This window comes from Amycolatopsis circi, assembly GCF_003385235.1.
Taxonomy (GTDB): domain Bacteria; phylum Actinomycetota; class Actinomycetes; order Mycobacteriales; family Pseudonocardiaceae; genus Amycolatopsis; species Amycolatopsis circi.
The window spans coordinates 57,672-103,913 of the sequence record NZ_PQIA01000005.1; the positions used below are offsets into that span (position 1 = coordinate 57,672).

A 46,242-nucleotide genomic window follows, 5' to 3' on the forward strand; every position below is an offset into this window, starting at 1 on the left:
GTAGTCGACATCCCGGCCGGGCTCCGGGGAATGCAGTTCCGCCCCCATCTCCTCGGCGAAAACCCGGTATCGCAGTTTCTGTGCGGCGAGCACTTCATCGTTCCCGTTGGCGACCAGAAGCGAATACCGCGGAGCGCCTGCGGGAAGGTCGGCACCCGCCTGATCAGTACTGACGAGGAGCTGTGACGACGTCATGGTCAAGGTGTACCTGCCGGTAAGCGGCCTCGGAGAGTGCCAATCGATGACCGGTCAGTGCACGTTGAGTTAATTGCGGGTTCTCAGGTTCCTCTCAGGCAGACGGGAGGCTTCCGGAGAACGCGGAAGGCCGCCGCGTGGCGAGCACGCGACGGCCTTCCGGGCGAAAGAAAAACGTCAGCCCTTGCGCTTGTCGACAGCCTCGGTCAGCTGCGGTGCGACGTTGAACAGGTCGCCCACCACACCGAAGTCGGCGATCTCGAAGATCGGAGCCTCGGCGTCCTTGTTGACCGCGATGATCGTCTTCGACGTCTGCATGCCGGCGCGGTGCTGGATCGCGCCGGAAATGCCGAGCGCGATGTACAGCTGCGGCGACACCGTCTTGCCGGTCTGGCCGACCTGGAACTGCGCCGGGTAGTAGCCGGAGTCGACAGCGGCACGGGACGCACCGACAGCCGCGCCGAGCGAGTCGGCCAGCTTCTCGACGACGTCGAACTTCTCCGCCGAGCCGACGCCGCGGCCGCCGGACACGACGATCGACGCCTCGGTCAGCTCCGGACGGTCGCCGCCGACGACCGGCTCGATGCCGGTGATCTTGGCGGCCTTCGCCGGGTCCTGTGCCGGAATCTCGACGGTCTCCTCGGCAGCCGCGCCATCGGCGGCCTCCGCCTCGACCGCACCCGGACGCACCGACACGACCGGCGCACCCTTGGCGGCCTTGGCCTTCACGGAGAACGCGCCACCGAAGATGGACTGGTCCACGGTGCCGTCAGCGTTCACGCCGACCGCGTCGTAGAGCAGACCGGAGCCGAGCCGCAGCGCGACCCGCGCGGCCACCTCCTTGCCCTCGGCGCTGGCGGCGACGAGCACCGCGGCCGGGGAGACCTGCTCGGCGAGCTTCGCGAGCACGTCGACCTTCGGGGTCACCAGGTAACCGGCAGCGTCGTCGCCCTCGGCGACGTACACCTTTGCCGCGCCGTGGCCGGCGAGCGCTTCCTTGGCCTTCGCCGCGGTGCCGGTCGGGCCCACCACGACGGCGGAGGGCTCGCCGAGGGCGCGCGCGGCGGTCAGCAGCTCGAGCGTGACCTTCTTGACATCACCGTCGACGTGGTCGACGAGGACGAGTACTTCAGCCATTTTCTGGAATCCTCCTCGAAACCGTGTCTCAGATGAGCTTCTGCGCGACCAGGTACTCAGCGACCTTCGAGCCGCCGTCGCCCTCGTCCTCGACCTTCTCGCCCGCGGTGCGCGGCGGCTTCGGCGAGGCCTCGACGACCGTCGACCACGCGTTGCCGAGACCGACCTCGCCCGCGTCGATGCCCAGGTCGGCGATGGTCAGCGTCTCGACCGGCTTCTTCTTCGCGGCCATGATGCCCTTGAACGACGGGTAGCGCGGCTCGTTGATCTTCTCGCTCACGCTCACCAGCGCCGGCAGATTCGCCTCGAGGTGGGTGATGCCGTCTTCCGTCTCGCGGTCGGCCTTCACGGCGGAGCCCTCGACGGTCAGCTGCCGCACGTAGGTCAGCTGCGGCACGCCGAGCAGTTCGGCGAGGATCGCGGGCACGGCGGCGCCGCGGCCGTCGGACGCCTCGTTGCCGGCCAGGATCAGGTCGTAACCTTCGACCTTGCCGACGGCGGCGGCGATGACCTTCGCGGTGGCGATCGCGTCGGAGCCGTGCAGCGCCTCGTCGGACACGTGGATGGCCTTGTCGGCGCCCATGGAGAGCGCCTTGCGGATCGCGTCGGTGGCGCGGTCCGGGCCGACCGAGATCACGGTGACTTCGCCTTCTCCGGCTTCCTTGATCTTGAGGGCCTCTTCAACGGCCTTCTCGTTGATCTCGTCGAGCACGGCGTCGGCGGATTCGCGGTCAAGGGTGTTGTCGGAACCGGAGAGCTTCCGCTCCGAGTAGGTGTCCGGTACCTGCTTGACCAGGACAACGATGTTCGTCATGGGTCTTCTTCGACCTCCCGGTTGGGGCCGGCTCTCGGCCGCGGGACAGTGCTCTACTGAGCGGTAGATTAGGGCCAATTCCGCGGCCGGACCCCTCGAGGTGACGGCATTCACCTGGATGAGCAATCTATTGGGACCATCGTCCTAGTAGTTGCCCGGTTAGCCCGTCCAGCGCGCCGCTCGCCCGATCGGAGCAACGGTCACTTACTCGCAGTAGGCCGTGAGGGGTTACGCTCCGGCACCATGTCCGCGCACATCGCCGTAGTCACCGACTCGACCTCGTGCCTGCCCGAGCAACTCGCCGCTCAGTGGCGAATCAGTGTCGTCCAGGTCCAGCTGCACGTCGGCGACCAGACAGATGACGAGCACCGTTTCGACCGGGGCGAGCTGATCCAGACGATGAAATCCGGCGCGGCCGTCACGACTTCGCCGCCCGATCCGGGCGCGTTTTTCTGGAGCTACCAGGACGCGGCCTCCGCGGGTGCGTCCGCGATCGTGAGCCTGCACATCTCCGGACGGCTTTCGCAGACCGTCGAAGCCGCCCGCGAGGCCGCCCAGCAGGTCCGGATTCCCGTGCACATCCTCGACAGCGGGACGGCCAGCATGAGTCTCGGCTACGCAGCGGTGTCCGCCGCCCGCGTCGCCGGGGCCGGCGGACAGCTCGAGCGGGTCCTGGACGCCGCGGAACGGCGAGTGCGCAACTCGACCGAACTGATCTACGTCGACACTCTCGAGTACTTACGGCGATCAGGACGGATCGGGGTTGCCCAGTCGATGCTCGGAAGTGCGTTCGCGATCAAGCCGCTGCTCACCGTCCGCAATGGGGAAGTGAGCCCGCTTGCCCGAGTTCCCGGCACTAAACGAGCGATGAACCGGCTCGTCGACCTGGCCGCGAAGGCCGCCGGCGACCAGCCGGTGGACCTCGCGGTGACCCGATTCGGCTCCGACGAGAGCGAGGTCGTCCGGAAATTGCGGGAGCGCGTGCCCGGCGCGGGCGAGATCGTGGTGGGCGACGCGAGCACCGTGATAGGCGCTCACGTCGGTCCGGGTGCGCTCAGCATCACGGTGTCGCCATCGAACTGACCTCGATTCGCCGCCCCGGGACCAAAAGCACCACAAGCGGCAGCAAGACCGTCACCGCGAGGCCGCCGAGAATGAGCACCTGGTCGAGCTGCGGAAAGTGCCCAACGTGGCCCGCGTGGTAGACGAGGTGCGGCACGGCGAACAGCAGCGCCGCGACCGCCACCAACCGCGCGACAGTTGTGGTGCCCATCACGGCAGCGCCGACCAGCATCGCGCCGAGCGCCAGGCTGAGGCCGCCGAAATCGATGATGAAGTGCTCGTTGTAGGGCCCGTCCATGGAGACCCAGCCGTGCCGGAAACCGGGAAAGTCCTGGTAGAACCCCATCGGGTCGAGCAGTGGCCACAGCCCCTGCACGAGGGTGTAGAGACCGAGCAGGAGCAGGAGGATGCGCGTGATCGTCCGTTGCATACGGCTGGAACGAGACGGCTGCGCGAAACGTGACAGGCGCTAGGGTCGCGCAGGTGACCAACGCAGCCACCCGGGCCGAGGCACTGCACCTCACCGGCGAACGGACCGTCCCCGGCATCCCCGAGGAAAACTATTGGTTCCGCCGCCATGAAGCCGCCTACCTGGCCCTCCTCCCCCACTGCACCGACGCGACGGTGCTCGAAGCCGGCTGCGGCGAGGGCTACGGCGCCGGGCTGATCGCCCAGCACGCCCGCCGAGTGCTCGCGCTGGACTACGACGTACCGACCACCGAGCACGTCGCACGCCGGTATCCGGACGTCGCCGTCGCCCGGGCGAACCTGGCGTACCTCCCGCTGCGGGACGGCGCGGTCGACGTGGTGGCGAACTTCCAGGTGATCGAGCACCTGTGGGACCAGGACGGTTTCCTCGCCGAATGCTTCCGCGTCCTGCGCCCGGGCGGGAAACTGCTGGTCACGACCCCGAACCGGCTCACCTTCACGCCGGACAGCGACACCCCGCTCAACCCGTTCCACACGCGCGAACTGGCACCGTCCGAATTGGACGGACTGCTGCGCGCGGCCGGATTCACCGTCGCGGCGCTGAACGGACTGCACCACGCGGAAACCCTGCGCACCACCGAAGCCCGCTATGGCGGCTCCATCATCGACGCCCAACTGGACGTCGTAATGGGCTCCCTTCCCGGACAGGCCACCTGGCCCGCCGACCTCCTCGCGGATGTCGCGGCGATCCGGGCCGACGACTTCGCCGTGCACGACGACGACCTCGACGCGAGCCTCGACCTGGTGGCCGTGGCGGTGCGACCGTGAGCGCCCGGAATTCCGCCTCCGAAGGCACGTTTTGCCTCGTCCTGCACAGCCACCTGCCGTGGCTGCCGCACCATGGCAGCTGGCCGGTCGGCGAGGAATGGCTGTATCAGGCGTGGACGCATTCGTACCTGCCGGTCGTCGACCTGCTGCGCCGTTTCGCCGCTGAGGGGCGACGCGACGTCTTGACGCTCGGCATGACGCCAGTCCTCGCCGCGCAGCTTGACGATCCGTACGCCATCCGCGCCTGTCACGACTGGGTCGGCCACTGGCAACTGCGCACGCAGCACGCATCGACGCTCTGGCACGGCGATCCGTTGCTACGCGACCTCGCCGCCGCCGAACACCAAGCTGCCATGCACGCCACCGAGGAGCTGGAAACGCGCTGGCGACACGGTTTTTCGCCGATCCTGCGGTCGCTTGTGGACAATGACACGATCGAACTGCTCGGCGGACCGCTGGCGCATCCGTTCCAGCCTTTGCTGGACCAGCGGGTGCGTCGGTTCGCCCTCCAGGCCGGGTTGGAGGACACCGCGCTGCGCATTGGCCGCGCACAAGAAGGTATTTGGGCACCTGAATGTGGTTATGCACCGGGAATGGAGCAAGATTATCACGACGCCGGGGTGCGACGCTTCCTTGTCGACGGCCCTTCACTCCATGGTGACACCTCGGCCGCGCATCCCGTCGGCGACTCCGACGTTGTCTGTTTCGGCCGCGATCTCGAAGTCACGTACCGGGTTTGGTCGCCGAAAGCTGGCTACCCGGGCCATGCGGCGTACCGGGATTTCCACACCTGGGCGCACGAAGTCGGACTCAAGGCGTCACGCGTCACCGGCAAAACCGTTGAGCCGCAAGACAAAGCCCCATACGACCCCGCGCTCGCCGCGGACGTTCTAGGTTCACACGTCAAGGATTTCGTCGAAACAGTCGTCGCGCGGCTCCGGTCGCTCCGCGAGCAACACGGCCGCGAATCGCTGGTAGTTGCCGCCTACGACACGGAACTCTTCGGGCATTGGTGGCACGAAGGTCCCGCGTGGCTCGAAGGAATCCTGCGCGCGCTGCCCGAAGCGGGCGTCCGCGTGACCACATTGCGGGGCGCGCTCGAGGCTGGCCACCTAGGCGAACCGATCCAGTTGCCCGCGTCCTCATGGGGTTCTGGCAAGGACTGGCGAGTCTGGGACGGCGAACAGGTCGCGGACATGGTGCAGGACAACGCCGCACTGCAGACCCGGCTGCTCGATCTGGTCGACAAGCAGGATGGGACCGCTCGCGATGCCGTTGCCGACCAAGCCGTCGCCGAGGCGATGATGGCGCTGTCCAGCGACTGGGCGTTCATGGTCACCAAAGACTCCGCCGCCGACTACGCCCGCCGGCGCGCCCGCGTGCACACCGAACGATTCGATGCCCTGGCAGGGTTGCTCCGCAGCGGGGATCGTGCCCGCGCGCTTGCCCTGGCAGAGGAATACCGCCGGGCCGACGGCCCGTTCGGACATCTGGACGCGCGCGCCCTGCGCCGTCCTCACGCATGACGATCGAAGGGAATTCCATGGGAATCCGTGACCTGCCCCTCAAGACCCTGTCCGGCGACGACGCCACTCTCGGCGGACCACTGGCAGGAAAGACGCTGCTCGTGGTGAACGTGGCCTCGAAGTGCGGGTTGACGCCGCAGTACACCGGTTTGGAAAGCCTGCAGGAGCGCTACGGAGACAAGGGCTTCTCGGTCGTCGGGTTCCCGTGCAACCAGTTCGCCGGTCAGGAGCCAGGAACGGCGGAGGAAATCCAGACGTTCTGCTCCACCACGTACGGAGTGTCGTTCCCGCTCTTCGAGAAGATCGACGTCAACGGCGAAGGCCGGCACCCGCTCTACGCGAGCATCACGGAAACTCCCGACGCGGACGGCGAAGCCGGCGACGTGCAGTGGAACTTCGAGAAGTTCCTGATCAGCCCGGACGGCAAGGTGCTCGGTCGCTTCCGCCCGCGCACGGAGCCCGAAGACGAGACGATCGTCGCAGCGATCGAAGCGGCACTGCCTGCTTGAGCTTCGGCCCTGCTCTCCGGCCTGCGTTTATGGCGGCCGGAGAGCATTTGCCGTTTTTCGGCAACTGACTACCTCCGCGGAGTCAGCCGGGTTCCGCGGAGGAGATACCGATGGCCGTCGATTCGTGCCGTTGCCGTTCAATGGCGAAAAGTCAGGCGTTCAGCTGCTCCCTGCGGCGTTGTCGCCTCTCATCGGCGACTGCCGACCAACAACCTGAGTCGCCGTGGACGGACATCGCCACGCACAGCAGCCTCAGGCCACCGGCCCCGACCGCCTTCAGTACGGTTCGCCGTTCGCAGGCAAATTCGGCACGACCGGTCGCTGCGGCACCGTAGCCGCTGACCGGCGAGGACAGAGCAACGCGTCCGGGATGGACGACAGCTCGCCAGCGCCGAAACGCCGTCGACCAGTTCGTCGCCAGTGAGCGGCGAATCGCAAGTCAGCCAGGTTTGCCCCCCAGGCCGCAGCCCCGTGCAGGACTGCCTATCTTGTGTTGCCGCTCAGTGGCGAATCGCAGGTCAACGGCTATCCGGAGCCTCGCCAGCCAGCTCGGCAGCGGTCTTCACCTCAGGGTACGAACCACGCGCGATCACCACTCGGTTGTGGTTCGCGGCGTCGGCGAAGTCGAGCTTCTGCACTCGGCGGTCGTAGGTGAGGAGGCCGTTCACTTCGTTCTCTACATCGGTGGTCTGAGTGTAGATCGCACCGGACAATCCCAGCTCGGAAACCAACCCTTCGAGGCGTTCGCTCACCTCCGCGTACCGGCGAGTGAGATGTGCTGAATCGGTCGTCATTTCGTAGGCGTTAGGCGGACCCGGCCAGATGTGGTCTTCGAGGAGCAAGCCCAGGCCGCCGTATTCGCCGTCCACCGATGCGCGATGGTCCCCATCGTGCGGCTCCCCCGGTCCCACATACGTGTGATCGTCGTAGATATCGCCGGCACCGGTGTCCGGGTGGGAGAAGCAACAGTTCACCCCGCTGTTGGCGATCACCAGTCTCGTCGGGTCGAGTTCCTTCACTAGTTCCGCGATCCGGGGCGTATCGAATTCTCCCCAGCCTTCGTTGAACGGCACCCAGGCGACGATTGACGTGACGTTGCGCAGCTGCGCGACCATTTCCCGCAACTCGGCCTCGAATCGCTGCTGTCCTTCGGGCAACGGATCCGGCGCGTGCCCGGGCGGTCCCGCGAACGAGACGACCAGCGACGGCATGTCCTGCCAGACAGCCAAACCCAGCCGATCCGCCCAGTAGTACCAGCGCGCGGGCTCGACTTTGACGTGCTTGCGGACCAGGTTGAACCCCAGTCCCTTCGTCTTCTCGAGATCGAATCTGAGCGCCTCGTCCGTCGGAGCGGTGTAACCGCCGTCCGGCCAGTAGCCCTGATCGAGTGGTCCGTGCAGGAAAGCGATCCGGCCATTCAAAGCGATTCGTGGCCGTCCGTCGACATCCGGGACGATTTCTACCGTTCGCAAGCCGCAATAACTGGCGACTTCGTCCAGGGCATCACCGTGCGCATCCAGAAGCCGGACGGTGATGTCATAGAGAAACGGATCGTCAGGAGACCACAGATGGGGTTCCGGAGGGGTGGCCCGAAGCCGTGCGCCAGCGGCACCCAGAACCCGCACTACCTCGTCGCCGTTTTGCGGCGAAACGCTCAACTCCACTTGAGCACCGCCAGTGACCTGCGGGAACACCGACACGCCAGAGAGGTCCGAACTGACTTCGAGGGCGGAAATGCGCTCGTTCGGCACCGGTTCGACCCATACGGTCTGCCAGATTCCCGACGTCGGCGTGTAGCAGATACCGCCAGGCTCGTTGCGCTGCTTGCCGATCGGGTACGGCTCGATGTCCGTGCGGTCCTCTGCGCGAACGGTAATTTCCTGCGGCCCTGATGCACGGAGCGCGTCCGTGATGTCCGCTGAGAACGACGTGTACCCGCCCTCATGGGTGACCACCGTCTGGTTGTTGACCCGCACTTCGGCTTTCTGGTCGACTGCACCGAAATGCAGCAGCACCCGCCGTCCGCTCCAGCTTTCCGGCACCTCGAACAACCGGCGGTACCACAGCACTTCGTCGCGTCGGCCGATTCCGGAGAGCGCTGATTCGGGTGCGAAGGGAACCAGGATGCGCTCGCTGTACCCGACGGGGCGCGGCTCGGCGGGCGAAGCAGGCCATCCTGCGTACTCCCAGACGCCGTTGAGACTCAGCCATTCCGGCCGGCGCAGTTGGGGGCGCGGGTACTCGGGTAGCACCGCGGCCGGGTCGACTCGGTCGGTCCACGGGGTGGTCAGCGACGAATCCGCGCGCTGCCATTCGGGCTCTGTTGGAGTCATCACCGATCATGGTGGCAGAGAAACGCGATCCGCGGCATGGCTTGAGACTGCGCAGGCGGCCGGTGAACGCTCCTGCTCGACGGTCCTGACGGCTGCTGGTGGTCGACGGCTGGCGACTGGTCATCGGTGGAGCTTCCCCAGGCGGAGCAGTGGAGTTGCCCTCGACGACCGTTTCGCCACTCAGTGGCTAATGGCTGGTCAGCCGCTGGCAAGTGCGCTTCGACCGAGGGCGCAGAGGGTGGGCTTCGACGCGCCGGGGTGGCTCGTCGCGACGGATAGCCGCCGTGGAACTCGCGCTGCAGTCTGGCGGTGGCTGCTGGCCGAGGACAGGGGTGCTGACCTGCGCGAATGCTGTCGTCACAGGCTGGCCAACCGGTCCGGCGGAGCTGTTGCCGTTTTTTGGCGAAACGCTCTGACCAGCGGGTTCTTCCCTGATCCGGCACGGTTTCGCCGGGTTTCGGGGTGGCTTTCCGGCGGTCATTCGGGCGGCCGCCCCAGGGTAAGCGACTGGCGAGTAACCTCGGGCCATGCGCGTGCTGATGTTGTCCTGGGAGTACCCGCCGGTGGTCATCGGCGGGCTGGCCCGGCACGTTCACGCGCTGGCGAGGCATCTCGCGCAGCAGGGCCACGAAGTAGTCGTCCTCTGCCGGCACACCGCGGGCACCGACGCGTCGACGCATCCGCGCAGCGATCGGGTCATCGAGGGGGTCCGGGTCGTCCGGGTTGCCGAGGACCCGATGCATCTGACTTTCGAGCGGGACCTCGTCGCGTGGACCCTCGCCATGGGCCACGCCATGGTCCGGGCGGCGCAGGATTTGCTCCGTACCTGGCAGCCCGACGTCGTTCATGCTCACGACTGGTTGGTCACGCATCCGGCGATCGCGGTCGCTGAGGCTGCGCGGGTGCCGCTCGTCGGGACGATTCATGCGACCGAGGCAGGCCGGCATTCGGGTTGGCTGTCGCATCCGCTTAACCAGCAGGTGCATTCCGTCGAATGGTGGCTGGCCAATCGCGCTGACGCGGTGATCACCTGTTCGCAGGCCATGCGCAAGGAGGTCTCGCACCTCTTCGAGATCGACCCGGCCGATGTCGCGGTGATCCACAACGGCATCGAGGGACGCAGTTGGCGGGTGTCGTCCGGCGAAGTCGCGAGAATGCGCGAGCAGCACAGCCCGGACGGTGCTCCGTTCCTGCTGTTTTTCGGCCGGCTGGAGTGGGAAAAGGGCGTCCAAGACCTGCTGGCCGCGTTGCCCCGGATCCGCCGCCAGTTTCCGGGGACCCGAGTGGTCGTCGCCGGAAAAGGGCGACATCACGACGAGCTTGTCGCGCAGGCTCGCAAGCTGCGGATTCGCCGGGCGGTGGACTTCGTCGGTCATCTCTCCGACCGCGACCTGCGCGCTCTCCTGGCCGCCGCCGACGCGGTCGTGCTGCCGAGCCGGTACGAGCCGTTCGGGATCGTCGCGCTGGAGGCCGCCGCTGCGAAAGCGCCGCTGGTGGCGTCGACCGCGGGTGGGCTCGGCGAAGTTGTCATCGACGGGGAGACCGGCTTGGCTTTCGCACCGGGTGACGTCGCCGGCCTCGCCTCGTCCGTGACGGCTGTCTTGAGCGACGTTCCGGCCGCGACCCGGCGCGCGCGTGCGGCGCAGGCCCGGCTCGGCGCGGACTTCGATTGGGGGCGGATCGCGGAGGCGACCGTCGAGGTTTACCGACGGGCGCGAGTCGGCGAGCCGGTAGAGTTGGGGCGGCCGAAGATCGCGACTGGCAACGCGTTCGAGGTGTAGCACCGAGGGTAGGGCGCGGCTGGTCAGGGAGATTTGCCGTTCAGTGGCGAATGCCTGGTCAGGACAGTGTTAGCGCGGGTCGACGGCCGCGATGAGGTCGCGGTAGTCGGGGTCTGCTGCCACTCGGTCGAAAGCACTCGCCAGGGCGGCTTCGTAGACCGGGACGGCTTTGCGCAACGTGACGCGTCCGGCGTCGGTGATTCCGGTGTAGACACCGCGGCGGTCGTATTCGCAGAGACGTCGTTCAGTGAGACCGGTCCGCTCAAGACGGCCGACGAGGCGGGTCGCGGAACTCTGGTTGAGCGACGTCGCGTCCGCGAGTTCCTGCATGCGGAGTTCGCCGTCGGGGCGATCGGCCAGCGACATCAAGGCGACGAATTCCGAGAAGCCCAGGTGCAGTTGCCGTTGCAAGGCCTGCTCGACCTCGTGGTCGACGCGGCTGCGCAGCGCCATCATGCGGGGCCACATCGCGCCGAGGGTGGTGAGTTTCGCCCCTGCCGACTTGCGTCCAGGGGAAGGTGTGGTGGCCACGCGAACGACCTCTCCGGCAAAACCTTGTCCGACATCGAGAAGTGGTGCCGATACCTCTTGTATAGCACATGTGCGTGCATGCAATTGGGTGCTCGTCAAGCCGCACGTTGTCGGGAGACCTTGGTTGACCTGAGCGGCATTGGGCGGTGGCAGAACCTAGGCGTCTGGCAGTGCAAGAGTCTGAAGGAACCGTCCGGTTGCGCAGTTTCCACAGTCCGGCTTGGGCTGTTTGGCGGAACCGGTCAGGCCAACGACTGCAGGAACCCTTGCAGCAACGGGTTGACCTGCTCTGGATGCGTCAGGGTCGGAGTATGGGCTGCGCCGCGGATGACGTGTACGTCGCTAGCGTTCGGGAGGCGTGCGCTCAGCAGATCCATGCGTTCGCACGGAAGGGAAACGTCCTGCTCGCCCCACATCAGCAACGTCGGACAGGTGATTTCGTTCAGGCGGCCCGAGACGTCGTCTCGCTCCAGCAGGCAGTGCGCGGCCGGGCCCAGCGGCAGCGCGGGTGCGGCGCGCCATCGTGCGCGTAACTCGTCACGCAGGCTGGATTCTCCGAGCAGTTGCGTCGACAGGGGTATGATGAGGTCATCAATTGGACCGTATTCGCGCAAGGCGGCGAACATCTCGCCGTAGCCTGCCTTGTCGGCTGGATCGCACGCTGTCGCTTCGGTGTCCCACAGCACCAAGCCTGCGACACGTTCGGGTGCCAGCAACGCAATCCGCAGCGCGGTGAAGCCGCCTTGGGACAGTCCACCTGCGACGGCGCGTTCAATGCCAAGCTGGTCCAGCAGACCGAGCGCGTCTCGGGCCTGGTCCCAATAGGTGTATGACGTGCCGGGATCGTCGTCCGGGGTTTGCCCGTGGCCGCGGGCGTCCCAGGTGATCACGCGCCACTCCGGCGTGAGCGTCTCTGCTTGCGGCGAAAAGGTTGAGTGGTCCAGGAAGTAGCCGTGTCCTAGCAGCAAGACCGGGCCTTCTCCCCCGGTGTCGGCGAAGAAGATCGGACGGTCGTTGACAGTTGCCGTGGGCATTCGGCTGACCTCCAGGTTCGTCGCAGACAGCGGTGCCGCGCCGGTGCAGCGTAGTGAAAAAGCGTGCTCGTTGGGTGTCCGCGGCCAAAGCCGAGCAGGTTCAATGGCAGTTGGCGAGTGTCAGTGGGACCCCGGACTGGATACGGTCAGTCGTCGGTCTTCGCCGAATCGGTGGACCCGCCGGCGAGTTTGAGGCAGATGACTCCGGCGATGATCACTGCCAGGAACAGAATGCGCAGCGGTCCCAGGCTTTCGCCGAAGATGATCGCACCGAAGATCGCGGCGCCGCTCGCGCCGATGCCGGTCCAGACCGCGTAGCCGACGCCGACGTCGATGGTGCGCAAGGCCAGGCTGAGCATGAAAATCGTTGCGGCTGCTGTGATTACGGTGACGATCGACCATGGCAGGTTGGTGAACCCGCGACTGCCGTCGGTGCTGACGGCGAACGCGATTTCGCAGACACCGGCGAAGAGGAGAATGCCCCACGCGCGGCGTGTGGCCTGCGTCTTCTCCGGTGCGATGGCTAGTGCTGCTTCAGGCTGAACGGACACGGCGGGAATCCTTTCGGGAGCGGGAAGACGAGAGTCAGGCACCGGTCAGCTGCAGACCGATGATGCCGCAGATCACCAGGCCGAAGCCGATGAGCTTGTGCCAGTTGAGCTTCTCTTTGAAGATCAGCGCGCCCAGCAGCACGATGCCGACCGAGCCGAGACCGGTCCAGATGGCGTAGCCGACGCCGACGTCAAGGGTCAGCAGGGCACGGCTGAGGAAGAAGATGCCGCCAGCCGCCATGACCAGCGTGAACACCGACGGCCACAGCTTCGTGAACCCGTCCGTGGCGTTGGCTCCGAGCGCGAAGGCGATCTCGAAAAACACAGCGATGCCGAGGTAAAGCCAGTGCATGGTTTCTCCGGATGCGAGGCGAGATCGGAAGCTGCTCGGCACCTTCGCCGGCGACGCTCCCCCAGGTAGTTACTTGTACAATATATGTATGTCGAATCAAATGAGCAAGGGTTGTTCGACGGGTGGACGGGGCTGCGACGGATGGCTGCCGAGGAGGCGTGCGGCGTTGGCCAGCGGGGCCATCGATGCTTGAAAAATGGCGTTGACCAGGTATTCGCCACTGAGCGGCAACGGCAGTTCGGGCAGCTGAGACCCGGGCGGATAGTCCGGTGCGGCCCGTTCGTGTCGCTGGTCGGCGGGACGGATCTTCCGTTTGGAGCGCGCGTTGACATGGCGTGGTCGAGGGCCGGACGCCGGTTGAACAGGTCGGACCGACGGGGTCGGCTGGGCGGGGATCCGCGCGGAACGCGTCTGTTCGTCTGGGCCCGCTTGGCCGAACGAATCGGGCGACTGGATGCGTCCGAGTTGGATAGTGCGGTCGCAGAGGGCGTGGCGATCAGGTGACCGATCGAAGGTGCATTCGCTGCGGCGACGCGGCTCCGATCGCAAGGCACCGAAGGCGAACCGGGACCCGGTGACAGGACGGAGTACAAGCGGTACCCGTGGGCGGAGAGCCCGAGAGCGAGCAACACCCAAGCCAACCGAGGCCCAGACCCACAGCTCCAGAAACTCCGCGAAACCGAAAACCCGCGCCTCTCGCCGTGCAGCGGCGAAAGAGCGCGGGTCCGGAAAGACCCGGGTCCGGTGGCGGGGAGCCTCCGCCACCGGACCCGTCCCCGGCACCATCCCAAAATGTGGTGCGGGGTAACCGGTCGCCGGTGGTCAGGTCACTGGCGACCGGAGCCTGTCACCGCTCGGTCAGGTAGCGGGCGTAGGCGACCGTCGTGAGGAAGCTCGGCAGCTTCTCGCCGAGGGCGGTTTCGGTGAAGATCGCGCGGGCGTCGTCGAGACGGGCCGACGGGCCGAGGTCTGCGCGGACCTTCGCCAGTTCGTCGTCCAGGAACTCGACGGTCAGCTCGTGGGTCAGCGCCGTGCCGTCCTCGAGCTTCGTGCCGTTGCGGATCCACTGCCACACCTGGCACCGCGCGATCTCGGCCGTCGCGGCGTCTTCCATGAGGTTGTGGATCGCCGCGGCGCCGGTGCCGCGCAGCCAGGAGTCGACGTAGCGGAGCGCGACGTTGATGTTCGCTCGCACGCCCGCTTCGGTGACCTCGCCGCCGGCGCTCGCGACGTCGAGCAGGTCCGAAGCGTCGACCGACACGTCCTCGCGCAGTTTGCCGAGCTGGTTCGGCCAGCCGCCGAGCACGCGGTCGAAGACCTCGCGACAGACCGGGACCAGGCCGGGGTGCGCGACCCACGAGCCGTCGAAGCCGTCGCCCGCCTCGCGTTCCTTGTCCTGGCGGACCTTCTCGAGCGCGTTCTCGTTGGCGACCGGGTCCTTGCTGGGGATGAACGCGGCCATCCCGCCGATCGCGTGCGCCCCGCGGCGGTGGCAGGTGCTGACGAGCAGTTCGGTGTAGGCGCGCATGAAGGGGACCGTCATCGTCACCTGGGCGCGGTCCGGCAGCACGAAGTCGGCACCGTGCGCGGAGAAGTTCTTGATGACGCTGAAGATGTAGTCCCAGCGTCCGGCGTTCAGGCCGGCCGCGTGCTCGCGCAGTTCGTAGAGGATCTCGTCCATCTCGAAGGCCGCGGTGATCGTCTCGATCAGCACGGTCGCACGGATCGTGCCGCGCGGGATGCCGAGTTCCTTCTGCGCCAGCAGGAACACGTCGTTCCACAGCCGCGCTTCCTGGTGGCTTTCCAGCTTCGGCAGGTAGAAGTACGGACCGCTGCCGCGCGCCAGAAGCTGGCGGGCGTTGTGGAAGAAGTACAGGCCGAAGTCCACGAGGCTCGCCGAAACCGGGCGGCCGTCTATGCGGATGTGCTTCTCGACCAGGTGCCAGCCGCGGGGGCGGGCGACGATCGTCGCCGGGTCGTCGCCGATCGTGTAGCGCTTGCCGGCCTCGGTGGTGAAGTCGATGTTGCGGCGGATGGCGTCGAACAGGTTGAGCTGGCCGTCGACGACGTTGTGCCAGGTCGGCGAGGTCGCGTCCTCGAAGTCCGCCAGCCACACCTTCGCGCCGGAGTTGAGCGCGTTGACCGTCATCTTCCGGTCGGTCGGGCCGGTGATCTCGACGCGCCGGTCCTCGAGGCCGGGCGCGACGGGCGCGATGTGCCAGCTCTCGTCCGCCCGGATCGACCGCATCTCGGGCAGGAAGTCCAGCTGCTCCTCCCCCGACTGCAGCCGCTCGCGACGCCGGCGGCGCTCGTCGAGGAGTTCGCGGCGGCGTCCGGCGAAGGTGTTGTCGAGTTTGGCTACGAAGTCCAGTGCTGCCGGGGTGAGGATCTCGGCGAAGCGGCCATCGGCGGGCCCGGTGACCTCGATGCGGGTGTTCAACGTGTCAGCCATCTCGTACCTCCGCGAAGGGGGAAAGGGAAGGGGCGGGCCGGCGACCGGAATCGCCGGCCCGCGGGGTGCGTCAGTGGAACTGGTCTTCTTCGGTCGAACCCTTGAGCGCGGTGGTCGAGCTCTCCGGGTTCAGCGCGGTGGACACCAGGTCGAACCAGCCGGTGCCGACCTCGCGCTGGTGCTTCGTCGCGGTGTAGCCGCGCTCCTCCGAAGCGAACTCGCGCTCCTGCAGGTCGACGTAGGCGCTCATGCCTTCGCGGGCGTAGCCGTGCGCCAGGTCGAACATCGAGTAGTTCAGCGCGTGGAAACCGGCCAGCGTGATGAACTGGAACTTGTACCCCATGGCGCCGAGTTCGCGCTGGAATCGCGCGATGGTGTCGTCGTCGAGGTGCTTCTTCCAGTTGAACGACGGCGAGCAGTTGTAGGCGAGCATCTGGTCCGGGTACTGCGCCTTGATCGCCTCGGCGTACTTGCGGGCGACCTCGAGGTCCGGCGTGGAGGTCTCCATCCACAGCAGGTCGGCGTACTGCGCGTAGGCCAGGCCGCGGTCGATGCACGGCTCGATGCCGTTGTTGACCTCGTAGAAGCCCTCCGAGGTGCGGCCGCCGGTGAGGTACTTGCGGTCGCGCTCGTCGACGTCGCTGGTCAGCAGGGTCGCGGCCTGCGCGTCGGTGCGGGCGACGACCAGGGACGGCACGTTCAGCACGTCGGCGGCGAGGCGGGCGGCGTTCAGCGTGCGCTCGTGCTGCTTGGTCGGGATGAGGACCTTGCCGCCGAGGTGGCCGCACTTCTTCTCGGACGCGAGCTGGTCTTCCCAGTGCACGCCCGCGGCGCCGGCCGCGATCATGCCCTTCATCAGCTCGAACGCGTTCAGCGGACCGCCGAAGCCGGCCTCCGCGTCGGCGACGATCGGGGCGAACCAGTCGATGTCGCCGTTGCCCTCGGCCCAGTTGATCTGGTCGGCGCGGCCCAGCGCGTTGTTGATGCGGCGGACGACGGCCGGGACCGAGTTGGCCGGGTAGAGGCTCTGGTCCGGGTAGGTCTGGCCGGCGAGGTTGGCGTCGGCGGCGACCTGCCAGCCGGACAGGTAGATGGCCTTCAGGCCGGCGCGCACCTGCTGCACGGCCTGGTTGCCGGTGAGGGCGCCCAGCGCGTGGACGTAGTCCTCGCTGTGCAGCAGCTCCCACAGCTTCTCGGCGCCGCGGCGGGCGAGGGTGTGCTCTTCGACGACCGAACCGCGAAGCTTCACCACGTCGGCGGCGGAGTAGGTCCGCTGGACACCCGCCCAGCGGGGGTCGGTCTTCCACTGCTCGGCCAGCTCGGCCGCCGCCTGCTCGAGCTGATTGGCCTGCTCGGTCATCGGACTCTCCCGTGTTGCGAAGTTTGCGATTGCTCGCCTTGCCTGGTTATGACCCTGACACGAGCACGAAATCCTGGTCTACCGCTCCAATTTGCCAATTTCTGTGAAGATTGCTTAGCATGTTGCAAAGGTTGCGAATCTGCCGTTCGCAACCGCAGCGAAAATTCGCGGGCTTGATCGTTCACGTAATCGTTCAGGCCCGGAAACCTTCCGGCCGGACGGAGCACTCATGGACAAAACTTTCGCCGGGGCGCGGCTGCGGCATCTGCGCGAAAGCCGGTCGATGAGCCAGGCGGATCTCGCCCGTGTGCTCGAGATCTCACCCAGTTACCTCAATCAGATCGAGCACAACTCGCGCCCGCTGACCGTGCCGGTGCTGCTGCGGATCACGCAGGCATTCGGCGTCGACACGGAGTTTTTCGCCAACAACGACACGTCGCGGCTCGTCGCCGATGTGAAAGAAGCCCTGCTCGACGAGGCCGTGGGCGTCGAAGCGACCACGAGCGAGCTGAACGACCTGGCCAGCAACCTGCCGTCCATCGCCCAAGCGCTGGTGAAACTGCATCGCAGCTACCGCAACGCGGTCGAGAGCACGGCCGCGCTGACCACGGAAAACGGGCTCGGCCTGCACGGGAGCGCCGCCGCGCCGTTGCCGCACGAGGAGGTCCGCGACTTCTTTTACGAGCGGGAGAACTACGTCGCCGAACTGGACGAGCGGGCCGAGGCGATGGCCGCCCAGATCCCGCTGCGGCGCGGAGCGGTGCTTGGGTCGCTCAAGGAACGGCTGTGGCAGCGCTACGGCGTCGACGTGACGAGCGAGGGCATCAACGAATCCGCAGGTGAACAGCATCGGTATGAGCCGGCGACGCGGGTGTTGCGGCTGGCCCCGAGCCTGCGGGTCGGACAGCAGGCGTTCCGGATGGCGTCCCAGATCGCGCTGCTGGAGTACGACGACTTGATCACCGAACTCGCCGATTCGTGGGCGTTTTCCGGCCAGGCGGCGCGGACGCTCGCGCGGGTCGGCCTGGCGAACTACTTCGCGGGCGCGCTGATCCTGCCGTACAGCCCGTTCCTCGCCGCGGCCGAGGAGTTCCGGTACGACATCGAGCGGCTTTGCGACCACTTCGGCGTCGGTTTCGAGACCACGTGCCACCGGCTTTCGACGCTGCAGCGGCCAAAACAGCGCGGGGTGCCGTTCTCGTTCGTGCGCGTGGACCGGGCCGGGAACATGTCGAAACGCCAGTCCGCGGCGGGTTTTCACTTCTCGCGCGTTGGCGGTGCTTGCCCGTTGTGGAACATCTACGAGGCCTTCACCTCGCCGGGCAAGATCCTCACGCAGATCGCGGCGCTGCCGGACGGCAAGCGGTACTTCTGGGTCGCGCGGACGGTTTCGCGCAACATCGGCGGTTACGGCAGCCCGGGCAAGACGTTCACCGTCGGCCTCGGCTGCGAGCTGCGACATGCCGGTCGGCTGATCTACTCAACCGGCCTTGACCTGGACGAACCCGCCGCCGCGACCCCGATCGGCATGGGTTGCAAAGTGTGCGACCGGCCCGCTTGCTCGCAACGCGCGTTTCCGGCGATCGGCAAACCGCTCACGGTCGACGAAAACACCAGCACCTTCGTCCCGTACCCGGCGGTGCCGAAGACGTGAACGCTGTCCGTGACGTGAGTGCCTCGGACGTGGTCACCGGGTGCGAAGTACATTCACCCGAGTGCACGACATCGACACGGTGAACGCAGAACTAGTCGAGCAGGCCGCCGAACGGCTCGCGGGCGTGGTCACACGTACGCCCCTCGAGCCCAACGCGCGTCTCTCGTCCCGCGTAGACGCGCGCGTCTGGCTTAAGCGCGAAGACCAGCAGACGGTGCGCTCGTACAAGATCCGCGGCGCGTACAACTTCATCGTGCAACTTGACGCTGTGACGCGGGAGCGCGGTGTCGTATGCGCGAGCGCCGGGAACCACGCGCAAGGCGTCGCGTACGCGTGTCGCCGTTTAGGGGCGAACGGTCGCGTGTACGTGCCGGGCACGACGCCTCGGCAGAAGCGTCAGCGCATTGCGGCGCTCGGCGGCGCGCACATCGAGGTCATCGTTGTCGGCGAGACGTACGAAGACGCCTTCGCAGCGGCGAAAGACGACGCCCACCGCACCGGGGCAACGTTGGTGCCGGCGTTCGATGACGTCCGTACTGTCGCCGGTCAGGGCACTGTCGCGCTCGAAGTGGTTTCGCAGTTGGGCTTCGTGCCAGATGTCCTGGTGGTGCCGGTCGGCGGCGGTGGGTTGCTGGCGGGGATCGCGACTTGGGTCCACGAGCGGCATCCGGACATCCGGGTCGTCGGCGTCGAACCGGCTGGTGCGATGTGTATGGCGGCGGCTCTCGAAGCGGGCAAACCGGTGCGGATCGACGCGGTGGACCCGTTCGTGGACGGTGCCGCGGTGCGCGAAGCCGGCCAGGTGACGTTCCCGTTGATCCGGGACAGCGGCGCGGACCTGACGTCCGTCGCCGAGGGCGCGGTGTGCACGGAGATGCTGTCGATGTACCAATCGGACGGCATCATCGCCGAACCCGCGGGTGCGCTTGCGGCTGCTTCGCTCGGGACGACCGTGCAGGTCGAGCCGGGGCAGACGGTGGTGTGCATCGTGTCCGGCGGCAACAACGACGTCAGCCGGTACAGCGAAATCCTCGAACGCTCGCTCATGCACGAGGGGTTGAAGCACTACTTCCTCGTCAGCTTCCCGCAGGAACCCGGCGCGCTCCGGCGGTTCCTGGACGAAATCCTCGGGCCGGAGGACGACATTACTCGGTTCGAGTACGTGAAGCGCAACAACCGGGAGATCGGTCCGGCGCTGATCGGTGTCGAAATTCCGCGGCGCGCGGACCTGCCTGGGCTGCTGGCGCGGCTGGAGAAAAGCCCGCTGCAGGTGGAGCAGGTGGAGCCGGGGAGTCCGCTGTTCCACTTCCTGCTCTGAGGTGCTGCTGGTCTGGTGTCGCCGTTTACTGGCAAAAGTGGCCGTGCCGAGGTGGCGTGTGCTGCCGATGGCGGACATCGAAAGGACGACCTTGGACGCCCCGGTCGAGATCGTGGACTACGACCCGCGATGGCCTCAGGTATTCGCCGGCCTCCGCGACCGCATCACTGCAGCAGTGGGAGGGCTCGCGCAACGCGTCGAGCACGTGGGCAGCACAGCAGTCCCCGGTCTGGCCGCTAAACCGATCATCGACCTCACCATTGTCATCGCCAAGCGCGACGACCTGCCCGCTGTTGTCGCCAGTTTGCAGACGATCGGCTACCGGCACGAAGGCGATCTCGGCATTCCCGGTCGAGAAGCCTTCGTCCGGCCACCCGGCACACCACCGCACCACCTCTACGTCTGCGCAGCCGACAACGAGAATCTCGCTCGCGTACTCGCGTTCCGGGATTTCCTGCGCACCCACCCGGACACGGCTCACACGTACGTGTCGCTGAAGCGTTCGCTCGCTCACCGATTCCGCACCGACCGCGCCGCCTACACCGCCGCGAAAACGGCCTTTATCGACGGCGTCGTGGCCACGGCAATGTCGGAGACGTCGCCCCGCGCCGACGCCTGACGGCCGTCGATGTCTGCCGCTGACCGGCGTATCGCGCCTCGCAGGCGATCGTTTCCGCAGGTCAACGCGATTCGCCAAAAAACGGCAACACCGGTCAGCCGAGTTCGGCGCTGCCCTCGCGGTAGATCTTCGCCGACTTGATGCGGTCTCCGACCAGCCGATAGAAGCCAGCGATGGCGAAAACGTGGTCCTCGCCGTTGTGGGTGAGCCGCTCGGTCAATTGGGCGGCGACCTGGTCACCGTCCGCGAGTACGTTCTCGACCGTCAATGTCGGGAGAAGTTGTTCCATGGCACCGCTGAACAGTTCGGTGAGTTCGTCGCGTCCGCGCACGACACTGCTGCCGGTGATCCAGACCGCGTCCTCGGTGAAGCCGTCGAGGAGAGCCTGGAGATCACGGTTGTTGAAGGCGGCGACGTGCCGACGCAGGGCTTCGCTCATAAGGCGAGGTTATCTGCGCTGTCAGGTCATTTTTCGCGGCCGAACTCAGCAAACCGGCCGCACTAGGTCAGCTGTCGCCGAGCGTCTTCTGCAGTGCTTTGTTCGCCTTGCGGGCCATGTCGGCGACAGCCTCGCGCCGGGCCGCATCCGCGGCGTAGTCGTCCTCGCGATTGCGGACCACCCGGGCCGGTGAACCGACCGCGATCGAGTAGTCCGGGATGTCACCGCGCACCACCGCGTGCGCGCCGAGCACGCTGCCGCGGCCGATGCGCGTGCCCTTGAGGACGCTGACCTTCGTGCCGAGCCACGTGTCCGGGCCGATCCGGACCGGCGACTTGACGATGCCCTGGTCCTTGATCGGCACGTGGATATCCGCGGTCACGTGGTCGAAATCGCAGATGTACACCCAGTCGGCGACGAGCGTGGCGGCGCCGAGTTCGATATCGAGGTAGCAGTTGATCACGTTCTGCCGTCCGAACACCGACTTGTCGCCGATGCGAAGGGACCCCTCGTGACAGCGGATGGCGTTGCCGTCGCCGATGTGCACCCAGCGGCCGATCTCCAGCCGGCCGTACCCGGGACGGCAGTGGATCTCGACGTTTTTGCCGAGGAACAGCATGCCGCGCAGGATGATGTGCGGGTTCGCGATGCGGAACTTGAGCAGCCGGTAGTAGCGCACGAGGTACCATGGCGTGTACGCGCGATTGCGCAGCACCCAGCGCAGAGAGTCGGCCGTCAGGAACTTCGCCTGGTGCGGATCCCGCCGGGCCCGCCGCCAGGCGCGCACGCGCGACAACGCGGGCGCACCCCACATCGACGTCATGCCCCTGACCGTAACCTGTGGACGACGGCCAGCCACAGGCAAGGGGAGCAGGATGGGGACCAAGCTGATCATCGACACCGACCCCGGTGTCGATGATGCTTTCGCGATCGCGTTGGCCGCGAGGTCGGCGGACGTCGACCTGCTGGGCGTGACGACAGTTTTCGGCAACGTGCCGCTGACCACGACAACCGCGAACGCGCGCCGGCTGCTGCAGCTGTGCGACCGCCCGGACGTGCCGGTCGCCGGGGGTGCCTCGCGGCCTCTCCTCTACCGCGAACTGCACCGGTCGAGCACCGTCCACGGCTCCGACGGACTTTCCGGGCACGCCGCTTCGCTGCCCGAAGCCACCCGCCCGCTCGAGGATTCCGACGCGGTCAGCCTGATGGTCTCGCTGATCGAAGCCTCCGACGAGCCGGTGACCATCGCGCCGATCGGTCCGCTCACGAACATCGCCGCCCTGCTCGCGGCGCACCCCGGAGTGCGCTCGAAGATCGCGCGAATCGTCCTGATGGGCGGTGCGCTCGCCCTCGGCAACTCGACCGCGGTCTCCGAATTCAACATCTGGGCCGACCCGGAAGCGGCACGGCGCGTGATCGTCGAGGACGACGTCCCGTGCGTGATGGTCCCCCTCGATCTCACTCACCGGTGCGCGGTCGACAGCGCGTGGCTGGCGAAACTCGCCGCGTCCGGACCGATCGGGCAGGCACTGGACTCGTTCACGCCGGACTACCTCGCGCACTACCGCCAAGTGCTCGGCTACGAAGGAATCGTCCTGCACGATGCGGTGGCCGTCGCCGAGGCGATCCGCCCGGGCCTGCTGCACACGGAGACTTACCCGGTCGACATCGACTCCGGCCTCGGCCCGACCCGCGGCATGACGATCGTCGATCGCAGGGCGGTCCCGAAGAGGCCGACTGGGCGGCTGGTCGAGGTGGCTGTCGATACAGAGCTGGATGTGCTGCGCGAGTTCGTGTTGTCGAGACTTGCCGGAGGGCAGTGATGGAGGGGGACGGGAGATCGCCGCTGGAGGGCGAATCGCAGGTCACGCCCCATGCGGCGGCAGGTCTGGGCCGTGGCGAGCCCGGGGGTACGGATTCGTCGCCGCTCAGCGGCGAATCGCAGGTCACGCCTAACGCGGCGATGGATGCGGGCGGTGGCGCGCCTGGGGGTGCGAGTTCGTCGCCGCTCAGTGGCGAATCGGCTGGATCGGGTGATTCGTCCGTAGGCGGGGCGTCGCCGGTGGGCGGCGAATCAGTCGGCTCGAGTGCTTCTTCCGGCGGTGATTCGTCGTCGGCGAGTGGCGAAAATCCTGCGTCGACCAGGGTGTCGCCGCTGAGTGGCGAAACTTCCGCGCTGGCTGACGAGTCGTCGTTGAGTGGCGAGGCACCAGAGGTGGCCAGCGCGTCACCGTTTGATGGCGACGGGTCGCAGCTGTCGAGTGGCGGAGGGGGCGCGGCTGCGAGCCCGGGTTTTCTTCGGCGGAATCGGCGGGTCGTGGTGGCGATGGCGGCGGCTGTGGCGGTCGTTGCGGCGTTGGTTGTCGCGGTGCAGGTTCTGCCGGGCGGCGGTGCCAGTGATGCGAATTCCGGGAACGTCGCGGCGACGTCGTCGCTGGCGCCAGCCACCTCGAAGAGTGCCCCGGCCTCTGCGGCGCCGACGTCGGTGGCGCCCGATCAGCCTGGGGTGCCGCGGGCTGGGGAGTTCGGAGCGTGGGCGTCGCGGACCAGTCAGTGGCTCGACATTCCGTTGCGGGCGATGAACGGGTACGCGCAGGCGACCGTCACGCTCAGCAAGGAACAGCCCGACTGTCACCTGTCCTGGATCACTCTCGCTGCGATCGGGAAGATCACCAGCGATCACGGGCGGGCGCAGGGTAATCAAGTCAAGGAGAACGGGACTCTCGCGAAACCGCTTGGCACGGTGGAGGTTCTCGACTTCTATCACCGGACCGTCTCGACGCCGGGGGCGGCGGGACCGTTGCAGCTCTCCCCCGCGGTGTGGAGCAAGTGGCAGCGCAGTGCGTCCGGCGGTAAACCCGATATTCAGAACATCGACGACGCGGCGCTCACGGCTGGGCGCGCGCTTTGCGCGAATGGCCGCGATCTGGCGACGGACTGGTGGAACGGGGTCGCCACACTGGAGCCGGCACCCGTTGTTCTGCATCGGACGCTTGCGACGACCAATGTCTACGGCACGGTGGGGCAGAGCGAGCAGCCGCCGAATCCGGCGGTGCTTACTGCGGTCGACTTCGCGATTGACCAGATTGGGCTGCCGTACGTCTGGGGCGGCAACGGCACTCGCGACGCCGATCCGGGTTTCGACTGTTCTGGGCTGACGACCGCGGCTTACGCGAGCGCTGACGTCAAGTTGATGCGGACGGCGGATACGCAATTCCGCAGCGTTGCCCACGTGGGCGAACCCCAATTGGGCGATTTGATCTTCTACGGTGCGCCGACCACGAAGATCCATCATGTCGGGCTTTACATCGGGAACCAGCAGATGATCGACGCACCGCAGACTGGGCAGGCGGTGCAGGTTCATCCGTATCGGAAGCCTGGTGACGACTACGCGGGGGCGGGACGGCCTACCGCTTGACCTGTGTTGGGATATCTCGGGAGCAGAGCTGGGACGTCTCGCGATTGAGGGTGTTTGTCGAATGGGTCTCGCCTTGGGCGGTGCTTTCGCCGTTCAGTGGCGAGATCCATCCTGAGCGAGGTTGCCGCCGGGCGGGTCGGGGTGGCGGCGGTAAAACGCTGCCGCCGCCCGAGCGTGGAGTCCGGCCGAGAGCGCGTCGTTAGGCAATGGGCAAGCTCTTGCGGCTAAGTCGTCCTAGGACTGCCGCATAATCCGCGTGTCGAGGCATGGCTCGGCGGAAGTTGGGCACAGCCAGTTTCCAGAAGGTGTTTGGTCGGCCAGTCGGTGATGGGCTGGTGTTCTGGCGAAGTTGTGCGGCTGGGCTGCGAGGTAGCCGTCATCGTCGGTTAGGCGGTGGGGTTCGCGGAGGTCGTGCAGTGGTCGTTTAGATGGCGGCAGACGTCAGGGCCAGGGAGACCTCCCATAGTCGGCGCGCGGCCGCGCCGTCGCGTGCCCAGCGTTTGACGGCGTGGCTGTTGTCTGCCAAGTCGACGTCGTCGGGCACGGTTGCGGCTTCGTTGCCGTCGTCCAGGTAATGGCCACCGTTATGGGCGAATTCTGGGGCGGTCGCGGCGACGAGAGCGGTGGCCGCGCCTTGTTCGACGGTCTTGTAACTGAAGACCCCGGCCGCCTCGAGCCGGGTCAGGTGGTCCTTCATGTCTTGGGTGAAATCTCGTTGCAGGCCAGTGGAAACTCCGCCTGGGTTGACGGCGTTGGCGACAATTCCGTCTGCGGCCCAGCGGCGGGTCGCCTCCACTGCGAACAGCGAGTTGGCCGATTTCGACTGCCCGTAAGCCAGTTGGGGATCGTAGGCGCGCTGGGTAAAATGGATGTCATCAAAGACAACAGGTGAGTACATGTGTGCGCCGGAGGTCACGGCGACTATCCGGGCCGTTCCTCGATGGTTCGCGCCGGCGGCTAGGGCGTCGTGCAGGCCCAGTGCCAGCGCGAAGTGACCGAGGTGGTTGGTCGCGAACTGCAGTTCCCAGCCCTGCGGAGTGCGGCCCAGCGTCGGACGCATCACGCCGGCGTTGTTGATCAGCAGGTGCAGCGGGCCGTCCCAGCTTTCGGTGAAGTGGGCGACGGTGGCTAGGTCCGCCAGTTCTAGGTGTGCGACGCGGACGGCGCGGTTTCCGGTGGCGGCGGAGATGTGGTCGGCGACGCTTGCGCCGTGATCGGTGTTGCGTACGGCCAGGGTGACGTCGGCACCGACCGAGGCTAGGGCGCGGGCTGTTTCTCGGCCTAGACCTGACGTGGCACCGGTGACGACGGCGCGTACGCCAGTGAGGTTCAGGCCTGCGACGACGTCATCGGCGGTGCTGGCGGCATCGAAGGCCGTGCGGATCAGGGAGGTTTGGGGCACCCTTCGAACTATACGGACTGGACGAAGTTTGTATAGTGTGTTCATGGGCAGTGATCGGCGTACGCAGGTACTGGACTCGGCACTGGAGATTTTCGCGCGCTACGGCTATCGCAAGGCGTCCATGGACGACGTCGCGAAGGCCGCGGACATCTCGCGCCCCGGCCTGTACTTCTACTTCTCGTCCAAGCCGGAGCTGTTCCGCGCCACCGTGCAGCATTCGCTCGACAGCAGCATCGAGGCGGCTCGGCTCGCTCTCGCCGATTCCAGGCAACCGCTGCGCGAGAGGCTGATCGAGGCGTTCGATCACTGGGCCGGTCGCTACGTCGGGCCGATGGCTGCGGAGATCGGCGTTCTGATCGACTCGAATCCCGATCTGCTCGGCACCATGCCGGCCGACTACCCGAAACGGTTTCGCGCCCTGGTCGTCGAGGCGATCGGCGGCCGCTCCCCTGCCGACGTGGCCGGGACGCTGATCAGCACCTCGATCGGCATCAAGTACGACGCGGAAACCCGTGACGAGTTCCGCGCCCGGATGACCGTCGCGGTCGATCTCTACTGCGGCCGCTGAAACTCAGGCCGGCGGCCAGTTGCACAGGGCCGCGTCGGCGACTTCCTGCAGCTCTTCACGACTCGCGCCGCCGGCCGCTTCGACGGCGATACCGAACGCGACCGTCATGACGTAGCGCGCCAACCGTGCCGCATCGGCGGTTGGTGGCAAATCGTGCTCATCAACGGCGCGTTGGAAGCGCTTCTCGAGGGCTCGGCGCGCGGCATTGCGCCACTCGATCAGCAATTCGCGCGCGGGATGGCCGAGTTCGCCAGCTGCCAAGGAGCCTTGGACGCCCAGGCATCCCGGCGGACAATCAGGATCGGTCGTCGCTTGGACGGCGCCGTTGAGGATCGCGGCGGCCACTTTGGCGGCGGTCGGCTCCGCCCAGGCTCGCGGACCGTAGGAGGCGGGGCCCTCGTCGTAGAGCGCCAAAGCTTTGCGGAACAACTGCTCTTTGTTGCCGAAAGCCGCGTACATGCTGGTTTTCGTGATGCCCATGGCTCCGGTCAGATCGGCCAGGCTCGCGCCTTCGTAGCCCTGCTCCCAGAACACCAGCATGGCGCGCCGCAGCGCCTCGTCGGCGTCGAAGCCGCGCGGACGGCCGATGTGCGCCTTGTCCTGACCAGTCACCGCACCAGCGTACTCCTTCAGTACCGATCGGTTCAGAAGTGCTACGGTACTTCTTAAGTACCGATCGGTACTGAACTATTCGGAGGTCAGAGAATGGGACAGCTCGAGGGCAAGACGGCGGTCGTCACCGGAGGCAGCAGCGGGATCGGGCTGGCCGCCGCCGAACGGCTTGCCGCCGAGGGCGCGCACGTGTTCATCACCGGCCGGAATCGGGACGCCCTGGAGATGGCTGCGAAGTCGATCGGTTCGGCGACCGCGGTGCCGGGCGACATCGCCGACCTGGCCGATCTGGACCGGCTCTACGACGCGGTTCGCGCCCGCGGCAAGGGGCTCGACATCGTTTTCGCCAACGCGGCAGCGGGATCCTTTGTGACGCTGGAGGAAACCACCGCGGAACACTTCGACCAGGTCTTCGACACCAACGTGCGCGGAACACTCTTCACAGTCCAGAAGGCGTTGCCGCTGCTCAATAAAGGCGCGTCAGTGATCCTGAATTCGTCGGTCCGGGCGGATGACGGCCTTGTGTCGTTCGGGACGTATTCGGCGTCCAAGGCCGCACTTCGCTCCTACGCTCGGACTTGGGCCAACGAACTGAAGGGCCGCGACATCCGGGTCAACGTGGTTTCGCCCGGCACCATCGATACGCCGGTGCTCGAGAAGGCGGTCGGCGCGGACAAGGTCGACGAGGCCCGGTCGAGTTTCACGGCGCGCGTTCCGCTCGGCCGGATGGGAACGCCGCGCGAGGTCGCCGATGCCGTGTTGTTCCTCGCGTCGGAGCAAAGCAGCTTCATCCTCGGCGCGAACATCTACGTCGACGGCGGCGAAAACCAGTTCTGACCAGCAGCAACGCGGGGACAACGGCGTTCTCGCGCAAATTAGCCTGGCGCACGGGCTATACGTGGGTATAGTCTACTGTTCATGCGTATAGCGACGATGTCATGACCGACCCCGACGACCTGACCGCACGCGCCCGGATCCGGGACGCGGCGATGCGGCACTTCGGGGAGCATGGCTTCGAGCGCGCCACGATCCGGGGCATCGCCGTGGAAGCCGGGGTGTCCTTGGGGCTGGTGCGGCACCACTTCGGGTCCAAACAGGCGCTCCGCGAGGCGTGCGACGCGCACCTGACGAAGCTCCTCCGCCAGCTCAACGACCAGGTCCCGGTCGACCTGGCCGACCTCGCCAACCCCGAGGCCGCGGCTGCCGGTGTCGCCGCGAATCCGGTCGCGGCAGGGCGAATCGCGGTCGGGCCGTACCGGGACTACCTCGTCCGGGCATTGGTCGAGGGCGGGGTCGCGCCGCTGTTCGACGAGATGGTCGAACTCGGCACGACGCGGCTCGTCGCCGCTGATCGGCAACGGCCGGACCCGCCGACGGTCGAGCCGAAGGTCCGCGCCGCGATCGGCGCCGCGATGGCGTTGTCGATCACCGTGCTGCACCAGCACATTTCCCGTTCGGTCGGCGTCGACATCCTCACCCCGGCAGGCGACAACCTCCTCGCCCGCGCGCTGATCGACATCCACTCGCATCCGCAGCTCAGCCTTGACGAAGCGCAGGCGGCGCTCGACCGCCTGCCCGCGGAAGGAAACTGACATGCCGCACGCCACGATCCCCCGCATCCCGCCGCTCGGATTCGACGAGATGGATCCAGAACAGCAAAAGCTGGCGAAACTCGGCGCGGACACTGTGATCCAGGTGCTCGCCCGCGCGCCGGAAGTGCTGCAGGCGTCCGGCGCACTGGGCACTTACCTGTTGAGCCAAGGGAAACTGCATCCGCGGATCCGCGAGCTGGCGATCCTCCGCGTCGCGCTCCGGTGCGACGCGCCGTACGAATGGGCCAACCACGCGCCCGCCGCGCTGGGTGGCGGCGCGACCGAAGCGGAGATCGTGGCCGTCTCCGATCCAGATGCCAGTTGGCCGCCTGGGGACGACGCGGTGCTGCGCGCGGTCGATGAACTGTGCGCGAATGTCTTTGTGTCCGACGAGACCTGGGCCGATCTCGCCGCGACCCGCGACCATGCCGAGATCATCGAGATTCTGTTCCTCGTCGGCTATTACCGGATGATGGCGGGGTTCCTGAATTCCGCGGGCGTCCCGGTGAAGGCTGGTCAACCGGCGCTCGGGGAACCTCCGGTTCCGGTGGCTCGCCCGGAGCGGCCTTCTCGGCCTGCCAGCGGGAAAACCAGTCCGGACGGTCATTGGAAGATCACGTTCGTCCACCCGGCGGGGAGCAAAGACCTGCTTCTCGACCTCGCGACCAACGGCACCGCGGTGTCCGGTTCCATTTTCGACACTCAGCTGAAGATCACGGTCCCCATCGTGTCGGGAACGGTCGACGGCCGGGAGGTCTCCTTCACCGCGTTGGTGACCGACCCGGCGCGCTTCGAGGTGAGCGTGACCGGCACGGTCGACGGAGACGCGTTTACCGGCTCTGTCACGGTTTCCGGCGGTGGCACCTTTCCGCTGTCCGGAGTCAGGGAGGTCAGTCCCAATAATTGAACAGGGCTTCGCCGACCGTCGCCGGTTTCCAGTACGCGATGTCGGACCGGGTGAGGTGCGGCCAGTCTTCGGCCTTGAAGGAGCGTTCGAGGTCGGCTGGCGTGAGTACCCGGAATTGCTCCGTTTCCGCCAGCACGGCGACCAGTTCCGGCTCATCGAGGAACTCCAACGGCCCCGATTCCCGGGCCGGCGCGAAGTCGAGCGAGCGGGGCCGGGCGATCGCGAGCACCGGGGCGTCGTTGGCGGCGACGACCGAGATCGTGCGGTCGGGATACTCGACGACGGCTTGCCAGAAGTTCGGCGTGCCGTCCGGGACGCGGAAGTCGACGAGGGTTCCGCCGGTGCGCCGGACGAAGCCGTAACAGAGACGGCGAACCTCGCGAACATCGACCACCGCCGCATTCTACGCAGCCGGTCCCCCGGCCGTGGACGCGGAATTGCGGCGGGCGAGGACGGGTGGTCTTCTTGGCTCAAGATCGAAAGGTGAGCCCGCCATGCCTTACGCGTACACATTCGACCAGATCCGCGACCGGCCGGTCACCGTGTTCGGTGCCGGGACGCTGGGCAGGCGCATCGCGCTGATGTTCGCCTCGCGCGGCGGGACCGTGCGGATCAGCGACCCGAGCGCCGAACAGGTCGCGGCGGCAGCGGAATACGTGGCCGAGACCTTGCCCGTACTGCTCGAGAAACGCGGCAGCGGCGAGGTCGGGCGGGTCGAAGACGCGGCGTCGATCGAGGACGCGCTGCGCGACGCGTGGCTCGTCGTGGAGGCGGTGCCGGAGCGGTTGGACCTCAAAATCCCGCTGTGGGGCCAAATCGACGAGGCCGCGCCCGCCGACACCATCTTCGCCACGAACTCGTCGTCGTACCCGTCGCGGATGATGGCCGAGAAAGTGCGCGACAAGTCGCGGCTGTGCAACATCCACTTCTACATGCCGCCGACCGCGAACGCGGTCGACCTCATGTCCGACGGCGAAACCGGCCGAACCGTGCTCGACACGATGCTCGGGGTGTTGCCGGAGTTCGGCATTCATCCGTTCGAGGCGCGAAAGGAAAGCGTCGGGTTCATTTTCAACCGCGTGTGGGCGGCGATCAAAAGGGAATCGCTGGCCGTGGTAGCGGAGGGCGTCGCGCGGCCCGAGGACGTGGACGGGATGTTCAAGATCAACTGGCATCTGCCGTACGGGCCGTTCCAGATGATGGATCAGGTCGGCCTGGACGTGGTGCTGGACATCGAAAACCATTACGCGGACGAGAATCCGCACCTGCCGACCGGGCCGCGGGACCTGCTGCGCACTTATGTCGAGGCGGGCAAGCTCGGGATCAAGACTGGTGAAGGGTTCTACTCGTACGGCTGAGGCACGGCAGCGCGACGTCGGCCTGCGGCCCGCCGCGAACCGGGCACCGGCATAAGCCGCGCCTGCAGCACCTGAAAGCTCCCGAGATCTCCGAAACAGCCCGAAGAAGCGGCTCAATCCAGCGAAACCGCGACTTCCTCCAGCGCGTCCATCGACTCCTGCATGCCACTCTCCATGCCGGACCCCAGGATGGCGTCGCGGAGTTCCTTGGTGTGCGTCCGGGTCAGCATGGTCACCGTGGTGCGGTCGCCTGATTCGGTGAACGTCACGGTGACTACGGGGGCGTCCACGTCCGCGGCTCCCGGGGTTTCGTAGACCTCGGTGTGGACCAGGCGTTCGTTGGGCGTGATCTCTCGGTACTCGCCATGGAAGGCGACCTCGAAGTCGCCGTTCGCGAGCATCACGTAGCGCCATTGGCCGCCGACGCGCAGGTCGATTTCCACGGACGTCACGGTGCCCCGTTTGCCTGCCCACCAGCGCTTCACCAAGTCCGGTGTCGTCCAGGCCCGGTAGACGCGGTGCCGCGGGGCGGCGAAATCGCGGGTGATCTGGATCTGGTCGTCAGCGGGCAGCGTCACCTTCGCCGTGCCGCTCGTCGTGTCCGTCATAGTCGTCCTCCTCCGTCGAGCCCATTTCTTCCAGCACGGCGTCCAGCGATTCGAACCGGTTCTCCCAGGAACGTTCGTAGCGGCGCACCCAGTCGTGGATCGGTTTGAGGGCGTGGCCGTTCAGCCGGTAGAGGCGTTGTCTGCCCTCGTCCCGCGCCTCGACCGCGCCTACCTCGCGCAGCACCCGCAGATGCTTCGACACCTGTGGTTGCCCTAGGCCCAACATGCGGACCAGGTCGTTCACTGGACGTTCGCCCTCGGCAAGGACGTCCAGGATTTCCCGGCGCCGCGGTTCGGCGACGGCGTTGAAGACGTCCGCAGTGGTCGCTGCCCGTGCCATGCGGCAATCATATGCCGATATGGGTATGCGTCAAGAGGCAGGACGGGCGCGGACGTGGAAGCGCTCCCCTTGCGGGCCGAACAGGGCCAGGACCTCGCAGACCTCGGCGCCGGCGTTGCCGAACCAGTGCGGAACGTGCGTGTCGAACTCGGCGACCTCGCCCGGTCGGAGGATCACGTCGTGTTCGCCGAGCATCAGGCGCAACTGTCCGGACAGGACGTACATCCACTCGTATCCCTCGTGAACCCGCTGGTCAGGGGGTTCGGCGGAGCGCTCTGGCGGGAGGATCATCTTGTACGCGCGCAGGCCGCCCGGACGCCGGGTGAGCGGCAGGTAGGTCCGGCCGCTCCGGACGAACGGCTTCGGGTGCAGGCGCGGATCGCCGGTCGGGGGCGCGCCGACCAGTTCGTCGAGCGGCACCTGGTAGGCGCGGGCCAGGGCGAGCAGCAGTTCCAGGGTCGGTTTGCGCTGGCCGGCCTCCAGCCGCGACAGCGTGCTCACCGAGATCCCGGTCGTTTCCGAGAGGCCGGTCAGCGTCTCGTTGCGCTGCTTGCGCAGGGCGCGCAGCCTCGGGCCGACCGCGTGCAGGACCTCGCCCAGGTCCTGGTCGTCTTCGCTCATGCCGTTCAATTTGCCACTTCGGCAAAGAACTTTGTCAAGTCGGCGCGTTCTCCGGATAGTCCGAGGCAAGGGGACTACAGGAGGATCCAGTGGACGAGAAGTACGACGTGGTGGTGGTCGGCGGCGGCGCGGCCGGGCTCAGCGGAGCGGTGGCGCTCGCGCGGTCCCGGCGGTCGGTGCTGGTCGTGGATTCCGGCGAGCCGCGCAACGCGCCGGCCGGGCACGTGCACAACTATCTTGCCCGCGAAAGCACGCCGCCTGCCGAGTTGCTCTCGCTCGGCCGCGCGGAACTGGCTGGGTACGGCGGCGAGGTGGTCGCGCAGACGGTGACGTCGATTGCCAAGGGGGACAACGGGTTCGAGATCTCCCTCGCCGACGGACGGCGTACGCACGCACGGCGAGTGCTGGTCGCGACCGGTCTCGTGGACGAGCTGCCCGAGGTCGCCGGGCTGGCGGCGCGGTGGGGGCGCGACGTGCTGCACTGCCCGTACTGCCACGGCTGGGAGGTGCGCGACCGGGCGATCGGCGTGCTGTCGACCGGTCCGATGACCGTGCACCAGGCGTTGATGTGGCGGCAGCTGACCGACGACGTGGTCGTTTTCCGGCACACGCACGGCGATTTCGACGAAGCACCGCTGCTGGCCCGCGGGATCCGGATCGTGGACGGAGTGGTCGCCGCGATCGAGGCCGAGGACGACCAGCTGACCGGGGTGCGGCTCGAGTCGGGAACGGTCGTGGCGCGGGAGGCGCTGGCTGTCGCGGCGCCGGCCAAGACGCGGGCGGACTTTCTCGCGCCGCTCGGGATCGAGCCGGAACCGGTGGAGTTCAACGGTTTCGTGATCGGCACCAGGGTTCCCGCGGACGCGGCCGGCCGGACGTCCGTGCCTGGTTTGTGGGTGGCGGGCAACGTCACGGACATGCGCGCGCAGGTAGTGGTTTCGGCCGCGGCGGGGCTGATGGCCGGGGCGGCGATCAACGGGGAACTGGTCGAAGAGGAGGCCGCGGAGGCGGTGCGGCGGCGGGAAATGCCGTTCTCGCACGAGGTGGAGCGGGAGGTCGCGCGGGCCAACGAGCATCCGCCGTTCGACCGCGGTTCCTGGGAGGAGCGGTATCGCTCGCAGGACGAAATGTGGAGCGGACGGCCGAACGATCAGCTCGTGACCGAGGCTTCCGGCCTGGAACCGGGCCACGCGCTGGACGCGGGCTGCGGCGAGGGCGGCGACGCGATCTGGCTCGCGCAGCAGGGCTGGCGCGTGACGGCGGTCGACTTCTCCACGACGGCCATCGAACGCGGGCGCGCGCAGGCGGCGAAACTCGGGGTGGCCGAGCGGATCGCGTGGGTCGCCGCGGACTTGGGCGAGTGGGTGCCGGAGTCGAAGTTCGACCTGGTGACGTCGCATTTCCTGCACGTGCCGTCGGCGGCCCGGACGGTGGCGTTCGCGCGGCTCGCGGACGCGGTGGCACCGGGCGGGACGTTGCTGGTGGTGGGGCATGACCCGGCGGATACGCACGCTGGGCGGCCGCACATGCCGGACATGATGTTCACGGCTGAGGAAGTGGCGGAGACGTTGGATCAGTCGTGGGCTTCGGTGGCCGCGGATGCCCGGGAGAGGGCTGTGGTGGGGACGGAGATGGTGGTTCGGGACACCGTGCTGGTGGCTCGGAAGCGGTGATGACGCTGCGGCTCCGGTCTGGCAGGACAGACCGGAGCCGCCAGGACGGGGGGCGGTGCGAGGCCGGGGCTGACTGAGTCGGAAGCCGGGCATCCGACGGATTTCGGCAGAGGGGGCGGGGCGCTCCGGCCCGCTCGGGCCCGGCCGGACCGGGGATCTCCGAGACGAGCGGCGAGGAGAGATGATGCCCCGTCAAGCCAGCGGGGCCGCCCGAAAGAACTCAGCGCAGGGGCGCACCGGAAGAAGGGCCGAGGCAGCTCCGATCCGGCTGGGCTGGGCCAGCTAAGTAAGCGGGCTTTGCGAGAGAACCCGCCCGCGGCGCGCGGCCCGGGGGTGGCAGGCCAGACCATCAGGCGTGGTGCGCAGATTCCACGGTGTACAGGCGTGGTTCGCATTCCGCCAAGGCCAGGGCGGCGGACATGTGCTCTTGGCATTCCAGGTCGGCGAACATCGCTGGAGAGCCTCAGCGCTGGCCCGCTGGGCGTCGTTCACGACGCGCGTGCCGTCGGTGTTCGCACAGGTAGCCGGGGCGGTGCCTGAGGACCGATGAGTTTTCGCCGCGCCGCCGGTCTACCTCGTATCGGAAAGAACGAGGAGGGCTCAATGGGCAAGGTGTTGTGGCACGTCGCGATGTCGCTGGACGGGTTCGTCGCCGCGGAGGGGCATGCGATGGACTGGATGTCGGGGGTGCACGTCACGCCGGGGGTGCACGAGGAATCCATCGCGCGGGTCGGGGCGATTTTGGGTGGGCGGCGCGGGTTTGACGCGCTGGCGGCAACAGCGCCGGGGAAGGTCGCCAAGCAGCCGTACGGCGGAGCGTGGAGCGGGCCGGTTTTCGTGCTCACCCATCATCCGGAGGACGCGCAGGCCGAGGACGGGGTCACGTTTCTCGACTGCGACGTGCGGGAGGCGGTCGAGATCGGGCTCGGGGCGGCGGACGGGAAGGATCTTGAGCTGCACAGTCAGGATATCGCGCGGCAATGCGTCGAGCTGGGGATTGTCGACGAGTTCATCGTGCATCTCATGCCGGTGATGCTCGGGTCCGGCATCCGGCTGTTCGACAACCCGGGCGGGAAGCCGGTTCGGTGGGATCGAGTGCATGACGGGGATCCCGCGCTGGCGATCGACCTGCGGTTTCGGCCGGCCGCGGAACACTGAATCCCGCTCAGCGGGACGGATCGGCATACTAATGGCGTATGGCCCCCCCGGAGTTATTGGTCTATACCATTTGGACAGGGGTTTTCCACCCCTCGGTCCTCACCGTGGAGGTTCCACCCATGCGTCTGTCCTCCCCCCGGAAACTGGCGGCCGCGCTCGGCGGGTTGCTGGCCGTAGCCGGACTCGCGGCGCCGCAGAGCACCGCGGCTGCGGCGAGCGACTCGTCGATCGCGCTCGCGCCCTATGTGGACATGGGCGCGTGGCCGTCGCCCGTGCTGTCGTCGATGTCCGAGCAAAGCGGCATCAAGAGTTTCACTCTCGGCTTTGTCACCGGCGCTGCGTGCAAGGCCAGCTGGTTCGCTGCCTACGATCCCCGGCAGGGGTGGCAGTCCGACGAAATCGCGAAGATCCGCGCGGGCGGCGGAGACGTCAAGGTCTCCTTCGGCGGTGCGTCCGGCGTCGAACTCGCGCAGGCGTGCGGTGACGTCAATTCGCTTGTGGGCGAGTACGAGGCGGTGATCAAAGCCTACAACCTCAAGTACATCGACGTCGACATCGAGGGCGCGGCGGTCGCCGACCCCGGGTCGATCAGCCTTCGTTCACAGGCCTTGAAAAAGGTGCAGGACCACAATCCGGGTCTCAAGATTTCCCTGACACTGCCGGTGCTTCCCACCGGGCTCACGTCGGACGGGCTGAACGTCGTGACCTCGGCGCGGGACGCGGGCGTCAATCTCGACCTGGTGAACGTGATGGCGATGGACTACTACCAGGGGTCCGGCGATCAGGGAGCCAAGGCGATCCAGGCGGCGCAATCCACGCAGGCGCAACTGAAATCGGCGCTCGGACTGTCCGATGCGGACGCTTGGCAGAAGGTCGGGCTGACGCCGATGCTGGGCGTCAACGATTCGCAGAACGAGATCTTCTATCAGAAGGACGCCAGCGCGGTCGTGAGCTTCGCGCAGAGTGTCCACCTGGGAATGCTGTCGTTCTGGGAACTCGGCCGTGACGCGAACGCGTGCACTGGCGCGCTGTACCGGTGCACCAACATTTCCCAGCAGCCCTACGAATTCTCCAAGATCTTCGCCGGATACTCCGGCTGAGGAAATCCGGAGCAGCCCGGGCCCGGCGCGGGACCCGGGCTGCCTCCGGCGCTCAGGGCAGGTAGTACATCGGGTTCGGCAGCTTCACCGGGTGGTCGGCGTAACCGCCTTCGAGGTCGCTGAACTGGTCGCCGAGGTTGAGCACGATGTGCGCGCCGGTCGACTGGATGTGCGCGCGGGTGCCCGACTTGTACTGCACGGTGTTGCAGTTCAGCCCGCACGGCAGGTAATCCGGCGCGGTGGTCTTCGGCTTGAAGTACGCGCCGGCCGGCGTCGGGTAGCCCTCGTTCGCGAGGTTCTTGAGCGACTGCGGGCCCTGTTTGTCGTTGCGGCCGGTCAGGAAGTAGACCCGCACGCCGCGTTCGGCGGCCCACTTCGTCAGTTCCAGCACCGGCTTGTTCGCCTCGAAAGTGCCGTCGTCGATGGCCTTCTGCTGCTTCACCGGGTCGAAGCCGAAGTCGTTGTCGGCTTCCCAGCCGTAGGTGATCTCGGACGTGTCGTCCACGTCGAGCACGATCGCCGGGTTCTTCACCTTGCCCAGCTTCTGCTGCAGGTACCGCTTCGCGTCGGCGACCACGCGCTTGGTGTCGGTGACGAACCGGCTGGTCTCGGAGTAGTGGTGCTTGCCGGACGCGTCGAGCCAGTCGCCGTAGTACGTCTTGACGTCGTTCTTCACCTGGCCGATGTTGGCCGGCTCCCGGCCGTGCGCGGCGGTGACGGCGTCCGAGCCGGCGAGTGCGGTCGCGCCGCCTGCGACGGTGGCGCCGACGGCCGCGGCGGCGGCCAGTTTGACGAGAGCGGGAAAACGAGACACAGCGACCCTCCAGTGATTATTCGCCAACCCGCAGAACTTACGCCGCGTTACCCGGCTTGAAAACCCTCCGTTGGGATGCGTTCGGCCCGGCACACGAACGCCACCGGCGACCGGCCGATCCTTGTCAGCACCACAGTGGACTCTTCGTGCCCGCGCGGTTTCAGCTTGCGACGCAAAGCGTCCGGGTCCACGTCGAGGCCGCGGACGAGGATTTCCAACCGTCCGACCTCGAGTTTTTTCAACGCCTGTCCGAGCGCTTTTTCGCGGTACGGCAACTGTTCCAGCACTCGGAAGGCGCGCACTCCCGGTGGTGGTGTGTCGCCGGTGAGGTAGGCGATGCGTTCGTCCAGTTGCCACAAACCATGTCGAGCCGCGTAGTGCCGGACGAGCCCGGCGCGGACGACCGCGCCGTCCGGGTCTACCAGCCACTCCCCCGCTGCCTGCACGGGAATGTCGTCCGGTTCCGCATCCGTGAGAGTCCACTGTGTACCGTCGGAACGCAACACTGTCGCTCGGCGGGTGATACCAGACGAGATGCCTCGCCACAGGCAGGCCTCGCGGACTTGGCCGTCGAGGGACACGAGTTCTACCTCGTCCGCCCAGGGCGCGATGGAGAAATCCATGCCGGGAGCGCATTTCACCGACAGGGCCCGGCCGGGATAGGCGGCTACGAGTTCGTCGAGCGGCGGCAGGAAGTCGGCCGGACGCCATACCCGCCGACCGGCGGAGTCGCGGCGGGCGGGATCGGCGACCACGGCGGTGTCCCGGGAAACCGGCTGCAAGGCGTCGGCTCGTGCGACGAGCGGCGACACTCCGGCGGCGGAAGCATTGTGCCGAGCCATTTCCAGCCGTACCGGGTCCACATCGGACCCGATCGCCGCCGAAGCGACCCGAGACAGTTCGACCAGGTCGGCACCGACTGAGCACGTGACGTCATGCACGGCGAGACCAGTCAGCCGCGAAGCCCGATGCCGAGCTACCGGAGTTGCACTCGCCTGCTGCAAGGCGTCGGCAGTGAACAACCAATCGGCCGAAGAGGCCAGCTTCAAAGCCGATTTACGGCGCAGCGCAACAGTTTCCAGCACCGGGGCAGCATGCTCCCCGGTCAGCCGCCGAGCCGCGGTGACGTCCGCGATCCGCGAACCGTCCAAAGTGGAGCACTCGGCGAGCGCCGCCCGTCCCGCGGCGGAGCGCAGGAAGGCGACGTCGTCGAGCGTGAAACTGTAGGGCAATTCAGGACGGCCGCTTGGTCCCGGTGATCATCACGTTGTAGAACAGCTCGCGCGGCAGCACCTTCGACAGCAGCTTCTTGTCCAAAGCGGACAGTCGCAGCCACAGGTGGTAGGCGAAGAGCCGCCAGCGGACGGTGAGCTTCTCCTGCGGCACCGCGGCTTCGAAGGTGCGGATCGGCCATCCGGCCAGCGCCGCCGAGAACTCCTCGGTGACCGCGCGGACGTCCTGCGCACCCGCCCCGCGCGCCATCGCTTCCAACTCGGACGGGTCGAAGGTGTGGATGTCCACCACCGCTTCGAGCGCCGCCGCGCGGGACGATTCGTCCAGCTCTTCCTGCGGACGCCGCCAGCCGCTCAGCGCGGGCAGCTTGGTGAGGTTCGTGGTGAGGTACCAGGTGAACTGGCCGAGCCGGCGCGCGTAGCGGTCGCCGATTTTCGTCGGCTCGCCCGCGAACACGAACCGCCCGCCCGGCTTGAGCACGCGCAGCACCTCGCCGAACGCCTGGCGCACGTCCGGGATGTGGTGCAGCACCGCGTGCCCGACCACGAGGTCGAACGTGTTGTCGTCGTAGGGAATCCGCTCCGCGTCGGCGACCCGGCCGTCGACGTCGAGGCCGAGGCCCTCGGCGTTGCGCAGCGCGACCTGCACCATGCCCGGCGACAGGTCGGTGACCGAGCCCTTCTTCGCGACGCCGCCCTGCATCAGGTTCAGCAGGAAGAACCCGGTGCCGCTGCCCAGTTCCATCGCGTGCTGGTACGGCTGGCCGTCCTCGCCCGCGACCGCGTTGAACACGTCAGTGGCGTAGGAGATGCAGCGCTCGTCGTAGGAAATGGACCACTTCTCGTCGTACGTCCCGGCTTCCCAGTCGTGGTAGAGGACGTTCGCGAGCTTCGGGTCGGCGTAGGCCGCCTTGACCTCGTCTTCGGTGGCGTGCGGATTCGGAGCCGGGTCGGACACGGAAGTCACTTCCCCTCGAAACTGGCTTTGCCGGGGCCGTTGTCGATGAACGACTGCATGCCGTTGCGCTGGTCCTCGGTCGCCCACAGCGCGGTGAACAGCTGCGTCTCGATCTTGAGGCCGGTGGCCAGGTCGACGTCGAGGCCGGAGTCGATCGCGGTCTTGGCCGCGCGCAGCGCCATCGCCGGGCCGTTCGCGAACTGCGACGCCCACTTGTGCGCCGCCGCGTACACGTCGTCCGGGGCCACCACCTCGTCGACGATGCCCAGCTTGAGCGCCTCTTCGGCCTTCACGAAGCGGCCGGTGAAGATCAGGTCCTTGGCCTTGCTCGGGCCGATCAGCCGGGTCAGCCGCTGCGTGCCGCCCGCGCCGGGGATGATGCCGAGCTGGATCTCCGGCTGGCCGACCTTCACGTTGTCGCCCGCGACGCGCCAGTCCGCGGTGAGCGCCAGTTCGAGGCCGCCGCCGAGCGCGTAGCCGGTGATCGCGCAGACGACCGGCTTCGGGATGTTCGCGACCCGGGCGAGCGACGCGGTCAGCTCGGCGCCGAACTTCGCGATCTCCGGGTACGTGCGGGAGGCCATCTCCTTGATGTCCGCGCCGCCGGCGAAGGTCTTCTCGCCGCCGTAGAGGATCACCGCGCGCACGTCGTCGCGGTCGGACGCCTCGCGCGCGGCCTCGGCAAGTTCGGCCTGCACCTGGTTGTTCAGCGCGTTGACCGGCGGCCGGTCCAGCCGGATCGTGCCGACCCCGCCCTCGACCTCCAGGGTTACGAACTCTCCCACGGGATTCCTCCTCGTTAACGGCGTTTACGCGGCGCTTGCAGGCTACCGGCCGGTAAGGCCAACCTAGCCGACCTACCTGCGGCGGGCGAAGAACCGCTCGCCCGAACGCTGCAGCACCAGGTCCTGGTCGAACGTCTTGGACAGGTTCTCGCTGGTGATCACGTCGTCCACCAGGCCGGACACCACCGCGCGGCCCTCGCGCAGCAGCAGCGCGTGGGTGAAGCCGGGCGGGATCTCCTCGACGTGGTGGGTGACCAGCACCATCGCCGGCGCGTCCGGGTCCATCGCGAGCGCCGACAGGCGGGCCACGAGGTCCTCGCGGCCGCCGAGGTCGAGGCCCGCGGCGGGCTCGTCGAGCAGCAGCAGCTCCGGGTCGGTCATCAGCGAGCGGGCGATCAGCACGCGTTTGCGCTCGCCCTCGCTCAGCGTGCCGAACGTGCGCTCGGCCAGGTGCGCGATGCCGAGCGTGCCGAGCAGTTCGGTCGCGCGGTCGAGGTCCATCCGGTCGTACTGCTCGCGCCAGCGGCCCATCACCGCGTACCCGGCGCTGACCACGACGTCGGCGACGCGCTCGTCGCCGGGCACGCGCTGGGCGATCGCGGCGGAGGTGAACCCGATGCGCGGGCGGAGGTCGAAGATGTTCACCTTGCCGATGCGGTCGCCGAGCAGGTCGACCGTGCCTGAGGTGGGGTGCAGTTCGGCGGCGGCCAGGCGCAGCAGGGTGGTTTTGCCCGCCCCGTTGGGCCCGAGCACCACCCATCGCTCGTCCAGCTCCACCGCCCAGTCGAGGGCCGCGAGGAGGTCGTTTCCGGTACGGCGGACGCCGACACCGGACATCCGCACGACGAGGTCGTCAGGATCGCTGGGCAGGATCGGCTCGCTCACGAGCCCATTGTGGCGGTCGCCCGGGCGCGGGCGCGCACCCGCCCGGGGGTAACGGCGCGCGGGGTGTCCAGCGGATGGGACGACCGGCCGTGATCTCGGCGCTGTGGCAGCATCCACCGCATGTTCAGGTCCGCGCGCCCCGTGTTGTGGCGCCGTCGCGCGATCGACCTTCTCCTGGTGGCTTCCAGCGGGTGTAGCCCGGCGCGGCACGCACGCTGATCCTCGTCGGCGTGCCGCGTCGCCTCGCGTCCGGCACTATCCGAGCTATTTCCAGGAGCCTCCGTTGACCACGTCCATCGTCCGTCCGGAAGTCGAAATCCACCCCCAGCTGGCCGATCCGCTGCTGCCGGAGCTGCTGCACCCGTCGCGGCTGCTGTGGACGCCGCGCGAACTGGCCGACCTGACCCGCACGGTCGCCACCGAACTGACCACCAGCCTGCGCGACGTCCTGCGCTTCGACGAGGACCAGCGCTGGTGGGCCCGGCTCGCGCTGACCGACGGCGTCGAACTGTGGCTGCTGTCGTGGCTGCCCGGCCAGCACACGAAGCCGCACGACCACGGCGGCGCGTCGGGTTCGTTCACCGTGCTGCAGGGCGAACTCGGCGAGGAGTACCGCTACCCCGGCGGCCCGGTGCGCCGCCGCACGCACACCGCCGGGCAGGGCATCGGCTTCGGCGCCGGACGCTCGCACCAGGTGCTCGGCGTCGGCAGCGAACCGGCGGCCAGCGTGCACGCCTACTCGCCGCCGCTGGTGCCGACGCGCGAGTACACGAGCCTCGCGGACGTGCCGAACGAGATCCCGCCGCTGCCTGCCATTGTGCGGTCATGACTGCTCTCGATGGTTTTCTCGCCGACGCCCGGACCTCGCTGGACCGGGCGGATCCGGCGCGCGCCGCGGACCTGCAGGCCGACGGCGCGCTGATCGTCGACATCCGGCCGTACGCCAACCGGGTCGCAGAGGGCGAGATTCCCGGGTCCGTCGTGATCGAGCGGATCCATCTGGAGTGGCGGCTGGCCCCGGAGAGCGAATGGCGGCTGCCGGGGGTTTCGGCGGAGACCGTCGCGGTGGTGGTGTGCAACGAGGGGTACGCGTCGAGCCTGGCGGCGGCGGATTTGCAGCGGCTGGGGTTGGTGAAGGCGACGGACTTGGCGGGCGGGTTCCGGGCTTGGGCGGCGGCTGGGTTGCCGGTACAAAAAGGCGGTTCTCCCGCGGTTCCGTGAGCCGGGGCACGCGCCACAAGGGGTTTTCTCAGTAGTGCCGCGGGTTTATCGCAGCGGTGCTGGTCAGGGGGATGCGGTGCACCGCCTGGCGAGACGGGCTGCGCGGCTCGGTTCCTGCGGGAGTCCGTGAGGGGAACCCTGAGGGACTCTGAGTCCCTCAGGGTTCCCCTCACGGACCTCGGCCTCAGGCGAGTACGACGCGCGCCAGCTCCGCCGGGCTGGCCAGCAGCGGGTGCTTCGGCAGCACCCGCACCGTGTAGCCGACCGAGCCCGCTCGCGGCAGGCGCAGGGTCGCCGCGAACGCGCCGATTCCGTCCGGCGTCATCGGGACCTGCACCGCGTCCGCGAGTTCGTCCCCGTCGCCGACCTGGCCCACCACGGCCTGGATGTCCACTTCGGACGGTTCGAGTCCGGCGAGGTCGATCCGGGCGCGGATGGTGACCTCGGTGCCCACCACTAGCCGTTCGGTGTGGTCGTACTGGAGGTCGGCATCGAAGATCCGCACGCGCGGCCACGCGACTTCCAGTTTGGTCCGGTAGTCGGCCAGCGAAAGCGCGCCCTGGTGGCCGTCGTCGGTGGCGGCGGCGACCATGCGCGACGCGGGCAGGTAGCCGGAATCCACGTACTCGCGCACCATTCGCGACGCCTGCACGCGTGGGCCCAGCGTTTCGAGCGTGTGCCACACCATCGCGAGCCAGCCGGTCGGGACGCCGTCCGCGCCGGTGTCGTAGTAGAGCGGCGCGATCTGCTGGCCCAGCAGGTCGTACAGCGCGGCGGCTTCGAGGTCGTCGCGGCGGAGCGGGTCGGTGACGCCGTCCGCGGTGGGGATGGCCCAGCCGTTCGATCCGTCGTAGCACTCGTCCCACCAACCGTCCTTGATGGACAGGTTCAGGCCGCCGTTGAGCGCCGATTTCATCCCCGACGTGCCGCACGCTTCCAGCGTCCGCACGGGATTGTTCAGCCACACGTCGCAGCCGCGGTAGAGGTAGCGGGCCATCGACATGTCGTAGTCCGGCAGGAAGACGATGCGGTGGCGCACCGCGGGATCGTCGACGAAGCGCACGATCTGCTGGATCAACTGCTTGCCGTTCTCGTCGGCGGGATGCGATTTGCCGCCGATCACGATCTGGATCGGCCGCTTCTCGTCCAGCAGCAGCGCGCGCAGCCGGTCCGGGTCGCGCAGCATCAGCGTGAGCCGCTTGTACGTCGGGACGCGGCGGGCGAAGCCGACGGTCAGCACGTCCGGGTCGAAGACGCGGTCGGTCCAGCCCAGTTCCAGCGCTGACGCCCCGCGCTGCATCCAGGCCCTCCGCACCCGCCGCCGAACCTCGCCGACGAGCTTTTCCCGCAGTTCCCGGCGCAATTCCCACAGCTGCTGGTCGCTGACGCCGTCGCGCAGCGAACTGTCCGGCGTGCGTCCTTCGTGGCCGAACTCCTCGTGGTTGCCGCCGAGCAGCGCGCTCAGCTCGCGCGCCACCCAGGTCGGCCCGTGCACGCCGTTGGTGATGGACGCGATCGGCACCTCGGCGTCGTCGAAACCGGGCCACAGCCGGGAAAACATCCGGCGCGTGACGCGGCCGTGCAGCTCGGAGACGCCGTTCGCGCGCTGCGCCAGCCGCAATCCCATGTGCGCCATGTTGAACAGGCCCGGGTTGTCCTCCGCGCCGAGTTGCAGCACGCGGCGCACGTCGACGTCCGGGACGAGCCTTCCGTCGGAGAAATAGCGCTGCACCAGGTCGACCGGGAAGCGGTCGATGCCCGCGCTGACCGGCGTGTGCGTGGTGAACACCGTCCCGGCGCGGACCGCGGGCAGCGCCTCGTCGAAGGCGAGCCTGTCGGACTGGATGATCTCGCGGGCGCGCTCCAGCCCGAGGAATCCGGCGTGGCCTTCGTTGGTGTGGAACACCTTCGGCTGCGGATGTCCGGTCAGCTCGCAGAACTTCCGCACCGCGCGGAACCCGCCGATGCCGGCCAGGATCTCCTGCCGGATCCGGTGGTCGGCGTCGCCGCCGTACAGCCGGTCGGTGACCGGGCGCAGGTCCTCGTCGTTGGCCTCGATGTCGGTGTCGAGCAGCAGCAGCGGGATCCGGCCGACGCGCGCCCGCCACATCTGCGCGCGCAGGTCGCGCCCGCCCGGCATGGCGACCTCGACCAGCACCGGACGGCCGTCCTCGGTGACCAGTTCCAGAGGGAAGGCGTTCGGGTCGATCACCGGGTAGTGCTCGACCTGCCAGCCGTCCAGCGACAGGCCCTGGCGGAAGTAGCCGGACCGGTACAGCAGGCCGACGCCGACCATCGGCACGCCGAGGTCCGAGGCCGCCTTGAGGTGGTCGCCGGCGAGCACGCCGAGGCCGCCGGAGTAGTTCGGCAGCGCTTCGGTGACCCCGAATTCCATCGAGAAGTACGCGACCGCCTGCGGCAGGCCGTCGTCGGTGCGGCGCTGGTACCAGCGCGGTTCGGTGAGGTAGCGCTCCAGCCCGGCCGCGGCCTCGCGGGTGCGGTTCAGGAAGTCCTCGTCCTTCGCCAGCTCCTCGAGCCGCTCCGGCGGCAGCGCGGTGAGCATGCGCAGCGGGTCGCGGATCTTGTCGAACAGCTCGGCGTCCATCGAGGCGAACAGGTCGCGCGTCGGCGGATGCCAGGTCCAGCGAAGGTTGGTCGCGAGGGCCCCGAGCCCGGCGAGCGGCTCGGGCAGGCTGGCGCGGACGGTGAACCGGCGGACTGCACGCATGGTCAGCGACGATATCCGGCCCGCCTCGCGCGCGCTCGCACCCCACTTCGGGGATTGTCCGCACGTTCCGCCATCCGGGTCAGTAATGTCCGGGTTCGTTGTCGACGCGGATGTGGAACGAGGGAACATGAGCCGAGGGGGACGCCGGTACGCGCTGGTCGCACTGGTCGCGGCGACCGTGCTGGGGACAGCCGCGTGCGGGGGCAAGACTCCTCCGGCGACGCCGGGCGCCGGGAACGTCGCCGGGCTGCCGGTCACGCATTTCGAGAGCGGGCTGCGTGCGGACGCGCCGCGGCCGGACCTGCCGGTGAAGAACGCCAGCGGCGGGGAGGACGACCAGCTCGCCACCGCCGCGATCGCGGACGTGCAGGCCTACTGGAGCGAGGCGCTGCCCGCCGAGTTCGGCGGCAAGCGGTTCGAGCCCGTCAAGTCGCTGCTGTCGTACGACTCGAAGCGCGACACCCAGAACACCGCGTGCGGCAGCGTCAAGCAGCTGGTGAACGCCTTCTACTGCGCGGGCGACGATTCGGTGGCGTGGGACCGCGGCGTGCTGCTGCCGATGCTGCGCAAGCGGTTCGGGCCGATGTCGGTGGTGACCGTGCTGGCGCACGAGTTCGGCCACGCGATCCAGTACCGGCTCGGGGCCTCGGCGGGGATTTCGAAGTCGACGCCGACGGTCGTGAAGGAACAGCAGGCGGACTGTTTCGCGGGCGGGTACTTCCGCTGGGTCGCCGAGGACAAGAGCAAGTTCTACCGAGTGTCGACGGCCGAGGGGCTGGACCAGATCCTGGCGGCGATGTTCTTCATCCGGGACCAGGCCGGGACCAGTGCGACGGATCGGCAGGCGCACGGCACGGCGTTCGACCGGACGTACGCGTTCCAGGCCGGGTTCGAGAAGGGGCCGAAGGAATGCGCGGGGATGAACGCGCAGAACGTGCAGAAGCGGCTGACTGAGCGGCCGTTCGATTCTCAGGACCGAGGCAAGGGAGACACTCGGTTCGGTGAGCAGACGGTGGTGGATTTGAAGGCCAGCCTTGACGAGGCGTTCAAGGGTGCTGGGGTTCAGGGGCCTCGGTTCACGGCTGGGTCGGGCAGCTGCTCCGGCGGGCCCAGCACTCCGCCCGCTTCTTATTGCCCGAATGACAACACGGTGAACTTCGATCAGCGGGCGTTGGAGAAGCTGGCTGAGCCGGTGGATCAGGAAGCTGAGATGGCTGGCCGGGCTGGGGGCGGGCTTGGCGACTTCGCTGCCTTCGCCGAGCTGGCGTCGCGGTATGCGGTGGGGGTGCAGAAGGGCGTGGGGGCGTCGATCGACACGCCTAACGCTGGGCTGCGGAC

46 protein-coding genes (1 of these 46 cut by a window edge) are annotated in these 46,242 nt (G+C 67.7%); 21 read left to right on the plus strand and 25 right to left on the minus strand.

What is annotated here, in order from left to right:
* The 3 genes from D0D37_RS02245 to D0D37_RS02255 form a co-directional block, all read right to left on the minus strand.
* Window positions 1–195: the beginning of a GNAT family N-acetyltransferase gene (locus D0D37_RS02245; RefSeq protein ID WP_116198803.1), read on the minus strand. Its footprint begins 588 nt before the window's first position; 195 of the gene's 783 nt are visible here — the first part of the coding sequence; the start codon lies at window positions 193–195; its stop codon lies beyond the left edge, outside the window.
* 177 nt (window positions 196–372) lie between these two features.
* Entirely contained in the window at window positions 373–1,332 is a 960-nt protein-coding gene (locus D0D37_RS02250; RefSeq protein WP_116198804.1) for an electron transfer flavoprotein subunit alpha/FixB family protein, read from the minus strand.
* Window positions 1,333–1,360: 28 nt separating this feature from the next.
* Window positions 1,361–2,146 carry an electron transfer flavoprotein subunit beta/FixA family protein gene (locus tag D0D37_RS02255; protein WP_116198805.1) on the minus strand — a complete coding sequence of 262 codons (786 nt, stop codon included), beginning with the start codon at window positions 2,144–2,146 and terminating at the stop codon, window positions 1,361–1,363.
* A gap of 243 nt (window positions 2,147–2,389) precedes the next feature.
* Between D0D37_RS02255 and D0D37_RS02260 the strand changes: the two genes are divergently transcribed.
* Complete coding sequence (locus tag D0D37_RS02260; RefSeq protein ID WP_116198806.1) at window positions 2,390–3,229, plus strand: DegV family protein; 840 nt, start codon at window positions 2,390–2,392, stop codon at window positions 3,227–3,229.
* Here the strand turns inward: D0D37_RS02260 and D0D37_RS02265 are convergent.
* On the minus strand, window positions 3,207–3,638 hold the full coding sequence (locus D0D37_RS02265; RefSeq protein WP_116198807.1) for a hypothetical protein: 432 nt from the start codon (window positions 3,636–3,638) through the stop codon (window positions 3,207–3,209). The two genes, D0D37_RS02260 and D0D37_RS02265, sit on opposite strands and share 23 nt — an antisense overlap.
* 53 nt (window positions 3,639–3,691) lie before the next feature.
* Here D0D37_RS02265 and D0D37_RS02270 point away from each other — a divergent pair, with 53 nt between their 5' ends.
* The 3 genes from D0D37_RS02270 to D0D37_RS02280 are packed head-to-tail and all read left to right on the plus strand — an operon-like array spanning window position 3,692 to window position 6,500.
* A complete protein-coding gene (locus D0D37_RS02270; RefSeq protein ID WP_116198808.1) occupies window positions 3,692–4,465 on the plus strand; it encodes a class I SAM-dependent methyltransferase in 774 nt (257 codons plus the stop codon).
* On the plus strand, window positions 4,462–5,991 hold the full coding sequence (locus tag D0D37_RS02275; RefSeq protein WP_116198809.1) for a 1,4-alpha-glucan branching protein domain-containing protein: 1,530 nt from the start codon (window positions 4,462–4,464) through the stop codon (window positions 5,989–5,991). The genes D0D37_RS02270 and D0D37_RS02275 overlap by 4 nt, the downstream gene beginning before the upstream one ends.
* A gap of 17 nt (window positions 5,992–6,008) precedes the next feature.
* On the plus strand, window positions 6,009–6,500 hold the full coding sequence (locus D0D37_RS02280; protein WP_116198810.1) for a glutathione peroxidase: 492 nt from the start codon (window positions 6,009–6,011) through the stop codon (window positions 6,498–6,500).
* Window positions 6,501–7,018: 518 nt separating this feature from the next.
* Here D0D37_RS02280 and D0D37_RS02285 read toward each other — a convergent pair.
* Window positions 7,019–8,833: a glycoside hydrolase family 2 protein gene (locus tag D0D37_RS02285; RefSeq protein WP_116198811.1), complete on the minus strand. Its 1,815-nt coding sequence runs from the start codon at window positions 8,831–8,833 to the stop codon at window positions 7,019–7,021.
* A 527-nt stretch (window positions 8,834–9,360) separates the two neighbouring features.
* Between D0D37_RS02285 and D0D37_RS02290 the strand changes: the two genes are divergently transcribed.
* Entirely contained in the window at window positions 9,361–10,614 is a 1,254-nt protein-coding gene (locus D0D37_RS02290) for a glycosyltransferase family 4 protein (protein WP_116198812.1), read from the plus strand.
* 69 nt (window positions 10,615–10,683) lie between these two features.
* Here the strand turns inward: D0D37_RS02290 and D0D37_RS02295 are convergent, their stop codons facing one another.
* The 6 genes from D0D37_RS02295 to aceA all read right to left on the minus strand — a co-directional run bounded on the left by D0D37_RS02295 (window position 10,684) and on the right by aceA (window position 16,894).
* On the minus strand, window positions 10,684–11,145 hold the full coding sequence (locus D0D37_RS02295) for a MarR family winged helix-turn-helix transcriptional regulator (protein ID WP_116198813.1): 462 nt from the start codon (window positions 11,143–11,145) through the stop codon (window positions 10,684–10,686).
* Between the two features lie 242 nt (window positions 11,146–11,387).
* On the minus strand, window positions 11,388–12,179 hold the full coding sequence (locus D0D37_RS02300) for an alpha/beta fold hydrolase (protein WP_116198814.1): 792 nt from the start codon (window positions 12,177–12,179) through the stop codon (window positions 11,388–11,390).
* 146 nt (window positions 12,180–12,325) lie between these two features.
* Window positions 12,326–12,730 carry a DMT family transporter gene (locus D0D37_RS02305; protein ID WP_279630239.1) on the minus strand — a complete coding sequence of 135 codons (405 nt, stop codon included), beginning with the start codon at window positions 12,728–12,730 and terminating at the stop codon, window positions 12,326–12,328.
* 34 nt (window positions 12,731–12,764) lie between these two features.
* Window positions 12,765–13,082 carry a DMT family transporter gene (locus D0D37_RS02310; RefSeq protein ID WP_116198815.1) on the minus strand — a complete coding sequence of 106 codons (318 nt, stop codon included), beginning with the start codon at window positions 13,080–13,082 and terminating at the stop codon, window positions 12,765–12,767.
* 847 nt (window positions 13,083–13,929) lie between these two features.
* Window positions 13,930–15,534, minus strand: coding sequence for a malate synthase A (gene aceB, locus D0D37_RS02315; protein WP_116198816.1), 1,605 nt, complete (start codon window positions 15,532–15,534; stop codon window positions 13,930–13,932).
* 70 nt (window positions 15,535–15,604) lie between these two features.
* Entirely contained in the window at window positions 15,605–16,894 is a 1,290-nt protein-coding gene (gene aceA / locus D0D37_RS02320) for an isocitrate lyase (protein ID WP_116198817.1), read from the minus strand.
* Between the two features lie 229 nt (window positions 16,895–17,123).
* Here aceA and D0D37_RS02325 point away from each other — a divergent pair, with 229 nt between their 5' ends.
* From D0D37_RS02325 to D0D37_RS02335, 3 genes are all read left to right on the plus strand, one after another.
* Window positions 17,124–18,548: a short-chain fatty acyl-CoA regulator family protein gene (locus D0D37_RS02325; RefSeq protein ID WP_116198818.1), complete on the plus strand. Its 1,425-nt coding sequence runs from the start codon at window positions 17,124–17,126 to the stop codon at window positions 18,546–18,548.
* A gap of 61 nt (window positions 18,549–18,609) precedes the next feature.
* Window positions 18,610–19,866 carry a threonine ammonia-lyase IlvA gene (gene ilvA / locus D0D37_RS02330; RefSeq protein WP_116198819.1) on the plus strand — a complete coding sequence of 419 codons (1,257 nt, stop codon included), beginning with the start codon at window positions 18,610–18,612 and terminating at the stop codon, window positions 19,864–19,866.
* 1 nt (window position 19,867) lies between these two features.
* Window positions 19,868–20,485, plus strand: coding sequence for a GrpB family protein (locus D0D37_RS02335; protein WP_208719757.1), 618 nt, complete (start codon window positions 19,868–19,870; stop codon window positions 20,483–20,485).
* Window positions 20,486–20,579: 94 nt separating this feature from the next.
* Here D0D37_RS02335 and D0D37_RS02340 read toward each other — a convergent pair whose 3' ends face one another.
* Both D0D37_RS02340 and D0D37_RS02345 read right to left on the minus strand, forming a co-directional pair.
* A complete protein-coding gene (locus D0D37_RS02340; RefSeq protein WP_116198820.1) occupies window positions 20,580–20,924 on the minus strand; it encodes a nuclear transport factor 2 family protein in 345 nt (114 codons plus the stop codon).
* Window positions 20,925–20,991: 67 nt separating this feature from the next.
* The gene (locus D0D37_RS02345; protein ID WP_116198821.1) at window positions 20,992–21,747 is read right to left on the minus strand and encodes an acyltransferase; all 756 of its coding nucleotides are present in this window, start codon (window positions 21,745–21,747) and stop codon (window positions 20,992–20,994) included.
* A gap of 52 nt (window positions 21,748–21,799) precedes the next feature.
* On the opposite strand from D0D37_RS02345, the gene D0D37_RS02350 reads away from it, so the two are divergent.
* Together D0D37_RS02350 and D0D37_RS02355 are read left to right on the plus strand one after the other, a co-directional pair.
* Window positions 21,800–22,747 (plus strand): nucleoside hydrolase, encoded by a 948-nt coding sequence (locus tag D0D37_RS02350; protein WP_116198822.1) that lies wholly within the window; start codon window positions 21,800–21,802, stop codon window positions 22,745–22,747.
* A gap of 503 nt (window positions 22,748–23,250) precedes the next feature.
* The gene (locus D0D37_RS02355) at window positions 23,251–24,342 is read left to right on the plus strand and encodes a C40 family peptidase (protein WP_116198852.1); all 1,092 of its coding nucleotides are present in this window, start codon (window positions 23,251–23,253) and stop codon (window positions 24,340–24,342) included.
* A 424-nt stretch (window positions 24,343–24,766) separates the two neighbouring features.
* Here D0D37_RS02355 and D0D37_RS02360 read toward each other — a convergent pair whose 3' ends face one another.
* On the minus strand, window positions 24,767–25,744 hold the full coding sequence (locus tag D0D37_RS02360; RefSeq protein ID WP_244223350.1) for an SDR family NAD(P)-dependent oxidoreductase: 978 nt from the start codon (window positions 25,742–25,744) through the stop codon (window positions 24,767–24,769).
* 43 nt (window positions 25,745–25,787) lie between these two features.
* Here D0D37_RS02360 and D0D37_RS02365 point away from each other — a divergent pair, with 43 nt between their 5' ends.
* On the plus strand, window positions 25,788–26,312 hold the full coding sequence (locus D0D37_RS02365; protein WP_116198824.1) for a TetR/AcrR family transcriptional regulator: 525 nt from the start codon (window positions 25,788–25,790) through the stop codon (window positions 26,310–26,312).
* Window positions 26,313–26,315: 3 nt separating this feature from the next.
* Here the strand turns inward: D0D37_RS02365 and D0D37_RS02370 are convergent, their stop codons facing one another.
* The gene (locus D0D37_RS02370) at window positions 26,316–26,924 is read right to left on the minus strand and encodes a TetR/AcrR family transcriptional regulator (RefSeq protein ID WP_116198825.1); all 609 of its coding nucleotides are present in this window, start codon (window positions 26,922–26,924) and stop codon (window positions 26,316–26,318) included.
* Window positions 26,925–27,017: 93 nt separating this feature from the next.
* On the opposite strand from D0D37_RS02370, the gene D0D37_RS02375 reads away from it, so the two are divergent.
* The 3 genes from D0D37_RS02375 (at window position 27,018) to D0D37_RS02385 (ending at window position 29,423) form a co-directional block, all read left to right on the plus strand.
* On the plus strand, window positions 27,018–27,761 hold the full coding sequence (locus tag D0D37_RS02375; protein WP_116198826.1) for an SDR family oxidoreductase: 744 nt from the start codon (window positions 27,018–27,020) through the stop codon (window positions 27,759–27,761).
* A 101-nt stretch (window positions 27,762–27,862) separates the two neighbouring features.
* Window positions 27,863–28,516: a TetR/AcrR family transcriptional regulator gene (locus D0D37_RS02380; protein WP_116198827.1), complete on the plus strand. Its 654-nt coding sequence runs from the start codon at window positions 27,863–27,865 to the stop codon at window positions 28,514–28,516.
* 1 nt (window position 28,517) lies between these two features.
* Entirely contained in the window at window positions 28,518–29,423 is a 906-nt protein-coding gene (locus tag D0D37_RS02385) for a carboxymuconolactone decarboxylase family protein (RefSeq protein ID WP_116198828.1), read from the plus strand.
* Here D0D37_RS02385 and D0D37_RS02390 read toward each other — a convergent pair.
* Window positions 29,407–29,817 (minus strand): hypothetical protein, encoded by a 411-nt coding sequence (locus D0D37_RS02390; protein ID WP_116198829.1) that lies wholly within the window; start codon window positions 29,815–29,817, stop codon window positions 29,407–29,409. The two genes, D0D37_RS02385 and D0D37_RS02390, sit on opposite strands and share 17 nt — an antisense overlap.
* Window positions 29,818–29,917: 100 nt before the next feature.
* Here D0D37_RS02390 and D0D37_RS02395 point away from each other — a divergent pair, with 100 nt between their 5' ends.
* A complete protein-coding gene (locus tag D0D37_RS02395) occupies window positions 29,918–30,781 on the plus strand; it encodes a 3-hydroxyacyl-CoA dehydrogenase family protein (RefSeq protein ID WP_116198830.1) in 864 nt (287 codons plus the stop codon).
* A 113-nt stretch (window positions 30,782–30,894) separates the two neighbouring features.
* Here D0D37_RS02395 and D0D37_RS02400 read toward each other — a convergent pair whose 3' ends face one another.
* From D0D37_RS02400 to D0D37_RS02410, 3 genes are read right to left on the minus strand one after another with little or no spacing between them, the layout of a single operon-like run.
* Window positions 30,895–31,389, minus strand: coding sequence for an SRPBCC family protein (locus D0D37_RS02400; protein WP_116198831.1), 495 nt, complete (start codon window positions 31,387–31,389; stop codon window positions 30,895–30,897).
* Window positions 31,343–31,729, minus strand: a complete 387-nt coding sequence (locus D0D37_RS02405; protein ID WP_116198832.1) for an ArsR/SmtB family transcription factor — start codon at window positions 31,727–31,729, stop codon at window positions 31,343–31,345. Before D0D37_RS02405 ends, D0D37_RS02400 begins: the two co-directional genes overlap by 47 nt.
* A 30-nt stretch (window positions 31,730–31,759) precedes the next feature.
* A complete protein-coding gene (locus D0D37_RS02410; RefSeq protein WP_208719758.1) occupies window positions 31,760–32,350 on the minus strand; it encodes a helix-turn-helix domain-containing protein in 591 nt (196 codons plus the stop codon).
* 89 nt (window positions 32,351–32,439) lie between these two features.
* Here D0D37_RS02410 and D0D37_RS02415 point away from each other — a divergent pair, with 89 nt between their 5' ends.
* From D0D37_RS02415 to D0D37_RS02425, 3 genes are all read left to right on the plus strand, one after another.
* Complete coding sequence (locus tag D0D37_RS02415; RefSeq protein WP_116198834.1) at window positions 32,440–34,023, plus strand: bifunctional NAD(P)/FAD-dependent oxidoreductase/class I SAM-dependent methyltransferase; 1,584 nt, start codon at window positions 32,440–32,442, stop codon at window positions 34,021–34,023.
* Between the two features lie 603 nt (window positions 34,024–34,626).
* Window positions 34,627–35,181, plus strand: a complete 555-nt coding sequence (locus D0D37_RS02420) for a dihydrofolate reductase family protein (protein ID WP_116198835.1) — start codon at window positions 34,627–34,629, stop codon at window positions 35,179–35,181.
* 119 nt (window positions 35,182–35,300) lie between these two features.
* The gene (locus D0D37_RS02425; RefSeq protein ID WP_116198836.1) at window positions 35,301–36,281 is read left to right on the plus strand and encodes a chitinase; all 981 of its coding nucleotides are present in this window, start codon (window positions 35,301–35,303) and stop codon (window positions 36,279–36,281) included.
* A gap of 52 nt (window positions 36,282–36,333) precedes the next feature.
* Here the strand turns inward: D0D37_RS02425 and D0D37_RS02430 are convergent, their stop codons facing one another.
* The 5 genes from D0D37_RS02430 to D0D37_RS02450 form a co-directional block, all read right to left on the minus strand.
* On the minus strand, window positions 36,334–37,095 hold the full coding sequence (locus tag D0D37_RS02430) for an HAD family acid phosphatase (RefSeq protein ID WP_116198837.1): 762 nt from the start codon (window positions 37,093–37,095) through the stop codon (window positions 36,334–36,336).
* 47 nt (window positions 37,096–37,142) lie between these two features.
* Entirely contained in the window at window positions 37,143–38,327 is a 1,185-nt protein-coding gene (locus D0D37_RS02435; RefSeq protein WP_116198838.1) for a class I SAM-dependent methyltransferase, read from the minus strand.
* A gap of 1 nt (window position 38,328) precedes the next feature.
* The gene (locus D0D37_RS02440) at window positions 38,329–39,294 is read right to left on the minus strand and encodes a class I SAM-dependent methyltransferase (protein WP_116198839.1); all 966 of its coding nucleotides are present in this window, start codon (window positions 39,292–39,294) and stop codon (window positions 38,329–38,331) included.
* Window positions 39,291–40,070 (minus strand): enoyl-CoA hydratase/isomerase family protein, encoded by a 780-nt coding sequence (locus D0D37_RS02445; RefSeq protein ID WP_116198840.1) that lies wholly within the window; start codon window positions 40,068–40,070, stop codon window positions 39,291–39,293. The genes D0D37_RS02440 and D0D37_RS02445 overlap by 4 nt, the downstream gene beginning before the upstream one ends.
* A gap of 72 nt (window positions 40,071–40,142) precedes the next feature.
* A complete protein-coding gene (locus D0D37_RS02450) occupies window positions 40,143–40,955 on the minus strand; it encodes an ABC transporter ATP-binding protein (RefSeq protein WP_116198841.1) in 813 nt (270 codons plus the stop codon).
* A 283-nt stretch (window positions 40,956–41,238) separates the two neighbouring features.
* On the opposite strand from D0D37_RS02450, the gene D0D37_RS02455 reads away from it, so the two are divergent.
* Together D0D37_RS02455 and D0D37_RS02460 are read left to right on the plus strand one after the other, a co-directional pair.
* Window positions 41,239–41,784: a cysteine dioxygenase gene (locus D0D37_RS02455; RefSeq protein WP_116198842.1), complete on the plus strand. Its 546-nt coding sequence runs from the start codon at window positions 41,239–41,241 to the stop codon at window positions 41,782–41,784.
* Window positions 41,781–42,176, plus strand: a complete 396-nt coding sequence (locus tag D0D37_RS02460; protein WP_116198843.1) for a rhodanese-like domain-containing protein — start codon at window positions 41,781–41,783, stop codon at window positions 42,174–42,176. The genes D0D37_RS02455 and D0D37_RS02460 overlap by 4 nt, the downstream gene beginning before the upstream one ends.
* Before the next feature lie 184 nt (window positions 42,177–42,360).
* Here the strand turns inward: D0D37_RS02460 and glgP are convergent, their stop codons facing one another.
* A complete protein-coding gene (gene glgP, locus D0D37_RS02465; RefSeq protein WP_116198844.1) occupies window positions 42,361–44,904 on the minus strand; it encodes an alpha-glucan family phosphorylase in 2,544 nt (847 codons plus the stop codon).
* 127 nt (window positions 44,905–45,031) lie between these two features.
* Between glgP and D0D37_RS02470 the strand changes: the two genes are divergently transcribed.
* The coding region (locus D0D37_RS02470) for a neutral zinc metallopeptidase (RefSeq protein WP_116198853.1) at window positions 45,032–46,242 on the plus strand (1,211 nt) is incomplete at its 3' end.

Bases quoted from the DNA above. Each gene is read 5' to 3' on its own strand.
- aceB (WP_116198816.1), bottom strand. From the start codon at position 15,534: ATGGCTGACACGTTGAACACCCGCATCGAGGTCACCGGGCCCGCCGAT.
- D0D37_RS02255 (WP_116198805.1), bottom strand. From the start codon at position 2,146: ATGACGAACATCGTTGTCCTGGTCAAGCAGGTACCGGACACCTACTCG.
- D0D37_RS02345 (WP_116198821.1), bottom strand. From the start codon at position 21,747: ATGACGTCGATGTGGGGTGCGCCCGCGTTGTCGCGCGTGCGCGCCTGG.
- D0D37_RS02290 (WP_116198812.1), top strand. From the start codon at position 9,361: ATGCGCGTGCTGATGTTGTCCTGGGAGTACCCGCCGGTGGTCATCGGC.
- D0D37_RS02400 (WP_116198831.1), bottom strand. From the start codon at position 31,389: ATGACGGACACGACGAGCGGCACGGCGAAGGTGACGCTGCCCGCTGAC.
- D0D37_RS02285 (WP_116198811.1), bottom strand. From the start codon at position 8,833: ATGACTCCAACAGAGCCCGAATGGCAGCGCGCGGATTCGTCGCTGACC.
- D0D37_RS02310 (WP_116198815.1), bottom strand. From the start codon at position 13,082: ATGCACTGGCTTTACCTCGGCATCGCTGTGTTTTTCGAGATCGCCTTC.
- D0D37_RS02420 (WP_116198835.1), top strand. From the start codon at position 34,627: ATGGGCAAGGTGTTGTGGCACGTCGCGATGTCGCTGGACGGGTTCGTC.
- D0D37_RS02265 (WP_116198807.1), bottom strand. From the start codon at position 3,638: ATGCAACGGACGATCACGCGCATCCTCCTGCTCCTGCTCGGTCTCTAC.
- D0D37_RS02425 (WP_116198836.1), top strand. From the start codon at position 35,301: ATGCGTCTGTCCTCCCCCCGGAAACTGGCGGCCGCGCTCGGCGGGTTG.
- D0D37_RS02375 (WP_116198826.1), top strand. From the start codon at position 27,018: ATGGGACAGCTCGAGGGCAAGACGGCGGTCGTCACCGGAGGCAGCAGC.
- glgP (WP_116198844.1), bottom strand. From the start codon at position 44,904: ATGCGTGCAGTCCGCCGGTTCACCGTCCGCGCCAGCCTGCCCGAGCCG.
- D0D37_RS02260 (WP_116198806.1), top strand. From the start codon at position 2,390: ATGTCCGCGCACATCGCCGTAGTCACCGACTCGACCTCGTGCCTGCCC.
- D0D37_RS02355 (WP_116198852.1), top strand. From the start codon at position 23,251: ATGGCGGCGGCTGTGGCGGTCGTTGCGGCGTTGGTTGTCGCGGTGCAG.
- D0D37_RS02300 (WP_116198814.1), bottom strand. From the start codon at position 12,179: ATGCCCACGGCAACTGTCAACGACCGTCCGATCTTCTTCGCCGACACC.
- D0D37_RS02365 (WP_116198824.1), top strand. From the start codon at position 25,788: ATGGGCAGTGATCGGCGTACGCAGGTACTGGACTCGGCACTGGAGATT.
- D0D37_RS02395 (WP_116198830.1), top strand. From the start codon at position 29,918: ATGCCTTACGCGTACACATTCGACCAGATCCGCGACCGGCCGGTCACC.
- D0D37_RS02405 (WP_116198832.1), bottom strand. From the start codon at position 31,729: ATGGCACGGGCAGCGACCACTGCGGACGTCTTCAACGCCGTCGCCGAA.
- D0D37_RS02250 (WP_116198804.1), bottom strand. From the start codon at position 1,332: ATGGCTGAAGTACTCGTCCTCGTCGACCACGTCGACGGTGATGTCAAG.
- D0D37_RS02380 (WP_116198827.1), top strand. From the start codon at position 27,863: ATGACCGACCCCGACGACCTGACCGCACGCGCCCGGATCCGGGACGCG.
- D0D37_RS02280 (WP_116198810.1), top strand. From the start codon at position 6,009: ATGGGAATCCGTGACCTGCCCCTCAAGACCCTGTCCGGCGACGACGCC.
- D0D37_RS02385 (WP_116198828.1), top strand. From the start codon at position 28,518: ATGCCGCACGCCACGATCCCCCGCATCCCGCCGCTCGGATTCGACGAG.
- D0D37_RS02350 (WP_116198822.1), top strand. From the start codon at position 21,800: ATGGGGACCAAGCTGATCATCGACACCGACCCCGGTGTCGATGATGCT.
- D0D37_RS02460 (WP_116198843.1), top strand. From the start codon at position 41,781: ATGACTGCTCTCGATGGTTTTCTCGCCGACGCCCGGACCTCGCTGGAC.
- D0D37_RS02325 (WP_116198818.1), top strand. From the start codon at position 17,124: ATGGACAAAACTTTCGCCGGGGCGCGGCTGCGGCATCTGCGCGAAAGC.
- D0D37_RS02410 (WP_208719758.1), bottom strand. From the start codon at position 32,350: ATGAGCGAAGACGACCAGGACCTGGGCGAGGTCCTGCACGCGGTCGGC.
- aceA (WP_116198817.1), bottom strand. From the start codon at position 16,894: ATGACCGAGCAGGCCAATCAGCTCGAGCAGGCGGCGGCCGAGCTGGCC.
- D0D37_RS02340 (WP_116198820.1), bottom strand. From the start codon at position 20,924: ATGAGCGAAGCCCTGCGTCGGCACGTCGCCGCCTTCAACAACCGTGAT.